We start from the raw sequence: 56927 nt of genomic DNA on the forward strand, positions 1-56927 counted from the left end.
CGTGTGGGCCAAGACCAATGGAGATCCGAGCGACGCGTCGATCCGTGGTTTCGTGGTGCCGACGAACAGCAAGGGCTTCAAGGCCAAAGATCAGAAGGGCAAGCTCTCCCTACGTGCGAGCGACACGAGCGAACTCGTGTTTCAAGATGTCGTATTGCCGGCCGATGCGATTCTTCCGAAGAGCGGGGGCCTCAAGAGTCCGTTGATGTGCCTCACGCAGGCGCGCTATGGCATTTCGTGGGGCGCGATCGGCGCGGCGATGGCGTGCTTCGAGGAAGCGCTCGAATACTCCAAGCAGCGCGTAATGTTCGATCGGCCAATCGGCGGATTCCAGATTCAGCAGGTGCGTCTCGCTGACATGCTCACGGAGATCGTGAAGGCGCAGCTCGTGTCGCTGCACCTGGGTCGTCTGAAAGACGCGGGCACGTTCACGCCCCAGCAGGTGTCACTCGCCAAGCGTAACAACGTCAACATGGCGACGGACATCGCGCGCGAGGCGCGCCGTATGCTCGGCGCCAATGGCATTCTCGCCGAGTACTCGGCGATGCGTCACATGGAGAATCTCGAGAGCGTGTACACGTATGAGGGCACGCACGACGTGCATTCCCTCATCCTGGGTCAGGCTGTGACCGGGCTCAACGCGTTCAAGTGATCACGAGTCAACCCAACCATTCGAGCGAGGTTCGGCGGTGAAAATTGCCGTCTGCATCAAGCGAACTCCCGATTCGGAGTCGCGCTTCAAGATTGCCGCGTCGTCGACATCCATCGACGAGACGGGGCTGAAATTCGACATCGACGATTTTGCCAGTTATGCGGTCGAAGTCGCGCTGCAGCTGAATGAGAAGCAGGGGCCGGGAGAAACGGTGGTGTTTGCCGTTGGCCCCGACGCCGTTCAGGAAACGCTGCGCAAGGCGATGAGCATGGGCGCCGACCGCGCCGTGCAACTGAAGACCGACGCTGTGCCGTACGACGGACTCGCCGTCGCGAAGGCGCTTGCCGCTGAGTTGAAGGCTGGTGGCTTCGATCTCGTGCTGTTCGGCAAGCATGCGTTCGATACGTCGTCTGGCGTCGTCGGAACAGCAACGGCCGAGCTGCTTGGCGTTCCATGCGTGACCGCGGCGACCAAGCTGGATATCGCCGGCGGAAAGGGAACCGCGCGACGTGAACTCGAAGGCGCTGCGGAGATCGTCGAGTTCCCACTGCCGGCCGTCGTGACCATCGACGAAGGCATTGCGCGTCCGCGCTATCCGTCGCTCAAGAACATCATGGCGGCGAAGAAGAAGCCACTCGAGACCAAACCCGCGCAGCTGGGCGAGGTGCGAGTCACGGTGAAGGGAATGGAGCTTCCGCCGGAGCGCCCCGCTGGCCGGATCATTGGCGAAGGCGTTGCGGCAATTCCGGAGCTCATTCGTTTGCTGCAAACCGAAGCCAAGGTGCTCTGATCGATATGGCAAACGTTCTTGTCTTTGCAGAAACGCGTGGCAATGCGCTGCGCAAAGTCGCGCTCGAGGCGGTGACCGCAGCGCGCGCGTTGGCCGATGCATCGGGCGGCGGGGAAGTGCACGCGCTCGTCGCCGGAACGTCTGGCGTTGGTGCAGCCGCGGATCAACTCGGCCAGTATGGCGCCGACGTCGTGATCGCCGTGGAGCACGCCAATTTCACAAACTTTGATCGTGAAGCGGTTGCGTCAACGATCGCCGCACGTGCGAAAGGTGGGAAATATCGCGCGGTGGTGCTTGGCTTCTCGTCGCAGGGTCGCGACGTCGGACCGCGGGTCGCCGCCAAGCTCGATGCGCCGATCGCCGCTGACGTGACGGACATCAAAGTCGAAGGCGACGCGCTCGTCGTGAAGCATCCGGCATACGCGAACAAGGTGATCACGACGCTCTCGATTCGCGGACCGCTGGCCGTTATTGCGGTGCGTCCGAGCGCGATCACGGCGCAGGCCGCGCCGCGTCAGACAAAGAGCGAGACGATGGCCCCGGCATCCGATCCATCGGCGTCGCGCGTGGTGGTGAAAGAGATCATCGAAGGCGGAAAGGGAAAGATCGATCTCGGCGAAGCGCCGGTGATCGTGTCTGGTGGTCGCGGACTCAAGGCGCCGGAGAACTTCAAGCTCGTCGAGGATCTTGCGGCGGCGTTCGGTAACGCGGCGGTCGGTGCGACGCGCGCGGTGACCGACGATGGCTGGCGTCCGCATAGCGATCAGATCGGACAGACCGGGCGACAGGTGAGTCCGCAGCTGTATGTCGCCGTGGGAATCTCCGGCGCCATTCAGCACCTTGCCGGCATGCGCACGTCGAAGACGATCGTGGCGATCAACAAGGACAAAGAGGCGCCGATCTTCAAGGTGGCTGACTACGGGATCGTGGGTGATGTGCTCGAGGTCGTGCCCGCGCTGACCGTAGCGGTTCGCGAGGCCAAGGCGCACCACTGATGGCGGCGTCGAACGGGCTGTTTCTGTTCGTGTTGACGATTGGCGCTGGTTTCTTCGCGCTCAACGTCCAACGCCTGGTGTCGTACATGCGAATCGGTCAGGCCGACGATCGCTCGGACCACCCGTTCGTTCGCCTCAAGAACGTCCTGACGATCGGTATCGCGCAGACGAAGATCTTCCGTGATCCCGTCGCCGGCGCCATGCACGCCACGATCTTTTGGGGCTTCATGGTGCTTACCGCCGGCACCGTCGAGATCCTGATTCAGGGCGTCTTTCCAAAGTTCTCATTCGGCCTGTTCCTGCCGAAGCCGATTTTCCAGCTCTACGGTTTGTCGCAGGACGGCTTTGCCGCACTCGTCGTCGCCGCGATCGGCTTCGCATTCTATCGACGGCTCGTGTTGCATCCGCGTCGACTGGAAGGCGATAAGCTCGAGCACACGGACGCGCTGATCATTCTCAGCATGATCGGCGGCCTGATGGTGACGCTGCTCCTGACGAATGCTTGCCAGTATCTCGTCGACCCGCTGACGGTTGGACCGGAGAAGGTGTTCTCGCGTACGCTGGCCAACGTCATCGCGCCGTTCGATGCGCACCCGGCCAAGCTCGCCGCCACGTTCTGGTGGATGCATGCGCTGCTCATTCTCACGTTCCTGAACTACCTGCCGTACTCCAAGCATCTCCACGTCGCGACGTCGCTGATCAACGTCTATCTGTCGAATACGAGCGGGCCAGGACAGAAGGGCGTGATGCGTCCGATGGATCTCGAGGCAGAGGTCGAACAGTTCGGCGCGTCCGACGTCGAGAACCTGACGTGGAAGAATCTGCTCGACGGCTACTCCTGCACGGAGTGCGGTCGTTGTACTGCGGCGTGTCCAGCGAATCTCACCGGCAAGCTGCTCAGCCCGCGCAAGATCGTCGTCAATGCGCGACAGCGGTTGATGGAAAAAGGTCCGCTCGTGACGGGCGACCGAATGGAGTTTTCGCATCCGCGCCTGGTCCACGGCGAAGGTGGCGACGCCGGCGCGACAAGCGCTGCGCAGGTGATGGCCGACCGTCTGCTCGACACGTACATCACCGACGAGGAACTATGGGCGTGCACGAGCTGTCGCGCATGCGTCCAGGAATGTCCTGTCTCGATCGACCAGCTCGACGTGATCAATGAGATGCGCCGCTACCTGGTGCTCTCGGAATCACGCTTCCCTGAAGAAATTCAGCCGGCGTTCGAGTCGCTCGAGCGAAACGGCTCGCCTTGGGCGTTCAGCCCTGGCGACCGCGCGAAGTGGGCCGAGGGGATGGACATCCTCACGATGGCCGAGGCGATGGAGCGGGGCGATCGCCCGGACGTGCTGTTCTGGGTTGGGTGCATGGGTTCGTTCGACGACCGCGCGAAGAAGATCACGGTGGCCTTTGCGAGAATCCTCAAGGCCTGCAACATCAACTTCGCCATTCTCGGCCAGGAAGAGCATTGCCACGGCGACCCGGCACGTCGCATGGGCAATGAGTATCTCTATCAGATGCTGGCCAAGGACACGATCGAGACTCTCGATCGCTATGAAGTGAACACGATCGTCACGAGCTGCCCGCACTGCTTCCATCAGATGGGCAATGAATTCCCGCAGCTCGGCGGCAACTACGAAGTCATTCACCACTCGACGTACATCGAGCGGTTGCTGCAGGAGAATCTGGTGCCGCTCAAGTCAGCCGAGGGCCAGCGGCTCACGGTGGCGTATCACGATTCGTGTTATCTCGGCCGCTACAACGACGTCTACGAGGCGCCGCGCGAGACGCTGAAGCGTGCGCTGCCGGTGATCAATCTCGTGGAGCCGAAGCGCACGAAGGATCGTGGCTTGTGCTGCGGTGCTGGTGGCGGGCGGATGTTCATGGAAGAGCGCACGGGCAAGCGCATCAACGTAGAACGCACCGAGGAGCTTCTCGCAACTGGCGCCGACACGATCGCGGTCGCGTGTCCGTTCTGTATGACGATGATCACTGACGGTGTGAATGCCGCGCATTCGGAAGTTCCGGTGCTCGACATCTCCGAGGTCGTCGCGGGACAGTTGCTGCAGTAACTCGGCGACAGAGGAAAAGAGAACGGGCGACTGCAGCATGCAGTCGCCCGTTCGTTTTCTATGAGGCCGAGTCGGAATTATGGCGCGCCGGCGGGGCGGGGCTTGCCATCGCCGGTCACCGGCGGCAGCGTGGGTGATGCGGACGTGCGCCGCGGCTTGGCCCGAACGCGCTCTTCCACGACGCCCTGTGGATCGTACGATGCGACCGCCGCAATTACGTGGAGGCCGGTTTCGTCGTAGAGAAGGGGTGAGTCCGCGGCACCGAGGAAGAGCTGTCCCGCACAGCCGACCGACAGGCCAGTCAAGCCGACAGTGATTTGGTGGGCACGAATGCTCGATGCAGGGATAAGCGAGCTCGCGGTGCACGCGTACACCGCGCTCGGCGACGGATCCACGGTGAGACTCGAACCCATCTTCGAGAGGAGACTCGCTTCTGCCGCCACTCCGCCTGTGGAGGAATAGTACGGTCCGTAGTCACCGACGTAGACGACTCGACCGCCCTGGCCCATGAAATCGATCATCGTATTCAGCTCAAAATCCTGAAAGGCGTACGATGGTGTCATGAGCAAGATCGTCTTGATCGACGGGTCGACAGTCGACGGGAAACTCGCTTCCGGACCGAGAAAGGAGACTGAGTAGTTGACTTGAGCCAGAGCGGACGTAATCGTCGACAGGTTGGCGGAGTTGCAGGCGTCATCGGAGTAGCACAACGAGCCATTGCCGTAGTACACGAGCAGACCTGTCGCCGTCGAGCGTGGCTTGCTCCCGCCAAAACCCATCAGGTTCCGAATGAGGCGCGCCTGATTTGTCGGATCGACCGTTCCTCCGACCGTCGTGTTGAACATGTTGAAGTCCTGGAACACGACGAGGTCAGACCCACCTGCGCCCATCGACACCTTGATGTCTACCGATCCGGTGAGGGCGCCGGAAGTGCCGACGATGTGTGCGGTGCCGACGCTGACTGCCGTCAACACGTTGCCGGATATGGTGACGATGCCGGGGGTCGTCGAGGCGTACGTAGCGGTGGCGTTGCTAAGCGGATTTCCCTGCGCATCGGCGAACTTCGCCGACAGTATCGCAGTTTCACCAACTGTGATTTGAGTCTTGTCCGCATTGACCACTAGCCTGGAGATCGTCGGTGCGACACTGAAGGTGGCGACGTCGGACTTCCCGTCGCTCGCCGCAGTTATCGCGACCGATCCGGAGCGTAGGGCGACCACTGTTCCGGTCGCGCCAGCGCCACTCACCGTTGCGATCGTGGGATCCGACGACGTCCACGTCACCTTTGGCGATTCGATCTTGATTCCCTTGGCATCGACGAACGCCGCGGTGAACGTCGCGGCGGAGCCGAGCGACGATACACTCGCAGCGCGAGGCGATACGGTTGTGGCAGCAGCAACCTGTTTCACGGTCGCATCGACCGACGCCGAGAGTCCGTCGATTGACGCCGTAATTCTCGCGGTTCCGTTCGTGACGCTCGTTGCGACGCCGGCGGCATCGACCGACACGACGGCCGGCGCGCTGCTCACGAACGTCGGGACGAGACCGTCGACGGAGCCACCCGCGATTGGTACGAGCTTGGCACCGACTGAAAACGCCTGCGTGAAGGCGTTGAACTGCAGGCTCGCCGACCCGATCTCAATGTGATCAACCGGCGTCACTACCGTGACACCGACGCTCGCGCTTCTCCCTTCGGCGGCTGCTGTAAGTGTCGCGCTGCCGATCTTGTTGGCCGTCACCGCCCCTGCCGGGGAAACGCTAGCGACCGTCGGGTCGGATGAGCTCCACGTCGCGCTTCGGTCGTCGATCACATGACCGCCGGCGTCGCGTAGCTCCGCGCCCACCGGAGTGGTCTTGCCGCGCGGCAGCGTGAGGCTCGATGTCGTGACGATCACCTGATTCACGGCGGCCAGCACTTTCACGCTGATCGAATCCGCTGCTGCACTGGCCGTGCGGGCGACGATGGTGGTCGCGCCCTGATTCACGCCCGCGGTGACCACGCCATTCTGGTCGACGGTGGCGATCGTCGCATCCTTTGACGACCAGCCGACACGAATCGGCGAAATCGTCTTTCCGCTGGCGTCCGTGCCGGAAACCGACAGCCCGGCGGTTGCGGACGACTTCAGCGTGAGTGCGCCCGACGAGATCTTGATCGCCGTGACCTTGGCGTCAGGAGCGTCGTAGACGAGTTCGGGCGACGGTGGAGGTGGGTTGTCGCCGGGATGGAGAGTCAGCTGCTGGCTGCTCGTGTACGCAACCTCGCCGCGCGTGTCGAACGCCGTGAGGCTCAATGCGAAGAGGGCCGACGATCCCGTGATCGGCACCTCGAAGGTCAAAACAGCGCTATCGCCAACGAATGGCGCGTCGGCCGGATAGTGCTTGCCGTCAGGAGCGATCAGATCGGCGACGAGCTTCGACAGAGCAATCGCGGGGAATCCCGGCGGCAGCTTCGCGAAACGTGGGGCGAGCGAGAACGCGGCGTGGCCGGGGGCCACTGTGCGTGGAGCAACAGGTGGTTGATCGGAGCAGGTAGCCGCAACTACTAGTGCTGCGGCGCCGAGGATCGCTTCGATCCGCGCCCGACGCGTCGATCGGCGGGCGCTCTGAAAAAACATCACGTGCTCCCCCTGAGTATCAGCGTGGCCTATTCAGCCCATCCACAGTAACACTTCCCGCGGCGCGCGGCGCGGTGTGAGGTACGCTGGACCTGACCTGCGATCCGGAACTCGATGGGTCGGGCTTCAGAACTGCTGCCAGTACCAACGTTCCACTGGGATCGAGAAAGAGCGGAATGTCCTTGGGACCGACCGTGAGGTCCGATCCGCAGGCGAACGTGAAGTTCGTCATCCCCACCGTGATCTGGTGTGGCCGTATGCTCGACTGCGGAATGCTGTAGGGAGATGTGCAATTCACCACGGAACTGGTGGTTCTCGTCGCAACCCCCATCGACGTAAACAGTGCATTCTCGACCGGGATGATGGCGCCACCCGCGTAGTTCCCATGCTCCCCGACGAAGACCAAACGCCCGCCCTCGGCGATGAATTGCTTGAAGTTCGCGACTTCGGTCGGGTCGAACGTGGTGGTCGGGTTCATGAGGAGGACCACTTTGACCGACGCAGGCACCGGGGACGAGAAGTTCGCGGCCGGATCGAAGATGTCACTGACGGAGTACCCCGCGACCGTCGTCAGATAGTTCACGATGTTCGCCGTGCGTGTCTGATCGCACTCTCCGGTTGACTGACAGTAGGAGGAGTGGCCGCGGAAGATCATCACGTTCGTTTTGGACGTCCGGGGGCCAGTACCCGTGTAATTGACGAGGTTCCCAAAGAATCTGTATTGGTTCGTCGGATCGTTCACCGTGCCGACGACGTCATCGAAGGCGTTCATGTCGTTGACGGCGATCAGATCGCCGCCGACACCGGCCACCACCCTGATGTTCGCCGACCCGGTGAGATTCCCAGCCACCGCGACGACGTGCGCCGTTCCCGGTGTGATCGCGATGAGCTGATTGCCCACGACAGCGGCGACGCTCGGCGTCGTCGTGGAGAAAGTCGCGACGGCGTCGCTGATCGGATTGCCGTTGATGTCGGCCAGCTTGGCTGAAAGCGTCGTGGTCTGACCGGGAGTGACCTGCGGCAGGTCCGAGTTGACGACAAGTATCGAGACGGTGGGAGCGATCGCGAACGTTGCCACGTCAGACTTTCCGTCACTCGTTGCCGTGATGATCACGGAACCCGCGCGGAGCCCGGTCACTGTCGCGGTCGGACCGCTTCCACTGACCGTCGCGATCTTGGGATCCGACGATGTCCATGTCACTTTCGGCGCGTCGATCTTCTGGCCCTTCGCGTCGAGGAACACGGCGGTGAACACCGCCCCTCCGCCGATTGCCGCAACGCTGACGGCACGCGGCGATACGGTCGCCGCAGTCGCGACTTGCAGTACGCGGACGCTCGCGGTGACAACGAATCCGTCGACAGTCGCCGTGATTCTCGTATCGCCATTAGTGAGCGCCGTGACGACGCCGTTCGTATCTACCGTCGCTACCGTGGACGACGTGCTGGCAAACTTCGGCTTGAGCCCGTCGACGGACGCACCGGCCACTGGGACGATCTTCACCAGGAGAGGAATCGCCTGGCCCAGGGAAGTGAATCGTACGGTGTCGTTGGGCGTGAGCTCGAGGTGATCGACCGGCGTGACGACCGCGACGCTGACGCTTGCTCCTTTGCCCTCCGCGAAAGCCGCGAGTGTTGCAGTGCCAATCTTGTTGGCGGTGACCGCTCCGCTCGGCGTTACGCTGACGACGCTTGGGTCGGAAGAACTCCACGTTGCGGCGCGATCTTCGATCGTGTGGTCGTTCGCGTCGCGCAATTCGGCGGATAGCGCGAGCGTATTTCCGCGGGGCAAGGTCAGGCTGGGCGCGCCCACGATGACTCGGCCGACAGGCGCCTGCACCTTCACGCTTACGGCGTCGGTGGCGCCGGACGCCGACAGCGCTGTGATGGTCGTCGAGCCCTGATTCACACCTGCCGTGACGATGCCGTTCTGATCGACCGTCGCGATGGACACGTCTTTGCTCGTCCAGCCAACACGGATCGGCGAGATTGCCTGACCACTCGCGTTGGTGCCGGTCACCGCCAGGTTCGCCGTGTTTCCCGACTTCAGAGTCAGCGCGCCCGACGTGATCTTGATTGCCGTGACCTTCGCGTCCGGCGCGGCATAGACGAGATCCGACGTCGGCGGCGGGGGATTGTCGCCCGGACGCAGCGTCAGGTCCTGCGTGCTGGTATATGCGACTTCGCCGCGCGTGTCGAACGCGGTGAGGTTGAGACCGAACACGGCAGACGCGCCGGAGATCGGCACCTCGAACGTGAGCACCGCGCTATCGCCAACGAACGGTGCTTCAGTCGGGTAGGTCGTACCGTCGGGCGACGTCAGGATTGCCGCGACCTTCGACAGCGCGACGTTCGGCACGCCCGCCGGCAGCTTGGCAAAACGCGGCGAGAGCGAGAAGGCGGCGTGGCCAGGGGCCACGGTGCGTGGTGCGACCGGAGGCTGGTCAGAGCAGGTGGCGCCCATGAACAACGCGGCGGTGGCGACTGTTGCGCGAAACCAGGCACGCTGCGGGGCTTTGCGGGCGCTATTGAACAGATTCACGTGCTCTCCCTGCGCAGGCGACACGAGTCGGATGCACCGAGTTGTTTGTGGTCGAAACGATTGGCCGTGAGGCGCGCGTCGGCGTCGTTTTCGCGAGCGCCGCGGTGGCGTTATGCACGTCACCTGTCACCATCACCTACGACGCAGACGGGCGGTAAAAGTCAAATACTACGGGTGCTCCTCGGCGGCGGTCGCACGCGCCCTCACGACCTCGAAGATCGTGATCGTTTGCCGCACCTTCTCTTCGGCAAAGCGGTGCGGCGTTTTGGACGCCACCCGAAGGCCGAGTGGCTCGAGTGCGTTCACGAATTCTTCGCGTCCGACGCGCCCAGGGTCGGCGATGAGCGCGACGCCGTCGTTGCTCAAAGTGCGGCCGAGAACCTTGGCCACGAGCGCGCCATACGGGCGCTCGTAGAGCACGTCAGACGCAATCACGACGTCGAAGCGCGGAAGCCTCGGCGGGAGGTAGCGCCAGTCCAGCATCAGGCCGCGCACCTGCGGCGCTCCATTGTGCCTGGCGTTCACGCGGGCAAAACGTACGGCGTCCTCGTAGTAGTCCGACGCGACCACGGAAAACCCGGCGAGAGACGCGCAGGTGGACACTAGCCCGGAACCACACCCGAGTTCGAGCAGGGTCCGACCAGCACCCACTAACCCGAGGACCTCTCGCGCCATGATTCGCGAGGACGGCCACAGCTCGGCCCAGTAGGGCAGGCGTTCATCTTCCTCGAAGGCCCGCTCGTCGATCAGGTCTTCTGCGCTCGCTGGGTGCAGCAGCGAGAGCTTCGTTCCGTCCACCTTGACGTTCGTTTCCACGACGCGAAAACGGCGGCGTAACGATGCCTCGACGGCGGCGAGACTCGAGTCGGTCACACGTCGAATGTCGCGGCCGCTTGATCGCCCAAGAGCAGCGCGCGCGCCGACTCGCCTGCGCGAATCATTGGGCGATCAGGCGGCACGATGAGCAGCGCAGTTGCGCGCGCCATTGAGGTGAGCAGCCCGGAACCCTGTGGCCCCGTGAGCCGAGCCCAGACGCCGTCGGACTCCCATTCGAGCGTCGCGCGCATGAAGTGTGTGAGCGGAGCGGCGATCGAGACGTCCTCACGCACTCGCACCGGAATCGCCCGCGGAAAAACAGTCGATTCGCCGCGGAGGCGACGAATGAGCGGCCGCCCGAACAGCTCGAATGTCACCATCGCCGACACCGGATTGCCGGGAAGTCCCAGCCACGCCATGTCGCGCAGTGTTCCGAATCCCACGGGCGCCCCGGGGCGCATGATCACGCGCCAGAGATGCAGCGTTGCGCCCATTTTCTGGAGCACGTCTTTAGTAAAGTCGAATGCGCCCACCGACACGCCGCCCGACGTGATCAGCAGATCGCACGCCGGTGCCGCGCGCAGTCGTTCCTCGTACGCGGCCGGGTCATCGCCGACGATCCCGAGATACACCGGCTCGGCGCCCGCAGCGAGGACGCTCGCTTTCAGCGTATAGCTGTTCGACGACACGATGCGCTCACCGCGCATGACTTCGTCGAAGCGATCGACGTCGACGAGTTCATCGCCCGATGCGAGAATGGCGACGCGTGGCCTGCGATGCACCGAGACTGTCGCGGCACCTACCGACGCGAGAACACCGATCTGGGCGGGACCGAGCACCGCGCCACGCGACACGACGAGATCTCCCGGCATGAGGTCTTCGCCGCGCGGACGCACGTTACGACGGACGTCGCGCGCGTCGCGAACTATGACGCGCTCAATACCGGCATCTGTGTCCTCTACGCGAATCACAGAGTCCGCGCCGCTCGGAATCGGCGCACCCGTCATGATCCGAATCGCCGTGTTCGTTGCAAGCGCCATGGTCGGACGCTGACCGGCGCGCACAGTTTCCAGCACCGGAAGTACGACCGGAGCATCGGCTGTCGCCGACGCTACGTCATCTCCGCGCACGGCGTAGCCATCCATCGATGAGTTGTCCCACGGCGGATGCTCGATTCCCGACCGCACGTCCTCGGCGAGCACTCGGCCGAGCGCATCGTTGAGTGAGATGCGCTCGACGCCAACGGCTTGCACGCCGGCGAGAATCCGTTCGCTTGCTTCGTGGACGGAGAGAGCCATCTAGCGGAGCTGCATCGACGCGAGCCGCGCGGCGATCGCGTCCTGCACGCGTTCAACCGAGCGAACGGGTACGGTCCAGTTGTTCGCCAGAAAGCTGAAGATCAACATGCGGCCGTTGGCTGTGGTGACGTACCCCGAAAGCGATCGCGCGAGTGCAACGGATCCGGTTTTAGCGTGAACGTTGTTCGCCGCGGGCGTGCCCTTCATGCGATTGCGGATCGTTCCGTCCACGCCGCCGATCGGCATCGCGTCATAGTAGACTTTGAAGGTCGGCGCGCGGCGCATTGCGTCGAGAATGCGAACGACGGTGCGTGGCGAGATGTAATCGTACCGTGCGAGGCCACTCCCGTCGCGCACGACGGCTTCTGTCGGAACCGCCACGCCCCACTTGGCGATTTGGCGCTCGACCACCGCTTGCGCGCTATCGCTGCTGCCGATTCCCGTCGACTCCAACGCGACGGTGTGAAACAGCATCTCGGCGATCTGATTTTGCGACGGTTTCATCAACGCCTTGAGGATTTCACTCAGGGGCGGAGACGAAAGCGTTGCGAGAGTTTCGAGGTGCGCGGTCGTATCGGACGTTCCGTTCTCGATCGCGATTCCTCTGTCGTGAAGCGCTTCACGGACCGCTGCGAGGTACGAAGTCGCCGGATCGTGATCCGTCACTTCGATCATCGCGGAGTCGCGCGCGACGATGTCGCCCTCGACATAGATCTCCCAACTCGTGCTGTCCTTCCGCGCACGAATCGTGGTCGCGCGTCGCCGCGTCGCCGAATCGGTGGGCATGGCAATCGTGCGTGCCGTTACGTGGACGCGCGGAAAGCTCTTCGCCGGTCGCGTTTCTACCCGCACAGGATCGCCCGGACGCTCACCGGCCCGTATGTGCAGTTCGCTGAAGCCCTCGTTGAACAGCAGCTCGTCGGTCGGGGCGGAATATGAATCCTCGAAATCGTCGTACGACCAGCCGTAACCGAGGACTTCCCCCGGAAAGGCGTCGCCGCCCGCGACGACGCGGCCGGAGATGCGTTTGATGCCTCGTTGCGCCAGCGAATCGGCAATGGCTCGTAGGGGGAGCATCGCGTCGCGCAGCATGTGATCGCTCACCGACGGATCGCCGCGACCAACGACAACGAGGTCGCCGTTCAGCGTTCCGCCGCTCGCCGATCCGCGTGCCGCAAAGGTCGTCTTGAACCGATAGTCCGGTCCGAGCTGCGCGAGCGCCGTGGCGCTCGTGAGAATTTTCATGTTGGACGCCGGCATGAACAGCTTACCGGCGTTCCGTGAGTAGAGCGTGTCGCCACGCTCGGGATCGACGATGAGGATTCCCCAATGCGCATTCGAAAATTCCGGCGCATCGGCCATCGAATCGATGGCGGTGCGAAGCTCCACGACCGAGCCGCTGGACCCGGCACTCGGCGCAGGGCGAGCCACCGTCGCGGAGTGACAGGCGGCGACGCAGAGAAGAGACAGCAACGCGGAATGGGTCGGGCGCATCCAGGCTCCGTGCGAGGGGCGGAATCGTCGGCGGAGAAGGATACTTCGCGCGACGCGACTCTGGCGAGTCGCGGGCGACTTTCTCAGCGAATCGCCGCGAGCCGTTCCGCTTCCTGCAGATCCTCGGCGTTGTTCACATTGAAGAACAGCCGATCTGGATCACCGAGGGCGCCGACGTCCGTGATGCCGATCCGCTCGAACTCAGGCAGTCGAGCGAGAAGGTGCGTCATTCGGAGATCGTCGGCAGCGAGCGCCGCTTCGATCCACGGCAAACACTTTGGCGTATACACGGCGCAAAACGGCTCCAGTCCGGAAACGCTCGTTGGCACCGCCGCGAAGCTGGATCGTGGAGCCCGATCGCGCAGCAAGCGGAGAAGCTCTCCCGTCACGAACGGCATGTCCCAGGCGACGAGAAGGATCGGTTCATTTGCCGCTTTGAGCGCGGCGTGGATTCCGACCAGACTCCCTCGCTGTTTCCAACCGTCTGGCACGATACGAACGCCTGGTAACCACGCGGACGCACCCGTGATGCTCGTGATCAGCATCAAATCAGAGCTCGCCGAGCGCACCGCGTCGGCAACGCGATCGAGAATTCGTTTGCCGCCGACCGAATACAGCCCCTTCGGCGCACCGCCGAAGCGACTACTCTGGCCCCCCGCCACGATCGCGCCGATCAGTTTCGAAGCCCTCGCTGTTGTGCTGCGTCGTCCAGCCCCGCGGTCAACGTGCGTTCGATGAACGGCTCGTGCGTGAGCCCCCCACGTCGCTCCTTCAGATATCGCCCGCACGCATTGCAGATCGCGAGTTCGTAACCCAGATACGGCGACGGAATCCGAACAACAGTTGGAGGCGCGGTTTCACCGCAGCCAAGGCAGCCTTTCTCGTTGGTGCGCCACGCGGTATCGCAGCGCCAGCAGACGAGGTAGCGCCGCGCTTCAGTTTGCAGCGCCAGGTCGGGCGACGCGCCACAGCACGGGCAGATTGAACGCGTCCACGCGAAACGCGACACGCCTGCCATCACATCGCGCGAGAGGCGCGAAAGAATCGCATTGCCAACGAGGCCCGCGATGCGGCGCGCCAGGCGAAGCGACGGATCGACCGGCGCCGACTCGGCGTTGGCCCAACTAAGCGCGTTTGCCGTTGGATCGACGCGCAACGCTTCGAGCGACCGAACGCTCGACGTCGACGCAATTCCGGAAAGTTCGAACGCCGCGGTCATCTGCATGAATGCTGTCGACAGATCGCCGGCTTCCTCGAGAAGTTCCCAGGCGTCAAACCCTGTTCGTCCCGACCGAATGCGCGTCTGCGCGCGTTCGACGTCGGTGCTTCCGTATCCGTGACTCTGAATAGTTCGATGCGCATCCACCACCGGACGTAGCTGCTCGGCCAGCGTGCGGCTTGCGACTGTAGGGCGACGTGTGGATACCATCACCCTTTGGAAGATCAACGCGTACTATGGTCACGCGACTGCGGCGGTTTGTTCAGTCCGGGCGGTATGTCGCGCTCAGGGTTGCGTCCTCCGCTACGGTCACGCTCGTCACTCGCGCTGAGTCGCCGAGTGCCTGCTGCACGCGATCACAGATGAATCGGGCGAGCTCTTCACCGGTGGGAATGAGCTTTCCGTCAGCGAACTCTGGTACATCGAGATTGATGTTGCGATGGTCGAACCGGTCGCGCACCTCGACCGCCAGAATGCGATCCAACAATCCGAGATCGACGATCATCCCTGTCTCGCGATCCAGATCACCGGTGACCGTGACATCGCAGAGATAGCTGTGCCCGTGAAAGCTGGGCCTGGCACACGCGCCGAAAACGCGTGCGTTGCGCTCATCAGGCCAGTCGGGTCGGCTATACCGGTGCGCCGCCGCGAAAGCGACGCGGCGGGTGAGGAACGTGGCCATCTGCCGGGAAGGGAAGCAAGAAGCGGGAAGGACGGAAGCGTGGGAGAACTTATAACATCCTCGCTTCGTACGCTTCCCGCATCTCGGTTCTGACCGCCCGTCTAGTGGTCTTCGCCAGTCTCGTCGCGGCCGAGCATACCTTCCTGCGTCGGCGATTCGGGCGGAATCCAGGCGGTGCCATCGGAGATCGCGATGTGCACGTCGGTCGTACCGTACAGCTCTGAGTCGAGCGACGGTTCGCTGTCCTCGACCTCAGGGCTGATCGGCACTGGCCGATCGCCGAGCAGCAGTCCTTCGCGCTGGGCGTCGTCGACGATGCTCTCGTCGGCGGCCTCGGGGCTGATCGCGCGGCGCGTTGGGTCGACGAAGACGTCGTTTCGGAAGTTGCTGATGCCCAACACGTCGGTGACGATGTGCTCGGCCACCATTCGCTCGCCGTCGGTGCCGACCCGACCGGCGAGAATCACTTTGCCGTCGTGTGCTTCGATGGTGAAGTCGTCGATGTCGAGCGCATTGTGCGCCGCGAGCTGTTCGCGCACGAGGCCACGCAACTCGGCGTCGCTCAGGTCATCGATGTTGTTCAGATCTTCGAAATCGCGCGCCATGGTTCACTCGCTTCTGCTGTGACCCTGGCGCGGGTGGCGAGGACCGCCGCTAGAACAACCGTGACACGCCGAGGGTGAATGCGGGATTGTTCGTCCAGAAAGATCGTGCTTGCGTCGACGCCACTACGGCCGCTCCACCCGTCGGAACCGCGTAGAAAGTTTCCGGATACGAGAGCGTATAGAGCTTGTTGGTGATGTCGCCGCGCACTGCCCATTTACCGCCGGGCACCCAGCGGATTCCGCCGCCCCAATTGATTGCAAAGCGGGTGCCGAACTTGAACCCGCCAGTGTCGGCCTGCGAGCGAAGGTCGGAGACGAAGCCGAGTCCTGACGCTAGTTCCGGTACGATGTGGTGCCAGCTCTTCGCGCCGGTGAGACTCAAGCCGAGTCCGACGTTTGCGGCGTAGAGCGGACGGTTCAGGTTGCCGAGCTCGCGCCCAGCTCCAACGACGAGCGGATTCACAATTCGTGAATTGGACGATGTCCGCGTGATCTCGCCGATCAGGTGCGCCGGGCCGCCTGCGCGCCACTCGTAGTGCGCACCGATCAGGAATCCGCCAGTCGGTGCGACGTCGGCAGGATCGCGATGGCCATGGTACTGGCCGACGATGAGCGTCAGCTCCTGCGCATGCTCGAGGTCGAGATAGGGACTCCGCGTCGGCGTGTAACCGATCTGTGCCGCCGCCGTCGTGCTCACGATCATAAGCGTTCCAGAAACCAATCCCGCGAACCAATTCTTCACGCGCGTTCTCCTGAAATCCGCAGGTCTTTCCCCGTCATTTCCCGGGGTAGCTCGAGTCCGAGCATCGTCAACAATGTTGGCCCCACGTCGCACAGCGCACCGCCAGATCGCAGCGTAAAGTCGCCGCGCGGATCGACCACGATGAACGGTACAGGGTTCGTCGTGTGCGCGGTGTGCGGTCCTCCAGTTTCCGGATCGATCATCATCTCGCAATTCCCGTGGTCGGCCGTGACCATGAGACGCGCGCCGGCACGATCGGCTGACTGAAGAATCCGAGTCAGACAGGCATCGACCGTTTCGACCGCCTTGATCGTAGCAGGCATCGATCCAGTGTGTCCGACCATGTCGCCGTTCGCGTAGTTGCACAGAATGAAATCGTGCTCGGCCTTTTCGATTGCGCTGCAGAGTACGTCGGTCACTCCCGGTGCGCTCATCTCGGGCATCAGATCGTAGGTGGCGACCTTCTGGCTCGGCACCAGGTGTCGATCTTCGCACGGGAAGGGCGTCTCGATACCGCCGTTGAAGAAGTACGTCACGTGCGCGTATTTCTCCGTTTCGGCGGTGCGGAGCATGGTCATGCCAGCCTTGGACACCACTTCGCCGACGATGTTCACCATCGACTGGGGCGGGAAGGCGGCCGGGAGATCGACCGTGCGGTCGTACGCCGTCATCGTGACCACGTTGAGCGCCGGCCGGCCGCTGATGTCGAAGCCCTCGAAATCCGGCTGCGTCAGACATCGGATGATCTGGCGCATACGATCCGCTCGATAGTTGAAGCAGATCACCGTGTCCCCGTTGCGCATGGGCGCGACCGGCTTGCCGTCGCGGACGATGACCGTTGGCGTCACGAACTCGTCGGTCTCGTTGCGGTCGTACGCCGAGCGGATGACTTCGAGGGCATCCGCGCCTTCGGGTCCGGTACCAGTCACGGACGCGCGATACCACTTCTCGGTGCGGTCCCAGCGCTTGTCGCGGTCCATGCCGAAGTACCGTCCGCCCAGACTCCCGATCACCGCGCGGTTCCCGGCGTATTCGATCAACTGACGCATGTACCCGAGCCCGGAGCGCGGCATCGTGTCGCGCCCGTCGAGCAAAGCGTGGATCGCGATCCGCGGCACGCCACGCTCGGCGCAGAGGTCGATCAGCGCGAACAGGTGCTTGTCGATGGCGTGTACACCGCCGTTGCCGACCAGCCCCACGAGGTGGACCGTACCGTTGTTGCGCTTAGCCTCATCGCAGGCGCGCGTGAACACCGGATTGTCGAAGAACGACCGGTCGCGAATGGACTCGCTGATACGCACGAGGTCCTGCATCACGACGCGTCCGGCGCCGAGGTTCAGGTGACCGACCTCGCTGTTGCCCATCTGTCCTTCAGGTAGCCCAACGGCCAAGCCCGACGCATCGAGTAGGGTACCCGGATGGCGCGCGACGAGCGCGTCCCACGTGGGCACGTTCGCCAGTGCGATCGCGTTTCCCTCGCGTTCCGGGCGATATCCCCAGCCGTCGAGCACAACGAGAACTACCGGACGCTTCGGCACAATCGCAGGTGTGAGGAGTCGAGCAAGGTGAATTGAAGGGAGGCGGGCGAGCGCGAGCGGGGCGAAATCTATACAGTCGCGCTCTCGTCCGAACCGGGAGAATGGTGATTGACTCTAACTCGCGTTGCCAAAGGCGTTTGCGGTTCGTCGAATCGTAGATATGACCCGCCGCGCTCGCCGACGGCCGCGCAACGTTCGGCCCGTCCGTCCCCCGACAGTCCCGGTTCCCCTCGTTTCGCGGCGATTCGCCGCGGGAGCCGCGGTCATGCTCGCGCTGCTCATGCCGGGCGCAGACGGAGCCGGAGCGCGGACCGGCCCGCCGTCGCCGAGCACCGAGATCGAACGCGTCGTGAATGCGTCGTTCCGCGGCGAGAGTGGACGACTCCTTGCCCGATTCGTGGCGGCGGACGCTCACGACCAAGCACTAACTCTTTTCACGCATTTGTTCGGAGCAGATGCGGTGCGGCGGTCAGGAGTGTATCGTGTGGAGCAGGCTGAAGGTGCTCGCCCGTTTTCGTTCGTGATGCTACGTTCGTTCTCGGACAAGCAGGGTGATCGGCTAGGCGCGTATCGTCTCGGCTACTGGCCAAGCGAGCGTCGGACCGTTGGGTCGGCGGCGTACGACAATCCCGCCGGATTCATCGAGGTCACGCCGGACAATCAGGATTTCTATTTGTCCGAGCACTTTCGTCTGCGCGATTTTCTCACGCACGACCAAGCGAACGTGTGGCCCAAGTACCTCGTGCTTCACGAAGCCTTGGTCGACAAGCTCGAGTTGGTGATCGCTGAGTTGGAACGAAGCGGCACGCCAGTGCAGCACATGACTGTAATGAGCGGATTTAGAACACCGCTGTACAACGCGACCGGCGGCGACACGACCGGTCGTGATGAGCTCAGTCGCCACATGTATGGCGACGCGTCCGATGTGTTCGTGGACAACAATGGAGATGGGCGGATGGATGACTTGAATGGCGACGGCCGCATCGACTACCGCGACGCGCAGGTGATCGTCGACGCGGTCGAGCGCGTCGAAAAGTCATTTCCTTCGCTGATTGGCGGAGCCGGCGTGTACAAGTCCACGGCTGTGCATGGTCCGTTCGCTCACATCGACGCCCGCGGCGATCGCGCGCGCTGGGGTTTTGTCCGGTGAAGTTTTGGCCGGTGACGCCGGTGGGCTTTACGCCGCCGCGTCAGAAGCGGACAACTCGAGGAGCAACGCAGGTCGGCGCCATGTTGATCATGGTCACCGCCGCGCTTGGTGTCGTGCAGTTCTATCATCCGACTCCTGCTCCGATCGAACCATTCGCCAATGTCTCGCGCCTCGCGGCCGGGGCGTCGATGAACGCGTTCGGCATGAGTCGCGAAGTAAAGCTGAGCTTCGCGCTTCCGGGTGGTGCGGTCGAATTCCCGCTCGAGGTGAGCGGAGATCCATCCGCGTTGAGCTATGAGTGGGTTGCGTCGCGCGATTCGTCGGCGGTGGAATCCGTTCGCCCCGTGACGGGCGCCGCGTTCGTCGCTCCGACCAAGCCCGGTTTCTATCGCCTCGCGATCGTGCGCGGCACCGATCGCCAGATCATCCCGGAGCCTACGCTCGCGGTGATGGTTCCCTTTAAACAGCGCGTCGGCGGCATGCTCAATGGCTATCGTATCGGCACGTACGTCGCCGATCGCCTGGCCCATCACGATCATCCAGACGGCTTCCTCGAAGTCGGCGAGGCCGATCTCGATCTTCGCATCACGACGCACCTGCGGTTGGGCGACTTCCTGACACACGATTCGCAAACCGACGTATGGCCTAAGTACGTCGCGCTCAACCCGCGATTGCTCGACAAACTGGAACTCGTGTTCGCGCAGATCGGCGCGCGCGCACGACTCTCGCACGAAGGCGATGCGTCGCAGCGATTGGCATTTGACGTGCACAGCGGTTTCCGGACGCCGGCGCATAACGCGGGCGTCTGGCGTGCAGCAAGCGACAGTCGGCATCAATACGGTGACGCCGCCGACGTCGCCATCGACGCAAACGGCGATGGGCGAGTGACCGCGGCCGACGAAGCTCTCGTTGCCCGGGCAGTCGACCAGGTGGAAAGCGAACACCCGGATCTCGTGGGTGGGCTTGGGCTCTACACCAGCGGTCTGTACCATACGCCGTACGTCCACATCGACACGCGCGGCACTCGATCGCGCTGGAAAGGCTGACCTCAGGAGAGCACGAATGAACGAGCATCTGCGCGACCGCATTCTCAGAAAGTTGGAGACCCTGTCGGATGATCGCGGATATCAGGTGCTCGATTACGCGGAGTTTCTCGAGTCCAGATACGCCGAGCGCGAGTCTCCAACCGCGAACACGTTCACGCGGTTTACGGAGGCGATCGAAGACAAGCTGCGCGCTGGCAAGGTCTCTGCGAGCGCTATCGCCGAAACGGTCGGGTTCATGAACCGCGCGGCGAGCGTTCTCAACAACGCGGTAGAGACGGGCAAGAGTATGGCGAACGAACTGGTGAACACGGCGCGCACGTCGACAACGCCGCCGCCAGGGCCGCCGCCATCCACGCCCGAAAACGCGTCGTCGCCGGCACACGAGACGAAAGATCCAGGCGGATCAGGAGAGAAGCTCTGATGGCAACACGCGCGCGCGCAGCATCGAGCCGTCGCACAGCGACGGACGAAAGTCCAGCGATCGGTGCACCGCGCACGGGCGCGAAGCGCACGGTGATGTACTACATCAGACATCTGCCGCAGTACGTGCGACTGCTGGGTGGTCTGATCACCGACAAGCGCGTGTCGAAGGTCGATAAGCTGCTCGTTATGGGCGCGGTTGCGTACATCGTCATGCCGATCGACCTGATTCCTGATTTCATCCCGTTCTTCGGTGAGGTCGACGACCTGTTCGTGCTCGTCCTCGCGCTCCAGCGGTTGATCTCCAATGCGGGTCGCGTGGTGCTGCTCGATCACTGGACGGGCAATCCCACGGACCTCGCGGATCTCAACCTGCGCGGGGCGCTGGCGGCTGCTGCGTTCTTTCTGCCGAAGCGTCTGCGGCGTCGACTGCGCGTGATCGGCAGGGCGTAGCGCTCAGCGGTCCGGCGGGAGTGGCGTCGCGCGAGGAGGGCACCTACATTTCGCTATGGCGACCAGAACTCGACTACCAGCTCGGCCCGCAACCTCGGATCAATCGGGGAGCGGGCCTTCGCGTCTTCAGGAACCGTCGAACGGGGCGGAATCGCGCGTACGGCAGGATCTCGCGCTGACGTTCGACGACGTTCTTCTCGTTCCAAGACATTCGCTCACTCATCCAAAGGACGTCTCGGTCGTCTCGCGTTTCTCGCGCGGCATCGAGCTCCGCATTCCGCTCGTGTCCGCCGCGATGGACACTGTAACGGAATCCGACATGGCCATCGCGATGGCGCGCGCTGGCGGCATTGGTGTGCTCCACAAGAACATGTCGATCGACCGTCAGGCGGCCGAGGTCGATCGTGTGAAGCGATCGGAAAGCGGCATGATCCTCAAGCCGATCACGCTTCGTCCGTCCGATACGGTTCGTGAAGCGACTGCGCTCATGCATCGCTTCCGAATCTCCGGCGTTCCGATCGTCGACGAGGAAGAGCGTCTCGTTGGCATCATTACCAACCGCGACCTGCAGTTCGAACGCAATCTCGATCGCCCGCTGCGCGAGGCGATGACTGCTGACGGCTTGATCACGGCGCGCGAAGGCACGACGCTCGACGAGGCCGAACGGATTCTCGCCGAGCATCGCATCGAGAAGCTGCCGGTCGTCGACGGCGAAGGCGTATTGCGCGGCCTGATCACGATCAAAGACATTCACAAGCGTCGTCAGTATCCCGACGCGAACAAGGATCGGTTTGGTCGCCTGCGCGTTGCCGCCGCGATCGGAGCCGGCGGCGACTATATCAATCGCGCTCGCGCGTTGATCGATGCCGGCGTGGATGCGATCATCATCGACACGGCGCACGGCCACGCCGGCGCAGTGCTCGACGCCACCGCCAAGGTGCGCGAGGCGTATCCCGACATCCAGCTAATCGCTGGCAACATTGCTACGCGCGAGGCTGCGGCCGCACTCGTTGAGCGCGGCGTCGACGCCGTGAAGGTCGGCGTCGGCCCCGGCTCTATCTGCACCACGCGCGTCGTGACTGGCGTCGGCGTTCCGCAGCTCACCGCGGTGTTCGATGCGGTCGAGGGCGCCGGTGACGTTCCGGTCATCGCCGACGGAGGCATCAAGTACTCGGGCGACGCCGTGAAGGCACTCGCTGCGGGCGCCTCGAGTGTGATGATGGGCTCGATGCTCGCCGGCACGGAGGAGAGCCCGGGCGAGACCTTCCTACTCGAGGGTCGCCGCTTCAAGATGGTTCGCGGAATGGGCAGCCTGTCGGCCATGCAGGACGGCAGTGCCGACCGGTACTTCCAGGAAGGCGAGCTGTCGCCAAAGAAGCTCGTTCCGGAAGGCATCGAGGGCCGAGTGCCGTATCGCGGCCCCGTGTCTGACGTGCTCTTCCAGATGGTCGGCGGCTTGCGCAGCGGCATGGGCTACGTTGGCTGCGCCAACGTCGATGAACTCCGGACGGAGACGCAGTTCGTTCGAATCACGACCGCGGGTCTCCGCGAGTCACATCCGCACGATGTCACCATCACCAGGGAAGCGCCGAACTACTCGGTCTAGGCGCACTGGGCACTGAGCACGAGGCGCTAGGCACTGGGCGCTAGAGATTCGGAGGACGCCGCGAGCTTCGCTCGCGGCGTTTCCATTTTAAGCGACGCGAAGCGCCGCCATCCGATTCTCTAGCGCTTAGCGCCCAGTGCCTAGCACCTATCCCGGACGAGTCTCTGACAGTTCTAAGCGGTCCGATTGCTTGACAAGCCCGCCGCCCGGGACCAACTTCCGCGCGCTAACTGTATACAGTTCTGAGGGTTCGCGCGATTCTGCCCAGTCTGGTGAGGCGGAATCGTCGTGTCACACGTTCGCTCTGGAGACTCCGGCAATGGGTTTGTGGTCCAAAAAGAGTATCACCCTCCTGCAGGCTGAAGCAGCTGCCGAGGGACAGGAGGTCACGCTCAAGCGGGCCCTCGGAGCGCTGAATCTCACGATGCTTGGCATCGGCGCGATCATCGGCGCCGGCATCTTCGTGCTGACGGGAACGGCGGCCGCGCAGTACGCTGGCCCCGCGATCGTTCTCTCATTCGTACTTGCTGGAACCGGCTGCCTCTTCGCCGGTCTGTGTTACGCTGAGTTCGCGGCGATGATTCCGATCGCCGGCAGCGCGTACACGTATGGCTACGCAACGCTTGGCGAGCTCGTCGGCTGGATCATCGGCTGGGACTTGATCCTCGAGTATCTCTTCGGTGCCGCGACGGTAGCCGTTGGTTGGTCGGGGTACTTCGTCGCCTTCCTGAAAGAGCTCGGCATGAACCTGCCGGCCGCGTGGACCCAGGCGCCGCTCAACGTCGAGGGAACGCACAACCTCGTTCGCAACCTGCTCTGCATCAACCAGGCTGGCGAAGCGATCGCCGCCACGAACGGTGTGTGCGCTGCGGGAATGACGCTCTCGCCGGGCATGATCAATTTGCCGGCAATGCTTCTTGTCTTCCTGATGACCACGCTGCTCGTCATCGGCATTCGGGAATCTGCGAACTTCAACAACGTGATCGTGTTCGTGAAGGTCGCCATCGTTCTTCTGGTGATCGGCTTCGGCTTCATGTACGTGAAGACGGCGAACTGGCATCCGTTCATTCCGCCCAACACCACTGGCGAGTTCGGCCACTTCGGATGGAGCGGTATCGTGCGAGGCGCGGCAGTCGTGTTCTTCGCCTACATCGGATTCGACGCGGTATCTACTGCCGCACAGGAAGCAAAGAATCCTCAGAAGGACATGCCGATCGGCATTCTTGCGTCGCTCGGAATCTGTACGGTGCTCTACATCCTCATGGCGCTCGTCATGACCGGTCTGGCGCACTACACGGACCTCAACGTTCCGCATCCGGTGTTCGTCGCGATCGAAGCAGCTGGTCCGGCGCTCAAGTGGCTCACGTACTTCATCAACATCGGCGCGATCCTCGGTCTTGCCTCTGTTGTGCTCGTGATGCTGATGGGTCAGCCGCGCATCTTCTTCTCGATGAGCCGCGACGGTCTGCTCCCGCCGGTGTTCGGCAAGATCCACCCGAAGTTCCAGACGCCATATGTCACGACCATCCTCACGGGTATCGTGGCCGCGGTCGTCGCGGGCTTCTTCCCGATTGCACTGCTCGGCGAACTGGTTTCTATCGGTACGCTGCTCGCGTTCGTGATCGTATGCGTCGGCGTGATGGTGCTTCGCTACGCCCGCCCGAACATTCCACGTCCTTTCCGTACGCCGCTCGTTCCGATCGTGCCGGCCCTTGGCATCTTGATCTGCGGGTACATGATGACGAGCCTTCCGTCCGACACGTGGATTCGATTGATCGTGTGGATGGTGCTCGGTCTCGTGATCTACTTCGCCTACGGCAAGTCGCACTCGCGCGTCGGCAACGACCCCAGCCTGGCTGCGGGCGACTGATCCCGGGTAGGGTTAAGTTTGAAACGGCGTCCGAGCTGCTCGGACGCCGTTCCTTTTTTCTATGGCCTGATGTCGCGCAGCGTTCGAGATTTTCTCACGATTCCAGAGTCGCGCCGCGCCGCGATCGCCCAGCTCGAACGAGAATTCGTTCCGGGTAGGCGCGTGGCGCTGTCTACGCACATGAACGCTGACGGCGACGGCTGCGGATCGGAGGTCGCGCTCGCACGCATGTTGGCGCAACGCGGACTCAAGGTTCGCATCGTCAACCCAACGCCCTGGCCAGAGCTCTTCCGGTTTCTGCTCGGCGACGACGTCGTCGATGAGACCGCCAAGGGTCCAGCTGCGCTGCGCGATATCGATCTGCTCATCGTTCTCGACATCAGCGATGTGAAACGCCTCGGCAACCTCGCTGAAACGGTGCGCGCTCTGGACGTTCCGAAACTGGTCATCGATCACCACATTGCGTCGAGTGATCCTGCAGGAACGATCAGTCTCACAGACACGACCGCGTGTGCGACAGGAGAGCTCGTCTACGATCTTGCCTGCGCGCTCGACTTCGACATCACGCCGCAGATCGCTCAGGCGCTCTACGCGGCGATGCTCACCGACACCGGTGGATTTCGGTTCAGCAATACCACTCCGCGCGTGCACGCTGTTGCTGCTGACCTGCTGGCGAACGGCGTTGATCCGGAAGAGATGTACGTCCGCATCTACGCGTCGGCCCCGGCTGGACGCCTGCGACTTCTCGCCGAAGTTCTGAGCACACTCGGCATCGACGAGGAACATGGGCTCGCCTGGCTGTCGATGAATGCTGGCGCGCTCGAGAAGTACGACGTTCGCCAGGAAGATCTGGACGGAATCGTCGAGCATGCCCGATCGATTGCCGGTACGCGGATGGCGCTGTTCTTCCGCGACCTCGGCTACGGAAAGGTGAAAGTTTCATTTCGCAGCACGGGACTCGTGGACGTCAACGCTTTTGCTCGCCAGTTCGGCGGCGGCGGTCACGCGAAGGCGTCCGGTGCATTGGTCGTCGGTTCACTGACCGACGTGCGCGAGCGTGTCATTGCCGCCGCGCGTCAATTTCTCGAGACAGGGTCGCCCGTCGCGACCTGAGCACGGTATAGGAACTCTTATGGCTCTCAATCTCCAGCAGCGTATCGATCAAGCGCTGTCGCGTATCCGTCATCCTCGTACCGGGCGCGACGTCATTGCCAGCAACGTCTTGCGCGACGTCGCCACGACACCGGCGGGCAAGGTGCGCCTCACGCTGCTCCTGGCGCCCGACGACGATCCCACGCTCGCGCGCACGATTCGGCAGTCATTAGAGAGTGTTGAAGGCGTGACGAGCGTCCAGGTCGAGATTGGCGACGCGACGCATGCTGCGTCCGCCGAGCCGCCGAAGAAACCCGCAGGACGTGCGCTCCCGGTGATGACCGACGCGCCGGCGCAGTCGCGCGTTGCTGCGCCAACGCCGGTGTCGTATCCGAATCTCGGACGCATCATCGCTGTGTCCAGCGGCAAGGGCGGTGTCGGCAAGTCCACGGTCGCAGTGAATCTCGCCGTCGCGCTGGCCGCGAGCGGCGCGCGTGTCGGCCTCATGGACGCCGACGTTTACGGGCCAAACCTTCCGCGCATGATGGGCGTGAACGAACCGCCGATGGTGATCAACGAGCGAATCGTTCCGCTCGAGGCACACGGCGTCAAACTCATTAGCCTTGGCTTTCTCATCGATCGCGACCAGCCAGCTATTTGGCGCGGTCCGATCGTGATGAAGATCATCACGCAGTTTCTGCGCGACGTCGCCTGGGGGCAGCTCGACTATTTCATCGTCGACATGCCGCCAGGAACGGGCGACGCGCAGCTCTCGCTCGTACAAGCGACGCAGGTGAGTGGGGCAATCATCGTGACTACGCCGCAGGAAGTATCGGTCGGCGATGCGCTCCGCGGCGTGAAGATGTTCGAGCGCGTGAGCGTTCCGGTGCTCGGCATCATCGAGAACATGAGTTGGTTCGAGTGCCCGCATTGTGGCAAGCCGTCGCCGATCTTCGGTAGCGGTGGCGGTCAGCGCCTCGCCGACGAAGTCGGACTTCCACTGCTCGGGCAGATTCCGCTCTATCCACCGGTGATGTCTGGCGGCGATCAGGGCGCGCCGATCGTGGTCGGAGATCCGCAGTCATCGGCGGGTCGGGCGCTCGCGGCGATTTCCGGTCGTGTCGCCGAGGCGATGGAGGCAGCGGCGCGCCGCTGATCCAAACGTGCTCGATCCGACGAGAGCACCCTCGCTTCCGGTCGAGACGCACGAAGGAATAGCGCCCGTCGCCGTCACAGGTGATTGGCAGGCAACACACCTCGTTTCCGATTCGCTGCGCCGCACGGTGCTGCGCATCGCATTGCCGGCGGTGGCGTCGTCGCTCCTGATGACGCTGTTCTCATCGGTCGATGCGTTCTGGGTCGGTACGAAGATAGGCGCCGTCGCGCTCGCGGCCGTATCGACCTCGCTCTTCTGGATCTGGATGATCATCTCGCTCGCCGAGATGATTGGCGTTGGCCTCACAGCGGTGGCGGCGCGCCGCCATGGCGAACGCCGAGGCAGCGAAGCGGCGCGTATCGCCGGCGACACGCTCGTGTTTGGCGTGCTGCTCGGCGTCGTAGTTGGCGCGCTCGGACTCCGATATCTGCCCTTGCTCTTCGTGATCATGGGCACGTCGCCCGAAGTGAGCTCGCTCGGGACGACGTACCTGGGGACGTTCCTGCTCGGGACGCCGCTTGTGTATGGCTTCTTCGCGATCGACGCCGCATTTCGCGCGGCGGGCGACACGCGTACGCCATTCGTGCTGCTACTCGCCTCCGTCGCGATCACGCTGGTATTGGATCCGGCACTCATTCTGGGAGTCGGACCATTTCCGCAACTCGGCATCGCTGGCGCTGCGATTGCGACGATCGTGACGCGTGGCGCCGCGTTCGTCATGGGCGCTGTCATTGCGTGGCGACGTGGATTGCTGCGTTTTGGCCGCGTACGCTTCGAGGCGCTGCAGAGTGTGTGTCGCGTTGGCCTGCCGACGGCAGTCACGGGCATCACGTTCAGTCTGATTTACGTTTTCCTCACGCGCACCACGACGCGCTTCGGAACGCCGGCGCTCGCGGCGCTTGGCATTGGCCATCGCGTCGAGAGTTGGCTGTTCATGATTGGTGTCGGATTTGGTGCGGCTACGGCGGCAATCGTCGGGCAGAATCTTGGCGCCGGGCGCACGGACCGTGCGGCGAACGCCGGCTGGATCGCTACAGGATTCTGTACGATGCTTGGCGTCGTTGCTTGTGTGCTCGAGCTGACCTTCGCGCGTGAGTTTGCCGGACTATTTACGAGCGATCAAGCGGTAATCGCCGAATCGGCGAAGTACCTGCGCATCGCCGCGATCTCGCAGCTCGCGGTGTGTTCGGAGATCGTGCTCGAGGGCGCGCTGGGCGGGGCAGGCGAAACGGTCCCGCCCATGATCACGTCGACGGCTCTCACCGCCTCGCGCATTCCGCTTGCCGGCTGGGCGGCGAATCATTGGGGAAGCACGGGCATCTGGTGGGTCATCTCGATCACGGCCGGTGCGCGCGGGATTGCGATGGCGCTGCTCTGGCGCTGGGGGCGTTGGAAGCGCAGATCAGTGTAGTATGCGAAAGCTCATCACTCTCCTCACCGATTTCGGCACCGCCGATGGGTACGTCGGCCAGATGAAGGGCGTGCTGCTGTCGCTCGCGCCGGACGCCGACATCATCGACATCACGCACGACATTTCGCCACAGGATGTCGACGCCGCACGACTCGCCCTCGCCCACGTTTGGCGTCGCTTTCCTCACGGCACCGTCCATCTCGTTGTGGTCGATCCCGGCGTCGGCTCGTTGCGCGACGGTCTGGCGGTGGCCAGCGATGGACGGTTCCTCGTCGGCCCAGATAACGGCGTCCTGTCGCCAGCGTTGCTCGTCGCGGGCGCGCGCGTCGTGAGTCTGCCGCTGTCGCCGACCGCTGCGCCAACATTTCATGGCCGCGATGTCTTCGCTCTGGCCGCAGCGGCGCTTGCACGCGGCGAAGCGCTCGAAGGGCTGGGCGTCGAAGGCCGACAACCGATCATTCGTCGCACTCCTGAGGCGACGCGTCGCGCGGATGGCGGTGTTGATGGCGAAGTGATCGCAGTTGATCGATTCGGAAATGCGATCACGAATCTCATTGCGCCGCGTGGCGGCACCGTGGAGATCGCGTCGCGCCAACTTCCGATTCAGCGCACATATTCCGAAGTCGCAGTGGGCGCCGCCGTCGCAGTGATCGGATCAACCGGCTTCGTGGAGATCGCTGTGCGGAACGGGAACGCGGCAGCAACGCTGTCGCTGCAGCGCGGTGCTCGCGTCACCCTGCGCGCGTAGGTGTCGCGGGCGAATCCACGATTACTAAACGACCCAGCCGGATGAAACGAAAAAGCCGGATCCGGCCGATTTTCGGCGGATCCGGCTTTTCGTTCACCGACCTAGTTGGCGGCGCTGACCTTGACCTTTCGTGTTGCCGCGGCCACACCCGTCACTGGAGTGGGCGTCTGCCAGGAGTATTCGTCCGTGGCGGAGGACTTCGAACCTGAGAGCAGCGCGCGCTGCGTTCCGGCTCGCGATGCGAGTGCGGCGCCCAGGCCGAGCGTCGCCGCAACCCACGTGACGGCGATGGCGACCGCGCGAGCGACCGCGCCTACAACTGGATTCCACGCGAACAGCGCTGCGATCATCCAGATGCCAAGGTAGGCGACCAATCCGATGACGAGCGCGCGTAGGTGCACGCCGCGCGGCGAGGTCGTGCCGCGATCGGACGCCAATGCACCACCCGTGAGACGAGCCACTGCCAGGAAGCCCAGCGTCATCAATCCGGCCGCGGCAATCACGAACGCCACGATCGCAAATGGAATGAGCAGAACACCAAGTACGGTGATCGCCAAGCCGAGGACGAGAACGAGCAGGGCGGGGAGGAGCGCGACCTGTCCGGCGAGTCCGAGCCAGAACGAACGCGCAAAACCTCTCTCGAGTGCGGTGACTACTCCGTCGAGATTTGGCTCGGCGAAGACCATGACGCCAATGCCGATGATGACCAAGAGCGCGAACCACGCGCAGACGAGCTTTGCGGACTGCAGCGTCGAAAGCGGTTGTCGCGGATGGAGCTGCGAGAGATTTGGAATTGCTGGGGGCGTGATGGCCACTGATCGCTTCTGGCCGTCGATCGTTCCGCCCTGGACAATCACGCTGCCGGAGACAGCCCAAGCGTCGCCGGTAACGCGCGCGCCCTTATGAACGCGTACGTCGCCATCGAGCGCGAAGACGCTTCCGTTGACCGTGCCGTAAATGTCGAGATTTCCGCGAGCGACGGCGATTGGGCCGTCGACCACTGTGTTCACGGCAATCGAGCGGTCGCCCATTGTGAACACGTCGGCGTCGGGCAGGTAGGTCTCGCCAGCAGCGCGCTGGCGTGTGACCTCGTGCTCGATGGCCGCCTTGGTGGTATCAGGGGCCGGAGCTTGGGCCTGTGGCTTGGCGGCCTGACGGGTCGGCTGAGAAGCCGACTGTGCAGGCCGCGCCTGGGCTGGCGCTCGGAAACTCCCGAGGGCCAGGGCGACGAATGCGAGCAGCGCGCGCATTGTTACGCCCGTCGTCGACTGGAAACGGCGGCGAGGGCGCGGAGTCCGGCGACCGAGCCTGCGGCGGCGGTCGCCAAGCCAATCAGCGCCACCGTGATGCCGATCGTACCCGTTCGTTGGATGATCGCAAACATCTGATCACCAAAGACGGTCGATAGCACGCCGCGGCCGACGCTGAGCACCAGGCCCTGTACTCGGTCCCCAGCTGCTCCAGAAGCCAGCGCCACGACGTCTGCCTGCGTCCCGATCCAAAGGATCGCGAGCGTAAGCAGCGAGGCCATGGACGTGGCAAGCGCGGCTGCCGCAACGCGGGCTGGCCGCGACTGAGGTAGCCACTGGCGCACGGTTTCCCGAGCGCTGGCGTGCCACGGCACAAAGACCGGAACCTGCGACATCACCCGGTCCGAGAAGGCGTGGGAAGGAGCGAAATGGGGGAGATCTTCCAGCGCATCCACGACGAACTGTGCCTCATCGAGCTTGGCTCGGCAGTCCGCGCAATCGCGAATATGGGCCTTCAGGGGAGCAACCCCGAAGCCCACCTCGTCATCGAGGAGGAGATCGATCTCGTCTGGAAGTAGGTGCCTGTGATTCATTGAGTCTCCGGGAATGCTTACGGAGGGGTTGAATGGTTGGTTTCAGCCGCTGTTTCAGGTCTCAGGTCTCAGGTCTCAGGTCACTGGTCACGGGTCTCGGGGGACTGTGACCTGTGACCTGTGACCTGTGACCTGTGACCTATGACGTGTCGCCGCGTAAATGCTCCAGCGCCTCGCGAAGCTCGTGTCTGGCGCGATGGATGTAGGTCTTCACCGTACCGAGCGGCAGATCGAGCGTCGCGGCGATCTCTTCGTACGATCGCCCCTCGACGTGCCGCAGCATGATGCACGATCGGTACTCGGGACGAAGCCCGGTGATGGCGCGCTCGATCGCGGTTCCCAACTCGCGTGCTTCGAGCTCGTCGAGCGCCGTTTCCTGCTGATCGACGACGTCGAACGACGTCGCCTCGATGGCATCGGCGCTCTGAGCGTGCGGCGATCCGTCGATACTGATCGTGTCCAACTGTCGTCGGCGCAGGTGATCGATCGCGACGTTGTTGGCGATTTTGAACAACCAGCTCGAGAGCTTGAACTCGGGCCGGTATCGATCGATGTGGTTCAGGACTTTGATGAACGTGTCCTGCGCCAAATCTTCCGCCAGTTCGCGGTCGCGAACCATGCGGAAGATCAGCGAGAACACCGGCCGTTCGTACCGCCGGATCAGCTCGCGGAATGCCGAATCGCGCCCTTGCTGGGCCAGCGCGACGACATCGGCATCCGGAAGATTGAGAAGATCGAGTGCTGGCAGCGGAGGCATCGGCTGGATGGACCGCGACGCATCGTGATGCGCCCGGCCGGGTCACCACCAAAGTACGTGGCCAGTGTTCGGCAAACCAGCCGCTTCGCCTTGATTCACCCTCGACGCGCCGGCAACTTACGACGATGCCCGTGAGCGAGTTGGAATCGGCAGAAGCCCAGGCCGCGGCGGCCGGCGGTGATGAAAAGCGTGCGTATGTGCAGCGGATCTTTTCCCAGATCGCGCCGCGTTACGATCTCCTCAACCATCTCCTCAGCTTCAATATCGACAAGGCGTGGCGCCGGCGAGCAATCGCGGCGCTCGACTGGGAGCGCGCGCCCACCGGAACCTTCGTAGACCTGTGCGCTGGCACGCTCGACGTGTCGGCGCAGCTGTCGCGAGCCAAGGGCTTTGCCGGAAGAGTCATTGGCGCCGACTTCGCCGAACCCATGCTTCGCGCTGGCGTCGGCAAGAGCCCAAGCTCTGTGGTGACGCCCGTCGTCGCCGACGCGCTCGACCTCCCCATCGCCGCCAATAGCGCCTCGGGTGCGATCGTGGCGTTCGGGATTCGCAACGTCGCAGACCTCGATCGCGGTCTGCGCGAAGTACACCGCGTTCTCGCACCCGGCGCTCGGTTCGTAATCCTCGAGTTCACGACTCCGCGCTCGGCGATCGTTCGCGCGATGTACCACATGTACTTCCATCACGTCTTGCCGCGTATCGGCGCGCTCGTCAGCGGACATCGCACCGCCTACGCATACCTGCCGCGCTCCGTCGCCAACTTCCCGATCGAGGAAGACTTGGCTGCACGTATGCGCGGCGCCGGCTTCACCGACGTTCAGTGGCATACGCTCACCCTTGGAGTCGCGGCCATCCACCGCGGTACCAAGGGTTGAGCTGACCTCTTTCCCTACAACGTGAGTATCAACACTCTCACCGACTTCGTTGCGCAGCTCGAGCAGGCTGGAGAGCTCGTGCGCATTTCACATCCTGTATCGATGAATCTCGAGCTGTGCGAGATCGCCGATCGGGTCATGAAACAGCCCGGCGGTGGCAAAGCGCTGCTCTTCGAGCATCCAGTGCTCATGAACGGCACGCGATCGGCATTCCCCGTTGCGATCAATCTCTTTGGCTCCATGAAGCGCATGGCGATGTCGCTCGGCGTCGACTCGCTCGACGAAGTCGGCGCCCGCATCACGGAGCTGGTCGAGATGAAAGTGCCCGAGGGACTCATCGGAAAGCTCTCGATGCTTCCTCGCCTCCTCGAAGTGGGAAAATTTCCGCCGCGCATGCGTCGCGGCGACGCGCCGTCGCAAGAGGTTGTGTGGCAGGGCGATCAGGTCGATCTCGACAAGCTGCCGCTCATCAAATGCTGGCCCGACGACGGTGGCACGTACATCACGTTCCCAATGGTGATCACGCGCGACCCCAAGCGCGGCATTCGCAACGTCGGCATGTATCGCATCATGCAGACGGGCAAAAAGACGCTCGCCATGCACTGGCAACGCCACAAAGTCGGTGCGGCCCATTGGCGCGAAATGGCGGAACGCGGCGAGAAAATGCCGGTCTGCATCGCCCTCGGTGCCGATCCTCCGTCCATGTATTCGGCGAGCGCACCACTCCCGCCGACGGTCGACGAGTTTCTCTTCGCGGGCTTCCTGCGCAAGGAACCCGTATCGCTCACCAAGGCTGTGACCTGCGATCTCGAGGTGCCCGCCGAGGCGGACTTCGTGATCGAAGGGTACATCGATCCGTCGGAGGAACTCGTCACCGAAGGACCGTTTGGGGATCATACGGGGTTCTATTCGCTAGCGGACCTGTATCCGCAGGTCCACGTTACCGCGATCACCATGCGGCGCGCGCCAATTCTCCCGACCACGATCGTCGGGCGCCCGCCGATGGAAGACTTCTATCTAGGACACGCCACCGAACGAATCTTTCTTCCGCTGTTGAAGTTGACGATCCCGGAGATCGTGGACTATCACATGCCCGCGGAAGGAATTTTTCATAACCTGGTCTTCGTCTCGATCAAGAAGGAATATCCGGGACAAGCGTACAAGGTGATGAACGCAATGTGGGGGCAGGGGCTGATGTCGCTGGCCAAGGTGTTGGTCGTGGTCGATCACTGGGTCGACGTGCGCAATCCACAGGAAGCATGGTGGGTCGCGCTGAACAACATCGACCCGGAGCGCGACGCACGCTTCACCATGGGTCCGGTCGACGTGCTCGATCATTCCAGCCGAGCGTTCACGTACGGATCGAAGATGGGGCTCGACGCCACGCGCAAATTTCCCGAGGAGGGATTCACGCGTGAGTGGCCAGACGTGATCGAGATGGACGACGCGACCAAACGAAAGGTCGATGCGATGTGGAAGTCACTCGGCATTCCGGGAGCGACTCGATGAACGCGCACGCACCGCTCGAAGGCCAGACGTTCGCGCACCGTGGCTCACGCTGGCTCGTCTACGCCAACTTCGTCAAGCTGCCGCACACTCTGTTCGCCATGCCGTTCGCCCTTGTCGGCGTCGTGCTGGCGTCGTATCACGCGCCCGTGTCGTCGTCGCGGATTGGATGGGTCGTGCTCGCGTTCACTTGCGCGCGCTTTGCGGCGATGGGCTTCAATCGTATCGTCGATCGCGAGATCGACGCACGCAATCCACGAACGAAGCAGCGTGAAATCCCGAGTGGCGCGATGCGCGTTACCGAAGCTGTTACGGCAGTGACGATCGCGTCGACGCTGTTCGTCTTCGCCGCGTGGCGACTCAACCCGCTCTGCGCGATGCTGTCACCAATCGCGCTGGCGTGGGTGTTCTTCTACAGCTACACCAAGCGCTTCACGCGCTGGTGTCATCTCGTGCTCGGCGTCGGTATGTCCATCGCTCCCGTCGGCGGTTATCTCGCGGTCACCGGCCAATGGAGTCATCCGTGGTGGATGCTGATCGCGCTGGCACTTGCAGTTGCGACGTGGGGCGGCGGATTCGACATCTTGTATGCGCTGCAAGACGTAGCGTTCGACAAGAGTCAGTCGCTGTACTCGTTGCCGGTGGCGCTTGGTGAACGTCGTGCGCTGCTACTCTCGCGCGTGTTTCACGTCTGCACCGTGACGTGTTTGGCCGCGGTTGGTGCGGCTACGTTCGGTGGCACAGGCGCCGGCGCATACTACGCTCTCGGTGTCGTCGTGGCTGCTGGCCTGCTCGTCTATGAGCATTCACTGGTGAAGGCCGACGACTTCTCGCGCCTCGACGCGGCGTTCTTCACGATGAATGGCGTCATCAGCATCGCCTTCTTTGTTTGCGTGCTCACCGAGCGACTGATCCATCCGACGTCGATGCTGTACGCGCTGCACCGCATCGGCGGATGACTGCACGTCCGATCGTCGTCGCGATCACCGGGGCGTCGGGCGCTCCATACGCAGTGCGATTGCTCGAGTCGATCGTTGCGGCTGAAAGACCCGTACAACTGATCGTCTCGAGTCACGGGTTCCGTTTGCTCGATACGGAGCTCGACATCGCGTCTGTCGAAGCGCTACGCGCGCGGGTTGGTGCGGTGGCGTGGGATCGGTGGGTCACCTGCTTCGACGACGGGGATCGCGGCGCAGCGCCCGCATCGGGTTCGGCGCTCAATGGCGGCATGGTGATTTGTCCCTGTTCCATGGGAACGCTGTCCGCGATCGCTGCTGGGTCATCGCGTTCGCTCGTCGAGCGCGCCGCCGATGTCGCGCTGAAAGAACGGCGCCGCCTCATCCTCGTGCCGCGCGAGTCGCCACTCAGCGCAATTCACCTCGAGAACATGCTGCGCGTCACGCGCGCGGGCGCGGTGGTGATGCCCGCGGCGCCTGGCTTTTATCATCGACCGCGCGGAATCAGCGATCTGGTCGACTTCGTGGTGGCGCGCGTCCTCGACCACCTCGATGTACCGCACGCACTCGTGCCGCGGTGGGGAGGGGGCGGGGGGGAAGACTTGGAATGAGCGAGACACGCACGCACGTCATTGGCCTGATCTCGGATACGCACGGACTCGTGCGACCCGACGTGCATACGGTTCTGTCCGGCGTCGAGCTCGTGCTCCACGCAGGCGACGTTGGTGGCGACGACATCCTCGATGAGTTGGAACTCATCGCTCCAGTGCGCGCGGTCTATGGCAACACCGACATCCCTGGAAATCCACGACTCGCAAACGCAGTCGACATGGTGATTGGCGGGGTGCGCATTCACGTGAGCCACGGCCACGAAGTGGGAAGTCCCACGCCGGCCAAACTGCTCGCGAAGTATGACGCGGATGTCATCATTTACGGGCACACGCACAAGCAACTCATCGCGAATGCCGACGGTCGCTGGGTCGTCAACCCGGGAGCGGCTGGCGCGCGACGCTTCGATTTGATGCCGAGCGTCGCGAAGATGATCATTCGCGACGGTCAGGTCGCAATCGAGATCATCGAACTGGCAGCGTAAGCGAGAAGATCTCGCTTCTCAGACGACCTTGAAGTGTGACATAGGATACAGGAAGTCGTCACCGGAATCGTCGATGATCCGGTAGAACGACCCGCGGCCTTCAATGCCAAGAGTCTGATAGATCTTGCCGAGCGTGAGATCGTGGCAGCCGCCAGGTTCTTCGCATCCGGGGTAGACGAGCCACGGACGCGTGCTGATGCACTGAACTAGCGTTGTTGGTTGCCAGGAAACGGTCATCCGTGCTCCACAGTCGGGTCGGGCGCATCGCGCGCCGGGCACCGGACATTGCACGAGACGCGCCACGCGTCGCTTCAGGACGCTGCGGCGAGCACTCCGACACCTGTTCCCTTCGCGGCGCTCGTTCGGTCGAGCTCCGATGGAAACCGACGGAACCACGACGAGAGCAACAGCAACTCGTCGATTTCGTGCGTCGGAATTTCTCCAGTAATTCGCTCTGTCGGCGTGAATACGTCGTCGATCATGCCAAGCAGTGCGACCGCTTCCTCGGGCGTCTTGGGCGTTGGAGCCTGCGCTCGCACGCGACCTCGCCGAATGAGATACACGCGGTCATCGCCCTCGTACCCGGGCACGTTGTAGACGAACGACAGCGTCTCCACCGCGAAACGCAGACGCCCGAATTGTCCGCGAAGCGCTTCGAGGCGTTTGAGCTTGTCGCGCAACGTCGCTGCGCGTTCGTATTCCAACCGCTCGCTGGCCGCTTCCATTTCGCCGCGAAGGTGCTCCATCGGCCCGTCGTCCGCGCCGTCGAGAAATTTCCGCGCGAGACCCAGTCGGTCGTCGTACTGCTGCACCGTACACCCGCCCACGCACGGGCCGAGGCACTTCTTGACCTCGAAGCGAATGCAGCCAGGCGTTCGCGGAAAGATCGAGAAGAGTTCCGGCTGATCCGCAAAGTTCATTCGCTGATCGAGCGAACAGTCGCGAAGCCCGAGCACATCGTTCAATTCGCGCACTGCTTCGCCCACGCCAAGCGCGCCGACAAACGGCCCATAGTAGACCGACGCGTCGTCGTGACCAGGGCCGCGCACGACGACGAACTTCGGTGCCGCGCCGCGCGTGAGCTTGATGAAGCAGTAATTCCGGCCGTCGCGCTTCATCGCCACGTTGAAACGCGGACGATACGCCTTGATGAGTCGAAGCTCTTCGAGCAGCGCCGCGAACTCGCTTGGCATGTACTCCCACTCGATCCGCTCGGCGTCGCGGAGAATCCGTGCGCCCTTGTCCTCCGGATACTCGCAGCGGAAATAGCTCATGAGTCGCGAGCGCACGCTCTTCGACTTTCCGACGTACACCACCTCACCGTCCGCCGCGATCATGCGATAGACGCCAGGTTGATCGGCCGCGGTGGACCGAACGTGCGATCGCATGACCTCGATCTGCTCGTCCGACGTCGGCGGGCGCGTGAGCGCTACTTTTGACAGCGCGCGCATAACACGGTGGTTCGTCCGTCGACGGCGTGTGTACCGATGAGCCGAGCGCCGCAACGCGGACACGCTTCGCCCTCGCGGCCATAGACGGCGAGGTACTCGACGAAGCCGCCTTTGCCGCCGCTTGCATCGCGATAATCGCGAAAGCTCGTGCCGCGATGCCCGATCGATTCCGTGAGCACAGCAACGATCGAGTCTCTCAGCAGATCTGCCTCCACTGTCGTCACGCGGTCTGCCGTGCGCGACGGATCGATTCCGGCGCGCCAGAGCGCTTCATTCGCGTAGATGTTGCCGACGCCGGCGAGGGCGCGCTGATCCATCAGCACCTTCTTGATCGCTTGGCGGGAACCTCGAAGAAGTTCCGATAAATGCGCGCCGGTAAACGCGGGGTCAAGTGGCTCGACGCCAAGGTCCGAGGTGTACTCGGCGAATCGCTCTCCGTTCATGAGCGCAACGGTGCCGAGCCGGCGAATATCGCGGTAATGAAGGACTCGGTCGTCGTCGAGCGACCACTGGATCGTCGAGTACTTTCGTTCGTCGTCCGGGAGCTGGCCCGCGTCGATCAACAGCGCACCGGTGAAGCGCGGTTGTACCACGATTCGATCGCCTGTCGACAGCTCGAGCACGACGAGCTTGGCCCGACGCCAGACACGGTCGATCGTTGCGTTTGTCGTACGTGTTGCGAGTGCGCGAGCGCTGACCTCGCGCAACACGTCCGGCTTGACGACGCGAACGCTGGTGATGCGGCGGCCTGCGATCGCGCGGTCGAGATCACGCGCGATCGTCTCGGTCTCAGGTAGCTCCGGCACGCCTGGTCAGTTCGCGCCAGCCGATGTCGCGGCGGAATTGCTTGCCGTCGAACGACACTTCACCCGCAAAACGCTGACTCGCTGCTTGAGCGTCATCGATCGATTCACCGAGGCCGGTGATTCCAAGGACACGCCCGCCTGCAGTGACGAGCGACCCGTCGTTCGCCCGCTTAGTGCCAGCGTGAAACACGAGCACGTCGGACGGCGCTCCCGGAATACTGATTCGATCGCCTGAACGCGGGTCGTCAGGGTAGCCAGCGGCAGCGAGCACAGTCGTGACTGCCGACCGCGCGGTGCTGAGTGCGACACCGGCCGGCAGGCGATCGCCACGTGCCACGTTGAACATCAGCTCCGAAATCGACGCGTCTGCTGAGAGTGCGGGGAGTACTGCCTGCGTCTCAGGATCACCAAAGCGACAGTTGAACTCGACGACTTTGGGTCCGTCATTCGTGAGCATGAGTCCGACGTACAGCAGACCGGTGAATGGCGTACCTCGCGCATTCATCGCGTCGAGCGTGGGACGCGCGATGCGTTCGAGTGTGTCGTCGATCACATGCGGCATTCGCTCGACCAACGACACCGGTGCGTACGCGCCCATCCCGCCGGTGTTCGGCCCTGCGTCGCCTTCGAGCAATCGCTTATGATCCTGCGCCGCCGGTAGGGCGATCACACGTTCGCCGTCGGTGAGCACGAAGACGGAGAGCTCTTCGCCCTCCATGAACTCTTCGACGAGCACGGTTTCTCCCGCCGCACCGAACACGCTCTTCTCGAGCATGCCCGTCGCAGCTTCGTTCGCCTCGTCGATGGTGTGGCAGATGATGACGCCCTTGCCGGCGGCGAGACCAGATGCTTTGACCACCACCGGCGCCCCGAGTTCGGCGATGGCGCGCTTTGCTTCGACGAGCGTGCGGCAGGTGAATGCTCGTGCCGTGGGTACGCCGGCTTCGATCATGAGCATTTTCGAAAACGCCTTCGACGTCTCGAGCATCGCCCCAGCGCGCGACGGTCCAAAGATCGCAAGTCCGTCGGCCTTGAATGCGTCGGCAATGCCAGCAGCGAGCGGCGCTTCAGGACCGACGAGGGTCCAGTCGACCGACTCCTGGCGCGCGAGTGTCTTGAGCTGATCTACGTTCGTCGCGCTAACCGGAACGCAGCGCGCGAGTTCGGCGATTCCCGGATTTCCCGGCGCCGCGAGGATCTCGACGTTCTGATAGTCCTGCCGCAGGCGCCAGGCGAGCGCGTGCTCACGCCCGCCTCCACCCACAAGCAACACCTTCATCGATTGCGCCACGCCGAGTTGACCGCGTCCTTGGCTTTGGTAAAGCCGTCCTTGAAGGAATCCACAGTTTCGCGAGTCTTCTGGCCGTAGTATCCAGCGGCGTCGGCGTAGTCGTCGGACAACGGATGACCGCCGTCGTTCTGGCCACGACGGATATAGTCGCCGGCGAGAATCTTGTTGTAGCCGCCAGAGCGCTCCCATCGCAGCAACTCAGCCGCGCGAACGGTGTGCATTGGGTGCGTGCGCATGACGGTATTGAGAATCTTGAGCACCGTGTCCCACGCGTCGCCGCCGGTCTCATACTGCTCCGCCTGACGAATGAACTCTTCGACGCGCAGTTGATCGCCGTAGGCCTTTCCGCCGGCAAGCTTCATCTCGGTGCTCATCACGATGTTCAGGTCCTGCGCCACGAGCAGGCCCGCACGATCGGACGAGAACTCACTCTTTCGCTGCCACTCGAGCAACGCGAGTTGGAACGGCAAGATTGCCGCGGCCGCGAGGAAGGGCAGGTTGCTCAAGCCAAAGTACAGCAGGATGTACGCGATCGTGCTGTACGTCGTGTGCCCGCTCATGATGTGACCGAGCTCGTGTCCGAGGACGGTACGAAGCTCTTCTTCGTCGAGAATTTCGAGCAGTCCGGAATGGATGATGACGAACGGCTTGTCGAAACCCACCGCCATCGCGTTGGCGATTGGCGTCTGCGTGACGTAGAGCTCCGGTCGTTCAGGCCAGTCGAGCGTCTCGAGCACCTCCGTCCACATCACGTTCAGTCGCGGACGCTGCGTGGCGCTGACCTTCACCGCATCGCCGAGGAAGAGCTGGCGAATGCCGCGCTCACCGAAAAACCCGGCAACCTTGCGCACGATTTCATCAAACCCTGGAATCGCACGCAGGGTGTTCAGGGCCGCGCGATCTGCGGGATGTTCCCAAGAACGCGACGAGATCTGGGTCAAAGGCACTCGAGACATTTGGCGGGATGCGAGAAGTGGAAGGAGATAGCCGCAAAAGACGAATTGCGCCGAATACCCTACGGCGTGGCGCTCCCGATTGTGTCTCGCTTTGTCCCGCTTCCCGCCATCTGCTTGCCCGTTCCAGGCATGCCTTCGAACGCCTGCTCGAGATCCGCGAGTAGGTCTCCCACGTCCTCTACACCGCAGGACAAGCGAACCAGCCCATCGCTGAGGCCGATTGCCGCGCGGCGCTCGGGAGGAACCGACGCGTGGGTCATTCCGGCGGGCTGGCTAATGAGCGACTCGACCCCGCCCAGCGATTCGGCGAGTGCGAACACCCGAACGCGTCCGAGCACGTGAGCCGCGCGTTCCCGCGTACCGAGCTCGACGCTGATCATGCCGCCGAAGCCCGTCATCTGGCGGCGCACGAGGTCGTACTGCGGGTGCGTGGGCAGCCCGATGTAGAACACGTTCTCGTGACCGACCTGTTCGACGAGCCAGTTAGCGATGTCGCGTCCATTCAAGTCGTGCTGGCGCATGCGCAGGTGCAGCGTCTTGGTCCCGCGCAGCGCGAGCCATGCGTCGAACGGACCCGCGACGGCTCCAGCCGCATTATGAATGAACTTCAACTGCTCGGCGATGCCGTCATCGATCACGATCGCGCAACCGCCGATCATGTCGCTATGGCCGTTTAGGTACTTGGTCGTCGAGTGGTACACGATGTCGGCGCCCAGTTCCAACGGCCGTTGGAAGTACGGCGACGCGAAGGTGTTGTCGACGATCAGCCGAGCGCCGCCGCGATGGGCGATATCGGCGGCAGCGGCAATGTCCGTGACCCGCATGAGCGGATTCGTCGGTGTTTCGACGAGCACTGCGCGAGTCGCCGGCGTCATTGCGTCAGCGATTCGCTGGGGATCGCGCGTATCTACATAGCTGAACGTCAGCCCGAAGTTCTGCAGAAGCTTGTCGAACAGACGGAACGTTCCGCCGTACACGTTCTCGCCGCAGACGATGTGGTCGCCGGAGCGGAACAGCTTCATGATCGAGTCGAGACATCCCATCCCGCTCGAGAAGGCGAACCCATGTCGTCCATTTTCCAGCGCGGCCACATTCCGCTCGAACGCTTCGCGCGTGGGGTTCTTTCCCCGAGCGTACTCGTAGCCTTTGTTCTGGCCGAGGCCCTCCTGGACGTACGTGGACGTCAGGTAGACGGGCGTCATGATCGCTCCCGCCAGCGGCTCGGGGCGCTGTCCGGCATGAATGGCTCGCGTGCCAAACCCCGACGTCAGGTCCTCATCAAAAACGCGCGTCATGTCGATACTCTGGTTTCCGGAGGTGCGTGGAAGATAACCGCGCACCCCGGGCAGCCGTAACCGAATGGGGCGATGACTGATTCAGAGCTTTTGCCGTACTGTCTGATCGTCGACGACGAGCCGCGCTTGCGTCAGGTGATGGTGCACCTGATGCGTAGCGACGGCTTTCAGTGCATCGAAGCAGGGAATGGACTCGAAGCGCTCGATCAGCTCGAGCGATATCCGGTCACGCTCGTGTTGAGCGACCTGCGCATGCCCAAGATGGACGGGCTCGAACTGCTTCGAGAAATCCGCTCGCGTTTCCCCGACGTCGCGGTCGTCATGATCACGGCCGTGGCCGACGTCGAAATTGCGGTGAACTGTCTTGCAATCGGCGCGGCGGACTACGTCATCAAGCCCTATCAGCTCGAGGACGTTCGGGCTCGCGTGGCACAGGCGATGGAAAAGCGCCGGCTCATCCTCGAGAATCGAGCCTATCGCGAAAGGCTGGAGGAGCGGGTCGCGCAGCAGGCGCGACGTCTCGAGGAGCTATTCCTGGCCAGCGTGCAGTCGCTCGCCGAAGCGCTGGAGCTCAAGGATCCGTACACGCGCGGTCACTCTGTGCGCGTGAGCCTGTATTCCAAAGCCGTTGCCACCACGATGGGCCTGTGTGGCGAAGAGCTTCGCCAGATCGAACTCGGCGGCCACGTGCACGACATCGGCAAGATCGGTGTGCGCGAGTCGGTGCTCAACAAGGCCGAGCGACTGACGCCGGAAGAGTATCAGCATATCATGACGCACCCCGTGCTCGGCTGGCGCATTCTTGCGCCGCTCCTCGGGGAAACGCCGAGCGCGCTGAACATTGTTCGCTCGCATCACGAGCGGTTCGATGGTTGTGGCGTGCCCGACGGACTCAAGGGCACCGAGATTCCACTCGAAGCGAGAATCGTGTGCGTCGCTGACGCGCTCGACGCAATGACGAGCGATCGGCCGTATCGACCGAGCGAGATGTCACTCGACATGGCGATCGACGAGCTCCGCCGATGCGTGGGAACTCAGTTCGATCCCGACGTCGTCGAAGCTCTCGTCGATGCCTCCGAACGCGGCGAGCTGCAACTCATTCCCAAGGCGGAATCTCAGCTCGTCATGGCGCGAGTTTAGAGAACGCGAATCACGGCTGGCTGTTTGTACGCACTGAGCTGCGTCGTGCACCAGGTTTTGACGTGTGCCTCGGTCACGCGGCCCGTTACCTCGAGTTCGATGTCGTCTTCGCGATCGACGCCCACGAGCGCACGCACTCTCGCGGTTTCAACCCCGGGCATCTCGCGAACGACGCGCTCGATCTCGCGCGGGTAGATGTTGAATCCATTCCGCGTGAACATCGGCTTGATGACGCCCGCAAAGGTGATCTGACCGCCAACCTCCCGCACTCCCAGGTCGCCGCTGTGCAACCAGCCGTCGCGGACCGGTAGTCCAAGTTCTCCTCCGGACACATACCCGCGAAACACGTTGTCGCCGCGTACGCAGATCTCCAACGCGCCAGATTGGTTCGCGGCGTCGGGTTCACTTGTGCGAGGATTCCCTGCTTCGTCATAGGCGATTGGTGCGCGCAACTCTACTTCCACGCCAGGAAACGGAGTGCCCAGCGTTCCGCGCGCGTTGGGCGCGTCGATGCGATTGAAGAGGCACACCGGCCCGGCTTCGGTGAGTCCGTAGCCCTGACGCAGCTCTACGCCGGTGGCGTCGAACCAACGCGTTTGGAGCGATTCGGACAGCGGTGCGCCGCCGCAGATGCAGACCCGCAGTGAATCGAGCTTGGCGCCTCCCCGTTTCGAGATCGCCGCGAGAAGCGCGCGGAACACGACCGGAACGCCGACCACCATCGTGATCGCGTTCCGCTCCATGATGTCGACCGCCTTTGCGGGGTTGAATCGCCGCATCGTGAACACCGATCCACCGGCGAGGAGCGGAGCGCATCCGGTCACGGTCAGGCCGAACAGATGGGCGTACGGGAGCAGAGCGAGGGTGCGGTCATTCGACGACAGCGCCGCTGCCTCGATGGTCGATCGTGCATTCGCCAACAGATTCCGGTGCGACAGGACCGCTCCCAACGGGACGCCGGCCATCGCCGACGTGTAGACGATGACTGCCTCGTCGGTACTTCCGCGTACATCCGAGTCACCCTCGATCGTCATTCCTACGTGCGATCCGAGGTCAATTTCGCGATTCGTTCCGTCTATCAGTACGCGTGCGGTTCGTGGTGCGTCGTCGAGCAGCACGCGTGGCGTGGTTATGGGCAGGGCCGCGGCGAGCGTGGTGTTGGTGAACACTGCGCCGACGTTCGCGTCGCGAAGCTGATGAATGATTTCGCGCGGCGACGTGAGCGGATTGATGAGCACCGCGCCGCGGCCTTCCGCTGCAGCGAGTGCAATGAAGAACGCTGGGCTGGTTGGCAGCAGTAGCGCGGCGCGCTTGCCACTGAGTGCGCGCACGAGTGGAGCGGAACGCTGAAGGAGTGTGAGACCGGCGGCGACGAGCTGCTGCGCCTCGAAGTCATCGACGCGTCCGCGCTGCGCGGAGAGTGAGAGTGGGAGCAGGGAGAAGGGGTCGAGCACGTGATAACGGTCAGGTTAGTTTTCGGTCAACTCGAGGGAGATTGAATGTCGCACGACGGCTTGATGGTTGGAGTTTCCGGCATCCGAGGACGGGTGGGCGAGGCGCTGACCCCCGAGGTTGTGGCGCAGTACGCCGCCGCGTTCGGCGCGTGGGCGTCCAGCAAGGGCGGCTCGAAAAAAGTTGTCGTCGGGCGCGACAGTCGCGTCTCCGGCCCGCTCTTTCATCGCGTGGTTGTTTCCGCACTGCAGTCCGTTGGCTGCAGCGTGATCGACATAGGTCTGACGACGACACCAACTTGCCAGCTCGCGGTCGAAGACCATCACGCGGCGGGCGGGCTCATGATCTCGGCGAGCCACAATCCGATCGAGTGGAATGCGCTGAAGTTCATTGGACCGACCGGACTGTTCCTCGAGAATTCCGAGGGCGTCGAGATGCGAAGTCTCGTCGAGCGAGGCATTCCTCGCGCCCAATGGAACGAACTCGGCAAAATCGAAACCGACGACCGTGCGGTTCAGCGACACATTGATCGTGTCCTTGCGATACCGTACGTCGACGTCGATGCCATTCGCAGCCGGCGCTTTCATGTCGCGCTGGACTGCGTACGTGGCGCTGGCGCTGTGATCATGCCCGCGCTCCTCGATCGGCTAGGTTGCCGAGTCACGGCCATCAACATGCAGCCCGACGGACATTTTCCTCGGCCGCCCGAGCCGGTCGCCGAAAATCTTGGCGAACTGGAACGTCTCGTGCTTGAGTCGAGCGCGGCGATTGGGTTTGCGGTCGACCCCGACGTCGATCGGTTGGCGTTGGTGTCGGATGCAGGTAAGGCGATCGGTGAGGACTTCACGCTGGCGCTGGCCGCAAAGCTTGTTCTTCGCCATCGGAAAGGGCCGTTGGTGACGAATCTTTCGACCAGCCGGATCGTCGAGGATGTGGCACGGGCCGCTGGGATGGAGGTCATCCGGGCGCCGGTGGGCGAGGTGAACGTCGCGGTTCGAATGCGCGATGAACGGGCACCCATCGGAGGCGAGGGCAACGGCGGAGTCATCCTGCCAGAGGTTCACCTCGGGCGCGACGCGCCGATTGGCGCGGCGCTACTGCTCCAGCTGCTTCATGAGGAGGATCGGCCGCTGTCCCACATCGTGGCCGACCTTCCGCGGTACGTAATCGTGAAGGATAAGCTCAACCGGCCGAGCGCTAGTCTCGATACTGTGTATGAGGCACTGCGTGCGGCGTTCCCAGCCGCCGCGGCCGATTCGCAGGACGGCTTGCGTCTGTCGTGGCCGGATAGGTGGGTGCATGTGCGACCGTCCGGCACGGAACCGATCGTGCGGGTGATCGCAGAGGCACCAACCGATCGGGAGGCTTTGGAGCTGGTTCGGCTGTCCCGCGAGCCGCTCGACGCGCTGGACGCGTAACACTCATCGAAGGAACGTCAACATATGTGCGGAATCGTCGGATACGTTGGAAGTCGGGGTGCCACCGGAATGCTCATCGAGGGGCTCAAGCGCCTCGAGTATCGTGGCTACGACTCGGCTGGTATCGCGATGAGCAACGGTCACGGGCTCGAGACGCGGCGCGCAAAGGGTAAGATCTCCATGCTCGAGGGCGTCGTGAGCAACAGACCGATCAGCGGGACGATCGGCATTGCACATACGCGCTGGGCGACGCACGGACCGCCGAACGAGATCAACGCGCATCCGCACACGGACTGTACCGGCACGATCGCCGTCGTTCACAACGGCATCATCGAGAACTACAGCGCCCTGCGAAAGATGCTCAAAATGCAGGGGCACACCTTCAAGTCGGACACGGACACCGAGGTGCTCGCGCACCTGATCGAGGCCGCGTTCGACGGTAAGCTCGAAGACGCCGTCATCGATGCGTTGCATCTGGTCGAAGGCACCTACGGCATCGCTGTGATCTCGAGCCGCGATCCGGACAAGATCGTCTGCGCGCGCAAAGGCAGCCCGCTGCTGATCGGTCTTGGCGAAGGCGAGTTCTACGTCGCCAGCGACGTTGCCGCCATTCTGCAGCACACGCGACAGGTCGTGTACCTGGACGATGGTGAGATGGGCGTGCTCACCAAGGCCGGATACGAAGTGCTCGACCTCAATCAGCGTCGCGTCAAGAAGGGTGTGAGCCGTATCGATTGGTCGCTCGATGAGATCGAGAAAGGCGGCTACGACCACTTCATGCTCAAGGAAATCTTCGAGCAGCCGGCCACGATTCAGGAAACGATGCGCGGTCGCCTCGTCGTCGAAGAAGGATTCTCTAAACTCGGCGGATTGAACCTGAGTCGTGAAGAGCTGTTGTCGTTCGATCAGGTCGTGATCACGGCGTGCGGTACGAGCTGGCACTCAGGGCTGATCGGCGAGATGTACATCGAAGAGCTTGCGCGTATTCGGACGGAGACGGAATACGCGTCGGAGTTCCGATATCGCAATCCGATCGTGACCGACAAGACGCTGTGCGTCGTCGTGTCGCAGTCGGGTGAGACCGCGGATACGCTCGCGGCGATGCGTGAAGCGAAGCGTCGTGGCGCAAAGACGCTCGGTCTCGTGAACGTCGTCGGCTCGACGATCGCGCGCGAAGACAACGGCGGCATCTATCTGCACGCCGGGCCGGAAATCGGCGTCGCGTCAACGAAAGCGTTTACGAGCCAGGTCATCGCGCTCGCGCTGTTGACGCTGAAGCTCGCGCGAATTCGAAACATGTCGGTCGTGAAGGGTCGTGAGACCGCCGAGGCGATGCTCGCGCTGCCCGAGCAGGTGCAAACGATTCTCGATAGTGCCAGCAAGATCGAAGCAATCGCTGAGCGCTTCAAAGACGCGACGAATTTCCTGTACCTGGGTCGTGGCTACAACTTCCCGGTCGCGCTCGAAGGCGCATTGAAGCTGAAGGAAATCAGCTACATCCACGCCGAAGGTTATCCGGCGGCGGAGATGAAGCACGGTCCGATCGCGCTGATCGACGAGGAGATGCCTGTCGTATTCGTTGCGCCGCATGACGCGGTGTTCGACAAGGTCGTGTCGAACGTGCAGGAAGTGAAAGCGCGCGGCGGAAAGGTCATCTGCATCACGAGCCAGGATGAACCGGTGCTCGAGGGACTCATCGACTTCGAGATTCGCGTTCCGCAAACGATCGACATGCTGTATCCCATTCTCACCGTGGTGCCGTTGCAGCTGCTGGCGTACTACATCGCGGTGAAGCGCGGGTTGAACGTCGATCAGCCGCGCAACCTGGCCAAGTCGGTGACGGTGGAGTGAGGCGGTATGGTGCTGGGGCTGGGCGCTAGGCACTGGGTGCTAGAGGTTCGGAGGGGCCGCGGCGATGCCGCGGCCCTTTTGATTTGGTACCGACCCCGTCTGCGTAACCAAACTCAGCCGCAGTCGGCAGCTGGTGACAACCCCTGAACCCCGCCCTTGACGGAAATGCGTGTTGTAACTAGAATACAGTCATGAACGATCGGGATGTGAACGAGACGAGGGCGACGAAGCCCGCGAGCGATGTCTTCTCGCTCCTTCATGCAGCGCATGCGCTCGAGGATCGCATCGAGCAGGCGCTGGGGTCGGTTGGCCTTTCAATGCCGAAATTCTCGGTGATCAGCGAGCTGGAGCGGGCGGGCAAGCCACTTTCTCTGAGCGACCTGGCTGCCAGGCTGAGCTGCGTGAAGTCGAACATGACGCAACTGGTCGATCGCCTAGAGGCTGACGGGCTGGTGAAGCGAGTGGACGACCCGACGGACCGTCGCGCCGTAAAGGCGGCGATCACGGAGCAGGGAAGGATCAAAGCCGCAGCAGGTGCTGCGGAGATCGATCGGCTCAATGGCGCCCTGACCGCGGCCCTACGCGGCGAGGACCAAGCTGCGATCGAACGAGTGATGACGGCGCTGCTGTAAGCTCCCTTTTTTGCGCCTGTAGTTCATATATGAATTTTTGAGATCACGATCTTACAGTGCAGAACGATTCAACCGACGCCGAGGACACGACCATGACTGCAACCACTACTGAAAAGAACGCCACCGCCGCCGCCACCAGCACGTGGACTGTGGACCCCATGCACGTGGAAGTTGGCTTCGCGGTGCGACACCTGATGATTTCGACCGTTCGCGGCCGGTTCGGACGCGTTGGCGGAACGGTGACGCTCGACGAAGCGAATCCGAAGAACTCCAAGGTCGCAATCGAAGTCGACATCGCGTCCATCGACACGCGTCAGGAACAGCGCGACGCGCACCTTCGTTCGCCCGACTTTTTCGACGCCGAGAACTTTCCGACGATGACTTTTGTCAGCACGAAGATCGACGGCGACGTGGATGGTGATTTCAAGATCACCGGCAACCTGACAGTGCGCGGCACCACGCGCCCCATCACTCTCGAGGCGACGGCCGAAGGTCGCGGTCGCGATCCGTGGGGAAATGATCGCGCTGGCTTTGCCGCGAAGGGTAAGTTCCTGCGAAGCGATTTCGGCCTGACGTGGAATCAGGTTCTCGAAGCCGGCGGCGTGGCGGTCGGCGACGAGGTCAAGATGTCGATCGACGTCGAGCTGATTAAGGCAGCTGCCACCGCAGCCGCTGCGTAAAGCCTCGAGGCTCGATGAACGAAAGCGCGCCGTCCATGTGGACGGCGCGCTTTTTCTTTGACCCAGAGCGAAGACGCTATTCCTTCGAGGTGAATCCCTTGCCGCGGAGATAGCGCTGCTCAGCCAGGATTTCCCCGAACGGAATCCCTGGGGCATCCAGGGAGAGGACCACGATGGTGCCGCGGGTCCGAATGACCTCGCCAGATATCTCGACGAGTGCGCCTTCGCGCCGGAATTCGACGATCCCGCCGAGTGGCGTTCCCAGCGACGGTAGCCGGCGGTTGGGGACCTCGTAGCGCAGGCCGCGCTCGGAGCAATCGATCACCTGATAGGCGTACCGCCCGATCCGGAACGTCGGACGTTCCGCCATCGGATAAGCAATGCGATAAAGTTCGCGGCGTGACGAGAGGGGCATTCTGGACGGCAGAAATCGGTGATCCGGATTTCTAATACGACGCCGCGAATCGTCGTGCCGTCACGGCCCGCTGCCCCGCCTATCTTTCCGCCTCCGCCGGTTCGTTCCACGTCTTCTCATCGACCATGCGTGTTCTTGTTCAGCGGGCCCTTCGCGGGCAAGTGCGAGTTGGCGATCGCGTTGTAGGTCAGATCGGGCGCGGGCTGGTATTGCTGGTGGGGCTCACGCACACCGACACCGACGATCAACTCCGTTGGATGGCAGAGAAAGTCGTTGGCCTTCGCATTTTTCCAGACGACGAGGACAAGTTGAACCGGTCGATTGCTGATGTCGGCGGCAGCCTGCTCGTCGTGTCCCAGTTCACGCTCTATGGCGACGCTGTGAAGGGCCGTCGACCGAGTTTTGTCGACGCGGCTCGTCCCGAGGCGGCCCTTCCGCTGTTCAATCGCTTTGTCGATTTACTGCGAACGTCGAACGTTCCGGTTGAGACGGGCGAGTTTGGTGCGACAATGGAAGTCGAATTGGTCAACGAGGGGCCCGTAACCCTATGGCTGGAACGATGAATCGTCCCAAGGTGATCCTGGCGTCCGCGTCACCGCGGCGCCGCGAGCTGCTCACTCTCATCGGTGTGGACCACGTCGTTCAGCCGGCGAACATCGACGAAGCCTATCTGGCTGGCGAGACGCCGCGAGAGCACGCGGAGCGCCTGGCGCGTGAAAAGGCGGCGCGGATCGATGAGCCGGGAGCCGTGACCGTCGGCAGCGACACCATTGTCGTCGTCGACGGCGATGTGCTCGGCAAGCCGCGCGACCGAGCGCACGCAGCGGCAATGCTTCGTCGCTTGAGCGGACGCTCGCACGTAGTGATGACAGGCGTCGCGGTGCGCTTCAACGGACGCACCGTGTCAGGCCTCGAGGAAGTTGGCGTAACGTTCCGCGACCTGAGCGACGACGACATCGATCGCTACATCGCCACGGGCGAGCCGATGGACAAGGCGGGCGCGTACGGCATTCAGGGTTTTGGCGCCACGATCGTCGAGCGCGTCGACGGCGACTATTTCGCCGTCATGGGGCTCGCGCTCAATCGACTCGTACGCCTCTTTCGCGACCTTGGACTCGGCTACGCCTTTGGGCCCGTCACGCTCGATCGCACAGCCGACTGATACACTGAGCGCCACCGTTCCACACGATCGAGCACATCGCGCACGGTGATTCTCGGCATGCGATCAAGTCGGTTCTCCATCGTGATGCCATACTGCTCGCCTGGGTTGCCGTACGCGTCGACAATGAGATCGTGAAATTTTCTGTACGGGCCTGTGCGCTTGGGATTCGTGTAGCCGATCAGGCTCACGACTGGCCGGTCGAGCGCCACGGCCATGTGCAGCGGTCCGGTATCGGGGGCGAGCACCAGCGACGACGCGTCGAGAATTCCCACGAGGTTGCGTAGCCCGCTGCCGAGTGCCGAATGCGCGGCGTGTTTCGCGCGTGCAAGGATCTCTTGCTCGGCATGCACTTCGCGCGGCGATCGTCCTCCGACGAGCACTGGCTGCAGCCCGAAGTCAGACCAGAGTGCGTTCACGACTTCTGCCCAGCGCTCCGGCAGCCAGTCTTTTTGCGCTTTGCTCGTGGCAACGACGATCGACGCGAGCGGCCGGTCGAACGGCGCGACGAAGTCGCGTTGCCACGCGCGTTCATGCTCCCACGGTCCGAGATCCCAGACGACGGGTTCGGAAGGAACGTTGAGGGCCGTGAGAAATTCGAAATACTGGTCCTGAACGTGTTGCTGCCCGTGGGGCGGTATTCGGTGCGTTGTGAACAGCCAGTTGAAATCGCGCGCGCGTGCGCGGTCGAAGCCAAGCTTGACCGTGGCGCGCGTGAATTTCGTGACGATGCCTGCCTTGAAATACACCTGCAGGTTGATCACGAGATCGAAGGAATGCTTCGCTAGCTCGCGCCGAATGTCCGCAAATGCGCTGAGCCCCTTCGCGCGGTCGAAAATGATGATCTCGTCGACGGAGCGGTGACCGCGCACCAGCGTTGCCGGGCCAGGTTGTAGGACCCAGGCAATGTGAACATTGGGCGAGTGCCGCTTCAGCGCGTTGATGACTGGCAGCACGTGCACGGCATCGCCCACCGCGCTCATCATGACGATGCAGACGCGGCGAAGAGGTACGTCGATCATGACGCGGAAGTTAGACGAAGGGCGTCGATCTCGTGAAGGATCGTTTGTGCGGTGATGCCGTCTGGCCGCGGGCGGCTGATCATGCGCCACGGCCCGACTCCCTGCGGAAAGGTGCGGGTCGGTTGACCAGGCGCAAAGACGCCGACGACTGGAACGCCGAACGCGCCCGCGACGTGCAGCGGACCGGAATCGTGACCCACGAAAAGCGTGGCGAGCGAGAGCGCCGCGGCGCTTGCGGCGAGCGATCCGCCTCCCAATTCGTCGACGTAGTGCGCTTCAGAGGTCTGCGACGACGTTCGCAGCTCGCCGAGTTCGCGCGACGTTCCGATCCAGAGCACCGGGAGTCCGCGTGCAGCCAACTCCCTAGCGACTCCGAGCCACTCGCCAATAGGAACGCATCGATCGCGCGCACCGGCGAACGGGTGCAGCGCCGCGAATCGCGGCGGTAGCCGTCGAGCAACGTCGTCGCGCAGGGAGCCGAGTCTAGACGCATCGAGTCGGTACTGCGGGTCGACCGATGTGATGCCGAGGGGCGAGAGCAATCGGGCTTGCTCCGCGAGCACCGGCTTGTTCACGTCCTGCGCGGCCAAAATATCAGTGAGAAATACGGAGTTGCGACGCCGAGCAAGTCCGATTCGCCTGGGGATCTGTGCGGCGGCCACGGCTGCCGCGACGCGCCAGGGCGCTTCGCTCAGAACGGCGACGTCATAGCGCCGTTCGCGCACCGACGACACGCTTGCCACAAACCGACGAATCGACGGCCTGGGCATGTGGCGCGGGACGGCCCAGAACGGATCGGCCGCGATGACGTCGCTGACGTGCGGAATGAGCCGCGCGACGGCCGATGTGTATTCCTTGCACCAAACGTCGATCGTCGCGTCCGGAAAGGCGCGATGTAACGCTGGCGTCAACGCGGACGCAAACACGAGATCGCCGAGGTTGTCGAGGGCGACGAGCAGGATTCGATGTGGCGAATATTTCGGATCGAACGTCACGCTGCGCCTTGCGTGCCGAGTCGCGACAGCGGAAGTTGCCCGGCGTGAGCATCAACGTGCTGCACATCGATACGGAGCGCGGCTGGCGCGGCGGCGAGCGACAAACACTGTGGCTCGCCGCCGATCTCGCTCGGCGCGGCTATGGTTCGCTGATCGCGGCTCGCCCGCGCGAGCCATTGTCGAATCGCGCGCGCGAGGCCGGCATTCAATGCATTGACTGCGCGCCGGCGTCGGAGCTGGACGTGCGCGCGGCGTGGCGTATCCGCCGGGCAATCCGCGCCCACAAGGTGAACTTGGTGCACGCGCATACCGCGCACGCTGTTGCGTTGGCTGCGCTCGCCACGGTGCGGCTCGACGTTCCGATGATCGTGGCGCGTCGAGTGGATTTCCGGTTGCGCGACAACGCCGGGACTCGGTGGAAGTATGGTCGCGCCGCGGCGTTCATCGCGGTATCGACGGCGGTGGGTCGCGTGCTCGAGGCGAGTGGCATCGCTCCGCAGCGCGTGCATGTCGTCCCCGACGGTGTCGACGTGAACCGCCGTGCCGATCGCGTGAGCCGTGAGGCGCTCAAGGCGCTCGGCGTGGCTCCGACTGGGCCGCTCGTGGTGCAGGTCGCACAGCTCGTCGGCCATAAGGATCCTGTCAACTTCGTGCGCGCGATCTCCCGCGTGCGACAGGTCCTGCCGGACGTCCAGGCCCTCATGGTCGGCGACGGTCCGATGCGGCATGACGTCGAACGCGAGATTCATGGACTGGAGCTCGGCGACGTCGTGCATCTCGCTGGATATCGCACCGATGCAGACGCATTGCTCGCGGCCGCTGACGTCGCCTGTCTCAGCTCGCGCGAAGAAGGCATGGGCTCCGTGCTTCTCGACGCGTTCCTGTTCGGAGTTCCCGTAGCGGCAACGCGGGCCGGTGGGATTCCAGACGTTGTCGTCGACGGCGAGACGGGCGTTCTCGCCGAGCCGCGCAATCCGGTCGCGCTTGGCGACGCGATCGTGTCGCTGCTCGCCGATCGACAGCTCGGTGAGCGGCTCGCCGCGAACGCCCGTGCGCGAGTGGATGACTTTTCGGTCGAGCGCATGTCCGATCGGACGATCCGTGTCTATGAGGAAGTACTCAATGGCATCGGTGGCGGCCGACGCTCGCGTACGAGTCCAGCCAGTTCGTCCAACTCGGCGTCGGTGACCAGCGCGCGGTAGCGCGTTTGCCATTTTCTCGCCGATCGCAGGAGGCGAGCAAGGTTCAACTCGAGCACGATCTCCGGCTCGTCGAACGTGATGCGATCCACGTCGAGCACGACCGCGTCGAGCGAGCGATCGTCGTTCGTGCGCAGGAGAATGTTCTTGACGTTGAGATCAGCGTGGCGAGCGCCGACGTTGCTCAACGTGAGCACGAGGTCGGCTGCGGCGCGAATGGCTTTGGCCCGCTCCTCTGCGTCCGCCGACATAATGGCCGTGGAAAGGTCTGCGCTGCTCGGGACTTCCCGTGTTGCCACGTCTACGCGCTTGAAGCCCGCCACGACGGGATAGATCGCGTACGCGATGATCGCCGGCGTCGGCACGCCGTATTCATGCAGTCGCTCGGAGATCCGGAGCTCATACGGCGCGCGGGTCGCGCCACGGAACAGATCGCGGGTAAATCGCGCGAACATTCCGCCATGATGGTTGTGGCGAATGACGACGTTTCCGCCGTTCAAGGGAAGGGGCACGGCGAAAACGACCCCGCGCCCCATGAGCGTTCGCGCATGACGGTGCGTTGCCGCGTAGTCGAACAGCGTTCCGGCGCGCATTGCCTCACGGACCGCGTCCAACACTGGCTCCGCGCACACCACCTCCGACCCGTCGACCGTGAATCGAGCGAAGCCGGGCGGCAGTTCGTCGTGGCGCATCAGTTCAGAACGACGCGATACACCGTGACGGGTTGATTCTTGTTCTTGAGTTCCATTGGCGGACACTCGACCACGCGCGGCGGATGATTCAGCGCGCGCCGGAAATCGTCCGACAGCAAGATCTGTCGTGGGCTCGCGTTGCCGCACAAACGGTTCGCCGTGTTCACGGTGTCGCCAATGACGGTGAACTCGAGGCGGCGATCCGAACCGATGTTGCCCGCGAACGCCTCGCCGTAGTTCAAACCAATACCGATTTGCAACTCGGGGCGACCGGCCGCACGCCACTTGGCGTTGAGCTTGTCGAGTTCATGGACCATCTCGATCGCCGCGGCCATGGCCTTGTCGGCATCGTCGGCGCCGCCGATTGGTGCGCCCCACTGCGCCATTACCGAGTCGCCGATGAACTTGTCGAGCGTGCCCTCGTGCCGGAACACGCAGTCGACCATCTCGGTGAAGTACTCGGTGAGCAGGCTCGCGATTTCATCCGGGCGCATGGTCTCCGCGAGCGCCGTGAAGCCGCGAATGTCACTGAACAATACCGCCACGGTGCGCTTGTCGCCGCCGAGTCGGATCGTCTCTGACGATTCGGCAATTCGCTTCGCCAGTTGAGGCGTAAAGAAGCGCTCGAAGTTGCTGCGTGTGAGCAACTCGCGCTGAATGCGGAGCGCATACTCACTGTTTTCGATCGCCACGGCCGCGATGCCCGCGAACGCGATGCAAAACTCGAAGTCGTCGTCGCTGAAGCGGTGCGTTGCCGTCACGTTGTCGACGTACAGAATGCCGAGCGCTTTCTCTTCGCCGCCGATGAGCGGTACGCAGATCGCCGACCGAATCTGCTGCATGAGGATCGACTGGCCGCCGAAGCGCGTGTCTTCGCCGGCGTTGTCCGAGAGAATGGCGACCTTATCGTTGAGCGCCGTGCGCGCGATGGACTGCGGAACAGCGCGCGCACTGTCTCCGCCGCGCTTGTCGCGCGCGATCTTCGGGCGTAGTTCGCCGTCTTCATCGAGCAGCAGAATCGCGACGCGATCGACGTCGAGAATCTGGTACGCGTACCGGACGATCTTCTCGAGCAGCGTGTTGATGTCGGTCGCTCGACCGAGGCCCTTTGACACCTCGAGCAGCGTCGCGAGCTTCGCGCGATTCTTGTCGAGATCGGCCGCGCTCTGCTCTCCGATCGGGACCTGCCGAATGACGGTCGCGTTGGGAGGCGTGAATTTTGGCGCGGCTGGTTGGGTCGACGCCGACTGCTGGAGCCGGAAGGCGACCTTACCAAAGGTGACGACGTCGCCGTCTCGGATTCCGGCGCTGTCCACGCGCGCGCCGTTCACGAACGTGCCGTTGCTCGATCCGAGGTCTCGGACGGTCACCCCGTTGTCCGTGCTCTCCACCTCGGCGTGTCGCCGCGAGATGGTCGGATCGATGATCGGAATGTCGCTGTTCGGCGCCCGCCCTACGACGAGTGCCGCGCCGGCGCGGAGCTCGAATGAGTGCGTGCCATCAGCGGAAGTGAGCTTGAAGGGCATCGACTGAAATATGGGCCGGGGGCGGTCCGTCGGCCATCGGGCGATGGTCGACAGAGCGCCCTTCGATCCACCGCTACCGGCGCACTTGGCCGATTGCGGTCAGTAGTGCTCGTGCCTTGTTCTGGTGCTCGAGGAACTCACGTTCGGGGATCGAGTCATATACCACGCCGGCCGCCGATTGCACCGACGCAACGCCGTTCGCGATCACGCAGGTTCGGATGGTAATGGCGAGATCCATCCGCTTCACCCCAGCCGAGATGTATCCCACGGCACCGCCGTATGGGCCGCGACGTTCGGGCTCCATCTCGTCGATGATCTCCATGGCGCGGACTTTCGGTGCTCCGGTGAGCGTACCCGCGGGGAAGCCCGCTCGAAACGCGTCCATTGCCGTGAGGCCATCGCGGAGCTGCCCGTCGACCTGGCTGACGAGATGGAGCACGTGCGAGTATCGCTCGACCACCATCAAGTCGCTGACTTTCACCGAGCCGTATTTGGCGATGCGACCAACGTCATTTCGGCCGAGGTCGACGAGCATCAGGTGTTCGGCGCGTTCCTTCTCGTCGGCGATGAGCTCATCCATCATCGCGGTGTCTTCCTCGTCGCTCCGCCCGCGACGTCGCGTTCCGGCAATTGGCCGCAGCGTCACTGTTCCGGTCGCGCTGACCCGAATCAGAAGCTCTGGCGAACTGCCGACGATTTCCACGCCGTCGAGGGCGAGATGGTACATGTACGGCGACGGATTGATTACTCGCAGCGCGCGGTACAGGTCCGTCGACGAAAAGTCGAAGGGTAGATCGATGCGACGGGCGACTTGGACCTGGAACGCGTCGCCGGCAATGATGTATTGACGCACACGTTCGACGTCGGCGAGGAACTTGTCCTTGTCGTATCGAGAAACGCCTTCGGCTGGC

The 56927-nt window shown here is 63.2% G+C and carries 54 protein-coding genes (2 of these 54 only partly in view); 27 read left to right on the top strand and 27 right to left on the bottom strand.

Features of this window, described 5'->3' with window-relative positions; translation table 11 throughout:
* The 4 genes in view from AC6H4Z_RS07815 to AC6H4Z_RS07830 are tightly spaced (at most 37 nt apart) and all read left to right on the top strand, a layout consistent with a single transcriptional unit that may run on beyond the window.
* Positions 1-652, top strand: the 3' portion of a protein-coding gene (locus tag AC6H4Z_RS07815) for an acyl-CoA dehydrogenase family protein (protein WP_497546189.1). The gene continues 521 nt to the left of window position 1, outside the view; 652 of the gene's 1173 nt are visible here — the last part of the coding sequence; the start codon falls outside the window, past its left edge; its stop codon occupies positions 650-652.
* 37 nt (positions 653-689) lie between these two features.
* A complete protein-coding gene (locus AC6H4Z_RS07820; RefSeq protein ID WP_497546190.1) occupies positions 690-1442 on the top strand; it encodes an electron transfer flavoprotein subunit beta/FixA family protein in 753 nt (250 codons plus the stop codon).
* Positions 1443-1447: 5 nt separating this feature from the next.
* The gene (locus AC6H4Z_RS07825) at positions 1448-2437 is read left to right on the top strand and encodes an electron transfer flavoprotein subunit alpha/FixB family protein (RefSeq protein WP_497546191.1); all 990 of its coding nucleotides are present in this window, start codon (positions 1448-1450) and stop codon (positions 2435-2437) included.
* Positions 2437-4506 (top strand): (Fe-S)-binding protein, encoded by a 2070-nt coding sequence (locus tag AC6H4Z_RS07830; RefSeq protein ID WP_497546192.1) that lies wholly within the window; start codon positions 2437-2439, stop codon positions 4504-4506. The genes AC6H4Z_RS07825 and AC6H4Z_RS07830 overlap by 1 nt, the downstream gene beginning before the upstream one ends.
* A 77-nt stretch (positions 4507-4583) precedes the next feature.
* Here the strand turns inward: AC6H4Z_RS07830 and AC6H4Z_RS07835 are convergent, their stop codons facing one another.
* The 11 genes from AC6H4Z_RS07835 to gpmI all read right to left on the bottom strand — a co-directional run bounded on the left by AC6H4Z_RS07835 (position 4584) and on the right by gpmI (position 18054).
* Positions 4584-7121, bottom strand: a complete 2538-nt coding sequence (locus AC6H4Z_RS07835) for an Ig-like domain-containing protein (RefSeq protein ID WP_497546193.1) — start codon at positions 7119-7121, stop codon at positions 4584-4586.
* Between the two features lie 19 nt (positions 7122-7140).
* On the bottom strand, positions 7141-9660 hold the full coding sequence (locus tag AC6H4Z_RS07840; protein WP_497546194.1) for an Ig-like domain-containing protein: 2520 nt from the start codon (positions 9658-9660) through the stop codon (positions 7141-7143).
* Positions 9661-9828: 168 nt separating this feature from the next.
* A complete protein-coding gene (locus tag AC6H4Z_RS07845; protein WP_497546195.1) occupies positions 9829-10533 on the bottom strand; it encodes a class I SAM-dependent methyltransferase in 705 nt (234 codons plus the stop codon).
* A complete protein-coding gene (locus tag AC6H4Z_RS07850; protein WP_497546196.1) occupies positions 10530-11774 on the bottom strand; it encodes a molybdopterin molybdotransferase MoeA in 1245 nt (414 codons plus the stop codon). Before AC6H4Z_RS07850 ends, AC6H4Z_RS07845 begins: the two co-directional genes overlap by 4 nt.
* Positions 11775-13268: a D-alanyl-D-alanine carboxypeptidase/D-alanyl-D-alanine endopeptidase gene (dacB, locus tag AC6H4Z_RS07855; protein WP_497546197.1), complete on the bottom strand. Its 1494-nt coding sequence runs from the start codon at positions 13266-13268 to the stop codon at positions 11775-11777.
* An 83-nt stretch (positions 13269-13351) separates the two neighbouring features.
* The gene (mobA, locus tag AC6H4Z_RS07860; protein ID WP_497546198.1) at positions 13352-13930 is read right to left on the bottom strand and encodes a molybdenum cofactor guanylyltransferase; all 579 of its coding nucleotides are present in this window, start codon (positions 13928-13930) and stop codon (positions 13352-13354) included.
* Between the two features lie 11 nt (positions 13931-13941).
* A complete protein-coding gene (locus AC6H4Z_RS07865) occupies positions 13942-14697 on the bottom strand; it encodes a hypothetical protein (RefSeq protein ID WP_497546199.1) in 756 nt (251 codons plus the stop codon).
* A gap of 52 nt (positions 14698-14749) precedes the next feature.
* On the bottom strand, positions 14750-15169 hold the full coding sequence (locus AC6H4Z_RS07870; protein WP_497546200.1) for a 6-pyruvoyl trahydropterin synthase family protein: 420 nt from the start codon (positions 15167-15169) through the stop codon (positions 14750-14752).
* Between the two features lie 101 nt (positions 15170-15270).
* Positions 15271-15774, bottom strand: a complete 504-nt coding sequence (locus AC6H4Z_RS07875) for a BON domain-containing protein (protein ID WP_497546201.1) — start codon at positions 15772-15774, stop codon at positions 15271-15273.
* A 49-nt stretch (positions 15775-15823) separates the two neighbouring features.
* Complete coding sequence (locus AC6H4Z_RS07880) at positions 15824-16516, bottom strand: porin family protein (RefSeq protein ID WP_497546202.1); 693 nt, start codon at positions 16514-16516, stop codon at positions 15824-15826.
* Positions 16513-18054 (bottom strand): 2,3-bisphosphoglycerate-independent phosphoglycerate mutase, encoded by a 1542-nt coding sequence (gene gpmI / locus AC6H4Z_RS07885; RefSeq protein ID WP_497546203.1) that lies wholly within the window; start codon positions 18052-18054, stop codon positions 16513-16515. Before gpmI ends, AC6H4Z_RS07880 begins: the two co-directional genes overlap by 4 nt.
* 265 nt (positions 18055-18319) lie before the next feature.
* Between gpmI and AC6H4Z_RS07890 the strand changes: the two genes are divergently transcribed.
* The 10 genes from AC6H4Z_RS07890 (at position 18320) to AC6H4Z_RS07935 (ending at position 29006) form a co-directional block, all read left to right on the top strand.
* Entirely contained in the window at positions 18320-19204 is an 885-nt protein-coding gene (locus AC6H4Z_RS07890; RefSeq protein WP_497546204.1) for a hypothetical protein, read from the top strand.
* On the top strand, positions 19201-20250 hold the full coding sequence (locus AC6H4Z_RS07895) for a hypothetical protein (protein WP_497546205.1): 1050 nt from the start codon (positions 19201-19203) through the stop codon (positions 20248-20250). The genes AC6H4Z_RS07890 and AC6H4Z_RS07895 overlap by 4 nt, the downstream gene beginning before the upstream one ends.
* A 16-nt stretch (positions 20251-20266) precedes the next feature.
* Positions 20267-20671, top strand: a complete 405-nt coding sequence (locus tag AC6H4Z_RS07900) for a hypothetical protein (protein WP_497546206.1) — start codon at positions 20267-20269, stop codon at positions 20669-20671.
* Positions 20671-21123: a YkvA family protein gene (locus AC6H4Z_RS07905; protein ID WP_497546207.1), complete on the top strand. Its 453-nt coding sequence runs from the start codon at positions 20671-20673 to the stop codon at positions 21121-21123. Before AC6H4Z_RS07900 ends, AC6H4Z_RS07905 begins: the two co-directional genes overlap by 1 nt.
* A gap of 55 nt (positions 21124-21178) precedes the next feature.
* Positions 21179-22729, top strand: a complete 1551-nt coding sequence (gene guaB, locus AC6H4Z_RS07910; protein ID WP_497546208.1) for an IMP dehydrogenase — start codon at positions 21179-21181, stop codon at positions 22727-22729.
* 319 nt (positions 22730-23048) lie between these two features.
* Positions 23049-24599 carry an amino acid permease gene (locus AC6H4Z_RS07915; protein ID WP_497546209.1) on the top strand — a complete coding sequence of 517 codons (1551 nt, stop codon included), beginning with the start codon at positions 23049-23051 and terminating at the stop codon, positions 24597-24599.
* A 69-nt stretch (positions 24600-24668) separates the two neighbouring features.
* Positions 24669-25712, top strand: a complete 1044-nt coding sequence (locus AC6H4Z_RS07920; protein WP_497546210.1) for a DHH family phosphoesterase — start codon at positions 24669-24671, stop codon at positions 25710-25712.
* A 19-nt stretch (positions 25713-25731) separates the two neighbouring features.
* Positions 25732-26847, top strand: a complete 1116-nt coding sequence (locus AC6H4Z_RS07925) for an Mrp/NBP35 family ATP-binding protein (protein WP_497546211.1) — start codon at positions 25732-25734, stop codon at positions 26845-26847.
* A 7-nt stretch (positions 26848-26854) separates the two neighbouring features.
* The gene (locus AC6H4Z_RS07930; protein WP_497546212.1) at positions 26855-28258 is read left to right on the top strand and encodes an MATE family efflux transporter; all 1404 of its coding nucleotides are present in this window, start codon (positions 26855-26857) and stop codon (positions 28256-28258) included.
* Between the two features lies 1 nt (position 28259).
* On the top strand, positions 28260-29006 hold the full coding sequence (locus AC6H4Z_RS07935; protein ID WP_497546213.1) for an SAM hydrolase/SAM-dependent halogenase family protein: 747 nt from the start codon (positions 28260-28262) through the stop codon (positions 29004-29006).
* Positions 29007-29107: 101 nt separating this feature from the next.
* Here AC6H4Z_RS07935 and AC6H4Z_RS07940 read toward each other — a convergent pair whose 3' ends face one another.
* The 3 genes from AC6H4Z_RS07940 to AC6H4Z_RS07950 all read right to left on the bottom strand — a co-directional run bounded on the left by AC6H4Z_RS07940 (position 29108) and on the right by AC6H4Z_RS07950 (position 31606).
* Positions 29108-30256: a bactofilin family protein gene (locus tag AC6H4Z_RS07940; protein WP_497546214.1), complete on the bottom strand. Its 1149-nt coding sequence runs from the start codon at positions 30254-30256 to the stop codon at positions 29108-29110.
* A gap of 2 nt (positions 30257-30258) precedes the next feature.
* Complete coding sequence (locus AC6H4Z_RS07945; protein ID WP_497546215.1) at positions 30259-30849, bottom strand: hypothetical protein; 591 nt, start codon at positions 30847-30849, stop codon at positions 30259-30261.
* A 139-nt stretch (positions 30850-30988) separates the two neighbouring features.
* Positions 30989-31606, bottom strand: coding sequence for an RNA polymerase sigma factor (locus AC6H4Z_RS07950; protein WP_497546216.1), 618 nt, complete (start codon positions 31604-31606; stop codon positions 30989-30991).
* A gap of 131 nt (positions 31607-31737) precedes the next feature.
* Here AC6H4Z_RS07950 and AC6H4Z_RS07955 point away from each other — a divergent pair, with 131 nt between their 5' ends.
* Genes AC6H4Z_RS07955 through AC6H4Z_RS07975 form a run of 5 tightly spaced genes read left to right on the top strand, consistent with a single transcriptional unit; the run spans position 31738 to position 36036 of the window.
* Positions 31738-32481: a ubiquinone/menaquinone biosynthesis methyltransferase gene (locus AC6H4Z_RS07955; protein ID WP_497546217.1), complete on the top strand. Its 744-nt coding sequence runs from the start codon at positions 31738-31740 to the stop codon at positions 32479-32481.
* A 21-nt stretch (positions 32482-32502) separates the two neighbouring features.
* On the top strand, positions 32503-33990 hold the full coding sequence (locus AC6H4Z_RS07960) for a menaquinone biosynthesis decarboxylase (protein WP_497546218.1): 1488 nt from the start codon (positions 32503-32505) through the stop codon (positions 33988-33990).
* Entirely contained in the window at positions 33987-34946 is a 960-nt protein-coding gene (locus AC6H4Z_RS07965; protein ID WP_497546219.1) for a UbiA-like polyprenyltransferase, read from the top strand. Before AC6H4Z_RS07960 ends, AC6H4Z_RS07965 begins: the two co-directional genes overlap by 4 nt.
* Complete coding sequence (locus tag AC6H4Z_RS07970) at positions 34943-35554, top strand: UbiX family flavin prenyltransferase (RefSeq protein WP_497546220.1); 612 nt, start codon at positions 34943-34945, stop codon at positions 35552-35554. Before AC6H4Z_RS07965 ends, AC6H4Z_RS07970 begins: the two co-directional genes overlap by 4 nt.
* Positions 35551-36036: a metallophosphoesterase family protein gene (locus AC6H4Z_RS07975; RefSeq protein ID WP_497546221.1), complete on the top strand. Its 486-nt coding sequence runs from the start codon at positions 35551-35553 to the stop codon at positions 36034-36036. Before AC6H4Z_RS07970 ends, AC6H4Z_RS07975 begins: the two co-directional genes overlap by 4 nt.
* Positions 36037-36054: 18 nt before the next feature.
* Here AC6H4Z_RS07975 and AC6H4Z_RS07980 read toward each other — a convergent pair whose 3' ends face one another.
* From AC6H4Z_RS07980 to AC6H4Z_RS08005, 6 genes are all read right to left on the bottom strand, one after another.
* Entirely contained in the window at positions 36055-36273 is a 219-nt protein-coding gene (locus AC6H4Z_RS07980) for a hypothetical protein (RefSeq protein ID WP_497546222.1), read from the bottom strand.
* A 74-nt stretch (positions 36274-36347) separates the two neighbouring features.
* Entirely contained in the window at positions 36348-37487 is a 1140-nt protein-coding gene (locus AC6H4Z_RS07985) for a UvrB/UvrC motif-containing protein (protein WP_497546223.1), read from the bottom strand.
* Positions 37466-38293 (bottom strand): bifunctional DNA-formamidopyrimidine glycosylase/DNA-(apurinic or apyrimidinic site) lyase, encoded by an 828-nt coding sequence (gene mutM, locus AC6H4Z_RS07990; RefSeq protein ID WP_497546224.1) that lies wholly within the window; start codon positions 38291-38293, stop codon positions 37466-37468. The genes AC6H4Z_RS07985 and mutM overlap by 22 nt, the downstream gene beginning before the upstream one ends.
* Positions 38277-39572 (bottom strand): phosphoribosylamine--glycine ligase, encoded by a 1296-nt coding sequence (purD, locus tag AC6H4Z_RS07995; RefSeq protein ID WP_497546225.1) that lies wholly within the window; start codon positions 39570-39572, stop codon positions 38277-38279. Before purD ends, mutM begins: the two co-directional genes overlap by 17 nt.
* Positions 39569-40540, bottom strand: coding sequence for a M48 family metallopeptidase (locus AC6H4Z_RS08000; protein WP_497546226.1), 972 nt, complete (start codon positions 40538-40540; stop codon positions 39569-39571). The genes purD and AC6H4Z_RS08000 overlap by 4 nt, the downstream gene beginning before the upstream one ends.
* A 59-nt stretch (positions 40541-40599) precedes the next feature.
* Entirely contained in the window at positions 40600-41835 is a 1236-nt protein-coding gene (locus tag AC6H4Z_RS08005) for a trans-sulfuration enzyme family protein (RefSeq protein ID WP_497546227.1), read from the bottom strand.
* 72 nt (positions 41836-41907) lie between these two features.
* Between AC6H4Z_RS08005 and AC6H4Z_RS08010 the strand changes: the two genes are divergently transcribed.
* Entirely contained in the window at positions 41908-42975 is a 1068-nt protein-coding gene (locus AC6H4Z_RS08010; protein WP_497546228.1) for an HD-GYP domain-containing protein, read from the top strand.
* Here AC6H4Z_RS08010 and AC6H4Z_RS08015 read toward each other — a convergent pair.
* The gene (locus AC6H4Z_RS08015; RefSeq protein ID WP_497546229.1) at positions 42972-44429 is read right to left on the bottom strand and encodes a class I adenylate-forming enzyme family protein; all 1458 of its coding nucleotides are present in this window, start codon (positions 44427-44429) and stop codon (positions 42972-42974) included. The two genes, AC6H4Z_RS08010 and AC6H4Z_RS08015, sit on opposite strands and share 4 nt — an antisense overlap.
* A gap of 45 nt (positions 44430-44474) precedes the next feature.
* Between AC6H4Z_RS08015 and glmM the strand changes: the two genes are divergently transcribed.
* The 4 genes from glmM to AC6H4Z_RS08035 all read left to right on the top strand — a co-directional run bounded on the left by glmM (position 44475) and on the right by AC6H4Z_RS08035 (position 49008).
* Positions 44475-45845, top strand: coding sequence for a phosphoglucosamine mutase (gene glmM / locus AC6H4Z_RS08020; protein WP_497546230.1), 1371 nt, complete (start codon positions 44475-44477; stop codon positions 45843-45845).
* Between the two features lie 24 nt (positions 45846-45869).
* Positions 45870-47696 carry a glutamine--fructose-6-phosphate transaminase (isomerizing) gene (glmS, locus tag AC6H4Z_RS08025; RefSeq protein ID WP_497546231.1) on the top strand — a complete coding sequence of 609 codons (1827 nt, stop codon included), beginning with the start codon at positions 45870-45872 and terminating at the stop codon, positions 47694-47696.
* Between the two features lie 191 nt (positions 47697-47887).
* Positions 47888-48328, top strand: a complete 441-nt coding sequence (locus AC6H4Z_RS08030; protein ID WP_497546232.1) for a MarR family winged helix-turn-helix transcriptional regulator — start codon at positions 47888-47890, stop codon at positions 48326-48328.
* Positions 48329-48420: 92 nt separating this feature from the next.
* Entirely contained in the window at positions 48421-49008 is a 588-nt protein-coding gene (locus tag AC6H4Z_RS08035; RefSeq protein WP_497546233.1) for a YceI family protein, read from the top strand.
* 76 nt (positions 49009-49084) lie between these two features.
* On the opposite strand, the gene AC6H4Z_RS08040 is transcribed toward AC6H4Z_RS08035, so the two are convergent.
* Positions 49085-49423: a PilZ domain-containing protein gene (locus AC6H4Z_RS08040; protein ID WP_497546234.1), complete on the bottom strand. Its 339-nt coding sequence runs from the start codon at positions 49421-49423 to the stop codon at positions 49085-49087.
* A gap of 125 nt (positions 49424-49548) precedes the next feature.
* Here AC6H4Z_RS08040 and dtd point away from each other — a divergent pair, with 125 nt between their 5' ends.
* Together dtd and AC6H4Z_RS08050 are read left to right on the top strand one after the other, a co-directional pair.
* Positions 49549-49986, top strand: a complete 438-nt coding sequence (dtd, locus tag AC6H4Z_RS08045; RefSeq protein ID WP_497546235.1) for a D-aminoacyl-tRNA deacylase — start codon at positions 49549-49551, stop codon at positions 49984-49986.
* A complete protein-coding gene (locus AC6H4Z_RS08050; protein WP_497546236.1) occupies positions 49983-50585 on the top strand; it encodes a Maf family protein in 603 nt (200 codons plus the stop codon). The genes dtd and AC6H4Z_RS08050 overlap by 4 nt, the downstream gene beginning before the upstream one ends.
* Here AC6H4Z_RS08050 and AC6H4Z_RS08055 read toward each other — a convergent pair.
* Positions 50543-51604, bottom strand: a complete 1062-nt coding sequence (locus AC6H4Z_RS08055; RefSeq protein WP_497546237.1) for a glycosyltransferase family 9 protein — start codon at positions 51602-51604, stop codon at positions 50543-50545. The genes AC6H4Z_RS08050 and AC6H4Z_RS08055 overlap by 43 nt on opposite strands.
* Positions 51601-52599: a glycosyltransferase family 9 protein gene (locus AC6H4Z_RS08060; RefSeq protein ID WP_497546238.1), complete on the bottom strand. Its 999-nt coding sequence runs from the start codon at positions 52597-52599 to the stop codon at positions 51601-51603. The genes AC6H4Z_RS08055 and AC6H4Z_RS08060 overlap by 4 nt, the downstream gene beginning before the upstream one ends.
* Between AC6H4Z_RS08060 and AC6H4Z_RS08065 the strand changes: the two genes are divergently transcribed.
* Positions 52572-53801, top strand: a complete 1230-nt coding sequence (locus AC6H4Z_RS08065) for a glycosyltransferase family 4 protein (RefSeq protein ID WP_497546239.1) — start codon at positions 52572-52574, stop codon at positions 53799-53801. The two genes, AC6H4Z_RS08060 and AC6H4Z_RS08065, sit on opposite strands and share 28 nt — an antisense overlap.
* Here AC6H4Z_RS08065 and AC6H4Z_RS08070 read toward each other — a convergent pair.
* The 3 genes from AC6H4Z_RS08070 to AC6H4Z_RS08080 form a co-directional block, all read right to left on the bottom strand.
* On the bottom strand, positions 53705-54490 hold the full coding sequence (locus tag AC6H4Z_RS08070) for a lipopolysaccharide kinase InaA family protein (protein WP_497546240.1): 786 nt from the start codon (positions 54488-54490) through the stop codon (positions 53705-53707). The two genes, AC6H4Z_RS08065 and AC6H4Z_RS08070, sit on opposite strands and share 97 nt — an antisense overlap.
* On the bottom strand, positions 54490-56016 hold the full coding sequence (locus AC6H4Z_RS08075; RefSeq protein ID WP_497546241.1) for an adenylate/guanylate cyclase domain-containing protein: 1527 nt from the start codon (positions 56014-56016) through the stop codon (positions 54490-54492). The genes AC6H4Z_RS08070 and AC6H4Z_RS08075 overlap by 1 nt, the downstream gene beginning before the upstream one ends.
* 73 nt (positions 56017-56089) lie before the next feature.
* Positions 56090-56927 carry the 3' portion of an anthranilate synthase component I family protein gene (locus AC6H4Z_RS08080; RefSeq protein WP_497546242.1) on the bottom strand. It continues 665 nt past the right edge of the window, so the window shows 838 of its 1503 coding nt (coding positions 666-1503); its start codon lies beyond the right edge, outside the window; it ends in the stop codon at positions 56090-56092.

Source organism: Leucogemmata humicola (assembly GCF_055379415.1).

Bases quoted from the DNA above. Each gene is read 5' to 3' on its own strand.
- AC6H4Z_RS07825 (WP_497546191.1), top strand. From the start codon at position 1,448: ATGGCAAACGTTCTTGTCTTTGCAGAAACGCGTGGCAATGCGCTGCGC.
- AC6H4Z_RS07830 (WP_497546192.1), top strand. From the start codon at position 2,437: ATGGCGGCGTCGAACGGGCTGTTTCTGTTCGTGTTGACGATTGGCGCT.
- AC6H4Z_RS07835 (WP_497546193.1), bottom strand. From the start codon at position 7,121: ATGTTTTTTCAGAGCGCCCGCCGATCGACGCGTCGGGCGCGGATCGAA.
- AC6H4Z_RS07850 (WP_497546196.1), bottom strand. From the start codon at position 11,774: ATGGCTCTCTCCGTCCACGAAGCAAGCGAACGGATTCTCGCCGGCGTG.
- dacB (WP_497546197.1), bottom strand. From the start codon at position 13,268: ATGCGCCCGACCCATTCCGCGTTGCTGTCTCTTCTCTGCGTCGCCGCC.
- AC6H4Z_RS07865 (WP_497546199.1), bottom strand. From the start codon at position 14,697: ATGGTATCCACACGTCGCCCTACAGTCGCAAGCCGCACGCTGGCCGAG.
- AC6H4Z_RS07870 (WP_497546200.1), bottom strand. From the start codon at position 15,169: ATGGCCACGTTCCTCACCCGCCGCGTCGCTTTCGCGGCGGCGCACCGG.
- AC6H4Z_RS07875 (WP_497546201.1), bottom strand. From the start codon at position 15,774: ATGGCGCGCGATTTCGAAGATCTGAACAACATCGATGACCTGAGCGAC.
- AC6H4Z_RS07890 (WP_497546204.1), top strand. From the start codon at position 18,320: ATGCTCGCGCTGCTCATGCCGGGCGCAGACGGAGCCGGAGCGCGGACC.
- AC6H4Z_RS07900 (WP_497546206.1), top strand. From the start codon at position 20,267: ATGAACGAGCATCTGCGCGACCGCATTCTCAGAAAGTTGGAGACCCTG.
- AC6H4Z_RS07905 (WP_497546207.1), top strand. From the start codon at position 20,671: ATGGCAACACGCGCGCGCGCAGCATCGAGCCGTCGCACAGCGACGGAC.
- guaB (WP_497546208.1), top strand. From the start codon at position 21,179: ATGGCGACCAGAACTCGACTACCAGCTCGGCCCGCAACCTCGGATCAA.
- AC6H4Z_RS07915 (WP_497546209.1), top strand. From the start codon at position 23,049: ATGGGTTTGTGGTCCAAAAAGAGTATCACCCTCCTGCAGGCTGAAGCA.
- AC6H4Z_RS07920 (WP_497546210.1), top strand. From the start codon at position 24,669: ATGTCGCGCAGCGTTCGAGATTTTCTCACGATTCCAGAGTCGCGCCGC.
- AC6H4Z_RS07925 (WP_497546211.1), top strand. From the start codon at position 25,732: ATGGCTCTCAATCTCCAGCAGCGTATCGATCAAGCGCTGTCGCGTATC.
- AC6H4Z_RS07935 (WP_497546213.1), top strand. From the start codon at position 28,260: ATGCGAAAGCTCATCACTCTCCTCACCGATTTCGGCACCGCCGATGGG.
- AC6H4Z_RS07940 (WP_497546214.1), bottom strand. From the start codon at position 30,256: ATGCGCGCGCTGCTCGCATTCGTCGCCCTGGCCCTCGGGAGTTTCCGA.
- AC6H4Z_RS07945 (WP_497546215.1), bottom strand. From the start codon at position 30,849: ATGAATCACAGGCACCTACTTCCAGACGAGATCGATCTCCTCCTCGAT.
- AC6H4Z_RS07950 (WP_497546216.1), bottom strand. From the start codon at position 31,606: ATGCCTCCGCTGCCAGCACTCGATCTTCTCAATCTTCCGGATGCCGAT.
- AC6H4Z_RS07965 (WP_497546219.1), top strand. From the start codon at position 33,987: ATGAACGCGCACGCACCGCTCGAAGGCCAGACGTTCGCGCACCGTGGC.
- AC6H4Z_RS07970 (WP_497546220.1), top strand. From the start codon at position 34,943: ATGACTGCACGTCCGATCGTCGTCGCGATCACCGGGGCGTCGGGCGCT.
- AC6H4Z_RS07975 (WP_497546221.1), top strand. From the start codon at position 35,551: ATGAGCGAGACACGCACGCACGTCATTGGCCTGATCTCGGATACGCAC.
- AC6H4Z_RS07980 (WP_497546222.1), bottom strand. From the start codon at position 36,273: ATGACCGTTTCCTGGCAACCAACAACGCTAGTTCAGTGCATCAGCACG.
- AC6H4Z_RS07985 (WP_497546223.1), bottom strand. From the start codon at position 37,487: ATGCGCGCGCTGTCAAAAGTAGCGCTCACGCGCCCGCCGACGTCGGAC.
- purD (WP_497546225.1), bottom strand. From the start codon at position 39,572: ATGAAGGTGTTGCTTGTGGGTGGAGGCGGGCGTGAGCACGCGCTCGCC.
- AC6H4Z_RS08000 (WP_497546226.1), bottom strand. From the start codon at position 40,540: ATGTCTCGAGTGCCTTTGACCCAGATCTCGTCGCGTTCTTGGGAACAT.
- AC6H4Z_RS08005 (WP_497546227.1), bottom strand. From the start codon at position 41,835: ATGACGCGCGTTTTTGATGAGGACCTGACGTCGGGGTTTGGCACGCGA.
- AC6H4Z_RS08010 (WP_497546228.1), top strand. From the start codon at position 41,908: ATGACTGATTCAGAGCTTTTGCCGTACTGTCTGATCGTCGACGACGAG.
- glmM (WP_497546230.1), top strand. From the start codon at position 44,475: ATGTCGCACGACGGCTTGATGGTTGGAGTTTCCGGCATCCGAGGACGG.
- glmS (WP_497546231.1), top strand. From the start codon at position 45,870: ATGTGCGGAATCGTCGGATACGTTGGAAGTCGGGGTGCCACCGGAATG.
- AC6H4Z_RS08030 (WP_497546232.1), top strand. From the start codon at position 47,888: ATGAACGATCGGGATGTGAACGAGACGAGGGCGACGAAGCCCGCGAGC.
- AC6H4Z_RS08035 (WP_497546233.1), top strand. From the start codon at position 48,421: ATGACTGCAACCACTACTGAAAAGAACGCCACCGCCGCCGCCACCAGC.
- AC6H4Z_RS08040 (WP_497546234.1), bottom strand. From the start codon at position 49,423: ATGCCCCTCTCGTCACGCCGCGAACTTTATCGCATTGCTTATCCGATG.
- dtd (WP_497546235.1), top strand. From the start codon at position 49,549: ATGCGTGTTCTTGTTCAGCGGGCCCTTCGCGGGCAAGTGCGAGTTGGC.
- AC6H4Z_RS08050 (WP_497546236.1), top strand. From the start codon at position 49,983: ATGAATCGTCCCAAGGTGATCCTGGCGTCCGCGTCACCGCGGCGCCGC.
- AC6H4Z_RS08055 (WP_497546237.1), bottom strand. From the start codon at position 51,604: ATGATCGACGTACCTCTTCGCCGCGTCTGCATCGTCATGATGAGCGCG.
- AC6H4Z_RS08070 (WP_497546240.1), bottom strand. From the start codon at position 54,490: ATGCGCCACGACGAACTGCCGCCCGGCTTCGCTCGATTCACGGTCGAC.
- AC6H4Z_RS08075 (WP_497546241.1), bottom strand. From the start codon at position 56,016: ATGCCCTTCAAGCTCACTTCCGCTGATGGCACGCACTCATTCGAGCTC.